Annotated in this window: 51 protein-coding genes (2 of these 51 only partly in view); 27 read left to right on the top strand and 24 right to left on the bottom strand. The window is 70.6% G+C overall.

Annotation, left to right across the window (positions count from 1 at the left end):
• Positions 1–918, top strand: partial view of a SpoIIE family protein phosphatase gene (locus AB0E24_RS02690; RefSeq protein WP_099014871.1) — the 3' end only. It extends 1782 nt beyond the left edge of the window; only the last 918 of its 2700 coding nucleotides appear in the window; its start codon lies off the left edge, out of view; the stop codon is at positions 916–918.
• A 538-nt stretch (positions 919–1456) separates the two neighbouring features.
• Here AB0E24_RS02690 and AB0E24_RS02685 read toward each other — a convergent pair.
• From AB0E24_RS02685 to AB0E24_RS02670, 4 genes are all read right to left on the bottom strand, one after another.
• Positions 1457–2227: a succinate dehydrogenase/fumarate reductase iron-sulfur subunit gene (locus tag AB0E24_RS02685; RefSeq protein WP_069864413.1), complete on the bottom strand. Its 771-nt coding sequence runs from the start codon at positions 2225–2227 to the stop codon at positions 1457–1459.
• Positions 2224–4179 (bottom strand): fumarate reductase/succinate dehydrogenase flavoprotein subunit, encoded by a 1956-nt coding sequence (locus tag AB0E24_RS02680; RefSeq protein WP_093700547.1) that lies wholly within the window; start codon positions 4177–4179, stop codon positions 2224–2226. The genes AB0E24_RS02685 and AB0E24_RS02680 overlap by 4 nt, the downstream gene beginning before the upstream one ends.
• Before the next feature lie 15 nt (positions 4180–4194).
• Positions 4195–5046, bottom strand: a complete 852-nt coding sequence (gene sdhC / locus AB0E24_RS02675) for a succinate dehydrogenase subunit SdhC (protein ID WP_069864409.1) — start codon at positions 5044–5046, stop codon at positions 4195–4197.
• Positions 5047–5124: 78 nt separating this feature from the next.
• Positions 5125–5409, bottom strand: coding sequence for an Rv0250c family protein (locus AB0E24_RS02670; protein WP_069864407.1), 285 nt, complete (start codon positions 5407–5409; stop codon positions 5125–5127).
• Between the two features lie 307 nt (positions 5410–5716).
• Between AB0E24_RS02670 and AB0E24_RS02665 the strand changes: the two genes are divergently transcribed.
• The 7 genes from AB0E24_RS02665 to AB0E24_RS02635 all read left to right on the top strand — a co-directional run bounded on the left by AB0E24_RS02665 (position 5717) and on the right by AB0E24_RS02635 (position 17210).
• Entirely contained in the window at positions 5717–7801 is a 2085-nt protein-coding gene (locus tag AB0E24_RS02665) for an ABC transporter family substrate-binding protein (protein WP_359374508.1), read from the top strand.
• A gap of 976 nt (positions 7802–8777) precedes the next feature.
• Positions 8778–10673: a translational GTPase TypA gene (typA, locus tag AB0E24_RS02660; RefSeq protein WP_069864403.1), complete on the top strand. Its 1896-nt coding sequence runs from the start codon at positions 8778–8780 to the stop codon at positions 10671–10673.
• A gap of 625 nt (positions 10674–11298) precedes the next feature.
• Positions 11299–12942 carry a peptide ABC transporter substrate-binding protein gene (locus AB0E24_RS02655; protein WP_069864401.1) on the top strand — a complete coding sequence of 548 codons (1644 nt, stop codon included), beginning with the start codon at positions 11299–11301 and terminating at the stop codon, positions 12940–12942.
• A gap of 148 nt (positions 12943–13090) precedes the next feature.
• Positions 13091–14017, top strand: coding sequence for an ABC transporter permease (locus tag AB0E24_RS02650; RefSeq protein ID WP_069864399.1), 927 nt, complete (start codon positions 13091–13093; stop codon positions 14015–14017).
• Entirely contained in the window at positions 14010–14990 is a 981-nt protein-coding gene (locus tag AB0E24_RS02645; RefSeq protein WP_069864397.1) for an ABC transporter permease, read from the top strand. The genes AB0E24_RS02650 and AB0E24_RS02645 overlap by 8 nt, the downstream gene beginning before the upstream one ends.
• An 11-nt stretch (positions 14991–15001) precedes the next feature.
• Positions 15002–16060 (top strand): ABC transporter ATP-binding protein, encoded by a 1059-nt coding sequence (locus AB0E24_RS02640; RefSeq protein ID WP_359374505.1) that lies wholly within the window; start codon positions 15002–15004, stop codon positions 16058–16060.
• Positions 16053–17210 (top strand): ABC transporter ATP-binding protein, encoded by a 1158-nt coding sequence (locus AB0E24_RS02635; protein ID WP_069864393.1) that lies wholly within the window; start codon positions 16053–16055, stop codon positions 17208–17210. The genes AB0E24_RS02640 and AB0E24_RS02635 overlap by 8 nt, the downstream gene beginning before the upstream one ends.
• A gap of 122 nt (positions 17211–17332) precedes the next feature.
• Here AB0E24_RS02635 and AB0E24_RS02630 read toward each other — a convergent pair whose 3' ends face one another.
• Together AB0E24_RS02630 and tnpA are read right to left on the bottom strand one after the other, a co-directional pair.
• Positions 17333–17692 carry a hypothetical protein gene (locus tag AB0E24_RS02630; RefSeq protein ID WP_069864391.1) on the bottom strand — a complete coding sequence of 120 codons (360 nt, stop codon included), beginning with the start codon at positions 17690–17692 and terminating at the stop codon, positions 17333–17335.
• A gap of 214 nt (positions 17693–17906) precedes the next feature.
• Positions 17907–18335 carry an IS200/IS605 family transposase gene (gene tnpA / locus AB0E24_RS02625; RefSeq protein WP_359374503.1) on the bottom strand — a complete coding sequence of 143 codons (429 nt, stop codon included), beginning with the start codon at positions 18333–18335 and terminating at the stop codon, positions 17907–17909.
• A 23-nt stretch (positions 18336–18358) separates the two neighbouring features.
• Between tnpA and AB0E24_RS02620 the strand changes: the two genes are divergently transcribed.
• Positions 18359–19519 (top strand): RNA-guided endonuclease InsQ/TnpB family protein, encoded by a 1161-nt coding sequence (locus AB0E24_RS02620; RefSeq protein WP_359374501.1) that lies wholly within the window; start codon positions 18359–18361, stop codon positions 19517–19519.
• Positions 19520–19601: 82 nt separating this feature from the next.
• On the opposite strand, the gene AB0E24_RS02615 is transcribed toward AB0E24_RS02620, so the two are convergent.
• Positions 19602–20036, bottom strand: coding sequence for an ATP-binding protein (locus AB0E24_RS02615; RefSeq protein ID WP_359374499.1), 435 nt, complete (start codon positions 20034–20036; stop codon positions 19602–19604).
• 132 nt (positions 20037–20168) lie between these two features.
• Here AB0E24_RS02615 and AB0E24_RS02610 point away from each other — a divergent pair, with 132 nt between their 5' ends.
• On the top strand, positions 20169–21053 hold the full coding sequence (locus tag AB0E24_RS02610) for a helix-turn-helix domain-containing protein (protein ID WP_079153000.1): 885 nt from the start codon (positions 20169–20171) through the stop codon (positions 21051–21053).
• Positions 20974–21264, top strand: coding sequence for a DUF397 domain-containing protein (locus AB0E24_RS02605; protein ID WP_331717388.1), 291 nt, complete (start codon positions 20974–20976; stop codon positions 21262–21264). The genes AB0E24_RS02610 and AB0E24_RS02605 overlap by 80 nt, the downstream gene beginning before the upstream one ends.
• 15 nt (positions 21265–21279) lie before the next feature.
• Here the strand turns inward: AB0E24_RS02605 and AB0E24_RS02600 are convergent, their stop codons facing one another.
• Entirely contained in the window at positions 21280–21573 is a 294-nt protein-coding gene (locus tag AB0E24_RS02600) for a hypothetical protein (protein ID WP_141729878.1), read from the bottom strand.
• 39 nt (positions 21574–21612) lie between these two features.
• The gene (locus tag AB0E24_RS02595; protein ID WP_102937357.1) at positions 21613–22326 is read right to left on the bottom strand and encodes a M15 family metallopeptidase; all 714 of its coding nucleotides are present in this window, start codon (positions 22324–22326) and stop codon (positions 21613–21615) included.
• A 495-nt stretch (positions 22327–22821) separates the two neighbouring features.
• Here AB0E24_RS02595 and AB0E24_RS02590 point away from each other — a divergent pair, with 495 nt between their 5' ends.
• The gene (locus AB0E24_RS02590) at positions 22822–23340 is read left to right on the top strand and encodes a hypothetical protein (protein ID WP_174884961.1); all 519 of its coding nucleotides are present in this window, start codon (positions 22822–22824) and stop codon (positions 23338–23340) included.
• 3 nt (positions 23341–23343) lie between these two features.
• On the opposite strand, the gene AB0E24_RS02585 is transcribed toward AB0E24_RS02590, so the two are convergent.
• The 5 genes from AB0E24_RS02585 to AB0E24_RS02565 form a co-directional block, all read right to left on the bottom strand.
• Positions 23344–24381: an ABC transporter ATP-binding protein gene (locus tag AB0E24_RS02585; RefSeq protein ID WP_359374497.1), complete on the bottom strand. Its 1038-nt coding sequence runs from the start codon at positions 24379–24381 to the stop codon at positions 23344–23346.
• Positions 24374–25504 (bottom strand): ABC transporter ATP-binding protein, encoded by a 1131-nt coding sequence (locus tag AB0E24_RS02580; protein WP_359374495.1) that lies wholly within the window; start codon positions 25502–25504, stop codon positions 24374–24376. The genes AB0E24_RS02585 and AB0E24_RS02580 overlap by 8 nt, the downstream gene beginning before the upstream one ends.
• Before the next feature lie 245 nt (positions 25505–25749).
• Complete coding sequence (locus AB0E24_RS02575) at positions 25750–26784, bottom strand: ABC transporter permease (RefSeq protein ID WP_359374493.1); 1035 nt, start codon at positions 26782–26784, stop codon at positions 25750–25752.
• Positions 26777–27700, bottom strand: coding sequence for an ABC transporter permease (locus AB0E24_RS02570; protein ID WP_147967920.1), 924 nt, complete (start codon positions 27698–27700; stop codon positions 26777–26779). The genes AB0E24_RS02575 and AB0E24_RS02570 overlap by 8 nt, the downstream gene beginning before the upstream one ends.
• 3 nt (positions 27701–27703) lie before the next feature.
• Positions 27704–29305 carry a peptide ABC transporter substrate-binding protein gene (locus AB0E24_RS02565; RefSeq protein ID WP_435865237.1) on the bottom strand — a complete coding sequence of 534 codons (1602 nt, stop codon included), beginning with the start codon at positions 29303–29305 and terminating at the stop codon, positions 27704–27706.
• 582 nt (positions 29306–29887) lie between these two features.
• Between AB0E24_RS02565 and AB0E24_RS02560 the strand changes: the two genes are divergently transcribed.
• The 3 genes from AB0E24_RS02560 (at position 29888) to AB0E24_RS02550 (ending at position 32248) form a co-directional block, all read left to right on the top strand.
• A complete protein-coding gene (locus AB0E24_RS02560; RefSeq protein ID WP_359374491.1) occupies positions 29888–31012 on the top strand; it encodes an epoxide hydrolase family protein in 1125 nt (374 codons plus the stop codon).
• A 99-nt stretch (positions 31013–31111) separates the two neighbouring features.
• Positions 31112–31309, top strand: a complete 198-nt coding sequence (locus AB0E24_RS02555) for a hypothetical protein (RefSeq protein ID WP_069864371.1) — start codon at positions 31112–31114, stop codon at positions 31307–31309.
• Positions 31310–31465: 156 nt separating this feature from the next.
• Positions 31466–32248 (top strand): GNAT family N-acetyltransferase, encoded by a 783-nt coding sequence (locus AB0E24_RS02550; protein ID WP_069864369.1) that lies wholly within the window; start codon positions 31466–31468, stop codon positions 32246–32248.
• Positions 32249–32326: 78 nt separating this feature from the next.
• Here AB0E24_RS02550 and AB0E24_RS02545 read toward each other — a convergent pair whose 3' ends face one another.
• The 5 genes from AB0E24_RS02545 to AB0E24_RS02525 form a co-directional block, all read right to left on the bottom strand.
• Entirely contained in the window at positions 32327–33454 is a 1128-nt protein-coding gene (locus AB0E24_RS02545) for an ABC transporter ATP-binding protein (RefSeq protein ID WP_359374490.1), read from the bottom strand.
• A 26-nt stretch (positions 33455–33480) separates the two neighbouring features.
• Positions 33481–34548 carry an ABC transporter ATP-binding protein gene (locus AB0E24_RS02540; RefSeq protein ID WP_232637560.1) on the bottom strand — a complete coding sequence of 356 codons (1068 nt, stop codon included), beginning with the start codon at positions 34546–34548 and terminating at the stop codon, positions 33481–33483.
• A gap of 22 nt (positions 34549–34570) precedes the next feature.
• Positions 34571–35548 (bottom strand): ABC transporter permease, encoded by a 978-nt coding sequence (locus AB0E24_RS02535; RefSeq protein WP_069864362.1) that lies wholly within the window; start codon positions 35546–35548, stop codon positions 34571–34573.
• Positions 35549–35633: 85 nt separating this feature from the next.
• Positions 35634–37436, bottom strand: coding sequence for an ABC transporter substrate-binding protein (locus AB0E24_RS02530; protein WP_359374487.1), 1803 nt, complete (start codon positions 37434–37436; stop codon positions 35634–35636).
• 70 nt (positions 37437–37506) lie between these two features.
• The gene (locus AB0E24_RS02525; protein WP_079258905.1) at positions 37507–38511 is read right to left on the bottom strand and encodes an ABC transporter permease; all 1005 of its coding nucleotides are present in this window, start codon (positions 38509–38511) and stop codon (positions 37507–37509) included.
• A 557-nt stretch (positions 38512–39068) separates the two neighbouring features.
• Here AB0E24_RS02525 and AB0E24_RS02520 point away from each other — a divergent pair.
• Entirely contained in the window at positions 39069–40355 is a 1287-nt protein-coding gene (locus tag AB0E24_RS02520) for a hypothetical protein (RefSeq protein ID WP_359374485.1), read from the top strand.
• A gap of 402 nt (positions 40356–40757) precedes the next feature.
• Here the strand turns inward: AB0E24_RS02520 and AB0E24_RS02515 are convergent, their stop codons facing one another.
• Entirely contained in the window at positions 40758–42914 is a 2157-nt protein-coding gene (locus AB0E24_RS02515; protein ID WP_359374483.1) for a S9 family peptidase, read from the bottom strand.
• 319 nt (positions 42915–43233) lie between these two features.
• On the opposite strand from AB0E24_RS02515, the gene AB0E24_RS02510 reads away from it, so the two are divergent.
• The 8 genes from AB0E24_RS02510 (at position 43234) to AB0E24_RS02475 (ending at position 51052) form a co-directional block, all read left to right on the top strand.
• Positions 43234–43428 carry a hypothetical protein gene (locus AB0E24_RS02510; RefSeq protein WP_069864354.1) on the top strand — a complete coding sequence of 65 codons (195 nt, stop codon included), beginning with the start codon at positions 43234–43236 and terminating at the stop codon, positions 43426–43428.
• Positions 43429–43490: 62 nt separating this feature from the next.
• A complete protein-coding gene (mshB, locus tag AB0E24_RS02505; protein WP_079258907.1) occupies positions 43491–44375 on the top strand; it encodes an N-acetyl-1-D-myo-inositol-2-amino-2-deoxy-alpha-D-glucopyranoside deacetylase in 885 nt (294 codons plus the stop codon).
• Complete coding sequence (locus AB0E24_RS02500; protein WP_069864350.1) at positions 44372–44740, top strand: DUF6113 family protein; 369 nt, start codon at positions 44372–44374, stop codon at positions 44738–44740. The genes mshB and AB0E24_RS02500 overlap by 4 nt, the downstream gene beginning before the upstream one ends.
• A gap of 196 nt (positions 44741–44936) precedes the next feature.
• Positions 44937–47147, top strand: a complete 2211-nt coding sequence (locus tag AB0E24_RS02495) for a peptidoglycan binding domain-containing protein (protein ID WP_359374482.1) — start codon at positions 44937–44939, stop codon at positions 47145–47147.
• Positions 47148–47314: 167 nt separating this feature from the next.
• The gene (locus AB0E24_RS02490) at positions 47315–48280 is read left to right on the top strand and encodes an ABC transporter ATP-binding protein (RefSeq protein WP_069865489.1); all 966 of its coding nucleotides are present in this window, start codon (positions 47315–47317) and stop codon (positions 48278–48280) included.
• Entirely contained in the window at positions 48277–49020 is a 744-nt protein-coding gene (locus tag AB0E24_RS02485; RefSeq protein ID WP_079258909.1) for an ABC transporter permease, read from the top strand. Before AB0E24_RS02490 ends, AB0E24_RS02485 begins: the two co-directional genes overlap by 4 nt.
• 86 nt (positions 49021–49106) lie before the next feature.
• Positions 49107–50378, top strand: coding sequence for a sensor histidine kinase (locus tag AB0E24_RS02480; protein ID WP_232637556.1), 1272 nt, complete (start codon positions 49107–49109; stop codon positions 50376–50378).
• A 101-nt stretch (positions 50379–50479) separates the two neighbouring features.
• The gene (locus tag AB0E24_RS02475) at positions 50480–51052 is read left to right on the top strand and encodes a response regulator transcription factor (protein WP_069865484.1); all 573 of its coding nucleotides are present in this window, start codon (positions 50480–50482) and stop codon (positions 51050–51052) included.
• 190 nt (positions 51053–51242) lie between these two features.
• On the opposite strand, the gene AB0E24_RS02470 is transcribed toward AB0E24_RS02475, so the two are convergent.
• Both AB0E24_RS02470 and AB0E24_RS02465 read right to left on the bottom strand, forming a co-directional pair.
• Positions 51243–52079, bottom strand: a complete 837-nt coding sequence (locus tag AB0E24_RS02470; RefSeq protein WP_069864344.1) for a transglutaminase family protein — start codon at positions 52077–52079, stop codon at positions 51243–51245.
• 18 nt (positions 52080–52097) lie between these two features.
• Entirely contained in the window at positions 52098–53114 is a 1017-nt protein-coding gene (locus AB0E24_RS02465; protein WP_359374478.1) for a GNAT family N-acetyltransferase, read from the bottom strand.
• A 114-nt stretch (positions 53115–53228) separates the two neighbouring features.
• Here AB0E24_RS02465 and fdxA point away from each other — a divergent pair, with 114 nt between their 5' ends.
• Together fdxA and dapC are read left to right on the top strand one after the other, a co-directional pair.
• The gene (gene fdxA / locus AB0E24_RS02460; RefSeq protein ID WP_014054705.1) at positions 53229–53555 is read left to right on the top strand and encodes a ferredoxin; all 327 of its coding nucleotides are present in this window, start codon (positions 53229–53231) and stop codon (positions 53553–53555) included.
• A gap of 300 nt (positions 53556–53855) precedes the next feature.
• Positions 53856–54977: a succinyldiaminopimelate transaminase gene (gene dapC, locus AB0E24_RS02455; RefSeq protein ID WP_069864340.1), complete on the top strand. Its 1122-nt coding sequence runs from the start codon at positions 53856–53858 to the stop codon at positions 54975–54977.
• Positions 54978–55054: 77 nt separating this feature from the next.
• Here dapC and AB0E24_RS45955 read toward each other — a convergent pair whose 3' ends face one another.
• Positions 55055–55711: a hypothetical protein gene (locus AB0E24_RS45955; protein ID WP_435865236.1), complete on the bottom strand. Its 657-nt coding sequence runs from the start codon at positions 55709–55711 to the stop codon at positions 55055–55057.
• Positions 55712–55924: 213 nt separating this feature from the next.
• Positions 55925–56845, bottom strand: coding sequence for a VldE C-terminal domain-containing protein (locus AB0E24_RS02445; RefSeq protein ID WP_079152992.1), 921 nt, complete (start codon positions 56843–56845; stop codon positions 55925–55927).
• 123 nt (positions 56846–56968) lie between these two features.
• Here AB0E24_RS02445 and dapE point away from each other — a divergent pair, with 123 nt between their 5' ends.
• A protein-coding gene (gene dapE / locus AB0E24_RS02440) for a succinyl-diaminopimelate desuccinylase (RefSeq protein ID WP_069864334.1) crosses the window boundary here: on the top strand, positions 56969–57057 show its 5' end (the start). The gene runs 982 nt beyond the window's last position; 89 of the gene's 1071 nt are visible here — the first part of the coding sequence; its start codon is at positions 56969–56971; its stop codon lies off the right edge, out of view.

Below are 57057 nucleotides of genomic sequence, written 5' to 3'. Positions count from 1 at the left end.
ACCGGCTCGCGGCCGGGCTCACGCGCCCTCGCACGTGGCAGAGCCGCCGCCGACTCCTCCGATCTGACCGAGGTCTACCTCGCCACCTGTGTCTACGCCGTCTACGACCCGGTCACCCGGCGCTGCACATTCGCCAACGCCGGACATCCGCCCCCTGTCCTCGTGGAACCGGGTGAGAACGCCCTGCTGATGGAGGTCCCGCCCGGGATGCCGCTCGGCGTCGGCGGCGAACCGTTCGAGGAGATCGAGGTCGAGCTCCCCGACGGCGCGCTGCTGGCCCTCTATACGGACGGCCTGGTCGAGTCCCGCGACCACACCCTCGACGAGGGGCTCCAGGCGCTGCGCGACGCCCTCAACACCTCCGACGGCGCCGACGGCGGAAACGCCGCGGCCGGCTCCCTCGAAGACGTCTGCGATCACGTGCTGAGCACCCTCGACACCCACCACGGCGAGGACGACATCGCCCTGCTGATGGCCCGGGTGCAGGGCCTGTCGGCCGGGTCGGTCGGCGACTGGCATCTGCCCAGCGCCCCGCAGTCGGTGGGCCGGGCCCGCGAACTGGCCCGGGAGCAGCTGGAGTCCTGGGGCCTGGACGATCTGGTGGACACCACCGAACTGCTGGTCAGCGAGCTGGTGACGAACGCCCTGCGGTACGGCGAGGGCGAGATCAGGCTGCGGCTGCTGCTGGACCGCACGCTGGTGTGCGAGGTCTGGGACGGCGGTTTGGTCCAGCCCCGGCGGCGGCGCGCCCGGGACACCGATGAGGGCGGGCGCGGGCTTCAGCTGGTCGGGCTGCTCAGCGCGGGCTGGGGGAGCCGCCGGACCCCGCTCGGCAAGACCGTCTGGTTCGAGCTGGCCCTCCCGGACGGCCGGTCCTCGGGTCCGGATTCGGTGGAGGCGCTGCTCAGCCTGTGGTGACGTGGTGACGGCCCGCTGCGGCAGCGATCTGTTACGGCCACGGCCCGTTACGGCAGTGGGCCCGCGAGACCAAGCGGAGGGCGAGCACCGACCCCGGCGGGTCGGCGGGTCTTTCCCCTACCCGCCCCTTCCCGAACCCGGGGCTCCGCCCCAGCCCCCGTATCCGGGGCTCCGCCCCAGCCCCCGATCCGGGGCTCCGCCCCAGCCCCCGATCCGGGGCTCCGCCCCAGCCCCCGATCCGGGGCTCCGTCCCAGCCCCCGGAGTCCGGGGCTTCGCCCCGGACTCCGGGCCGAGGCTTCGCCTTTCCCTCGGCATCGATGTGCGGCTCCGCCGTGTGGTGGGGCTTCGCCCCGGACTCCGGGCCGGGGCTTTGCCCCTCCCCGCGGCATTGATGTGCGGCTCCGCCGCCTGGTTGGGGGCCGGCCCGGACGCCGGGGTCCAGGGGCGGAGCCCCTGGTATCGGGAAGGGGCGGGGAGGGGAGCAGCCCGCCGCAGGCGTCACATCCGCCGGACACCCACCAGCACCCCCCCGCGGAGCTACTGCCCCCGCCGCCGGATCTTGTTGCCCAGCCAGACCAGCGGATCGTACTTACGGTCCACCGCCCGCTCCTTGAGCGGGATCAGCGCATTGTCGGTGATCTTGATCTGCTCGGGGCAGACCTCCGTACAGCACTTGGTGATGTTGCAGTAGCCCAGTCCGTGCTCCTCCTGCGCGGCGCGCTTGCGGTCGAGCCCGGTGTCGCCCGCCGCGTCCAGCGGATGCATGTCCAGCTCCGCGACCCGCATCAGGAAGCGCGGCCCCGCGAACGCCTCCTTGTTCTCCTCGAAGTCCCGCACCACATGACAGGTGTCCTGGCACAGGAAGCATTCGATGCACTTGCGGAACTCCTGCGAGCGCCCCACGTCCTCCTGCCACATCCGGTACTCGCCGGGCCCCAGCCCCTCCGGGGGCACGAAGGACGGCACCTCACGGGCCTTGGTGTAGTTGAACGACACATCGGTCACCAGGTCCCGTACCACGGGGAAGGCCCGCAGCGGGGTGATGGTGATCGTCTCGTCCCGGTCGAACACCGACATCCGGGTCATGCACAGCAGCCGGGGCCGTCCGTTGACCTCCGCGCTGCACGAACCGCATTTGCCCGCCTTGCAGTTCCAGCGGACCGCCAGATCGGGGGCCTGGGTCGCCTGGAGCCGGTGGACGATGTCGAGGACGACCTCGCCCTCGTTGACCTCGACGTGGAAGTCCTTCAGACCGCCGCCGTCCTGGTCGCCCCGCCACACCCGGAAGTGGGCCTCGTACGCACTCACTGGGTCAGCTCCTCGTCCGTCAGGTACTTCACCAGCTCGTCCTTCTCGAACAGATTCAGCAGATCGGGCCGGATGGGCGGCGTCTCACGCCGCTCGAGCCGGATCTGGCCGTGTCCGGTGTCGGGTGCCGCCAGACCGCCCGAGGGGTCGGAGAGCCGGCAGACCAGATTGATCCGCCGCCACTGACGGTCCATCTCCGGACAGTCGTCGCGGGTGTGCCCGCCGCGGCTCTCGGTCCGCTCCAGCGCGGCACGGGCCACGCACTCGCTGACCAGCAGCATGTTGCGCAGATCGATGGCCAGGTGCCAGCCGGGGTTGAACTGCCGGTGGCCCTCGACCCCGGCGCGGCGCGCCCGCACCCGCAGACTGGCCAGCCGGTGCAGCGCCTCCTCCATCTCCTCGGCCTTCCGGATGATCCCCACCAGGTCGTTCATCGACTGCTGGAGCTCCTGGTGGAGGGTGTACGGGTTCTCCGGCGGCCCGGCCGGGCCCGCGGTCTCGTCCGGCTCCCCGGCCTCGGCGCTGAACGGGCGCAGCGCCTCGGCCGCCGCCAGGTCCAGCTGTGCCTCGTCCGGCACCGGACGGGTGCCCGAGTCCGCGATCTCCTGGGCGTAGCGGGCCGCGTGGAGCCCGGCGCGGCGCCCGAAGACCAGCAGATCGGAGAGGGAGTTGCCGCCGAGCCGGTTGGAGCCGTGCATCCCGCCCGCGACCTCGCCCGCGGCGAACAGCCCGGGGACTCCGGTGGCGGCCGCGGTGTCCGGATCGACGTCCACCCCGCCCATCACGTAGTGACAGGTCGGGCCCACCTCCATGGGCTCGGCGGTGATGTCGACGTCCGCGAGCTCCTTGAACTGGTGGTGCATGGAGGGCAGCCGCCGCTTGATGACCTCGGGGGACATCCGGGTGGACACATCGAGGAAGACCCCGCCGTGCGGGGAGCCCCGGCCCGCCTTCACCTCGGCGTTGATGGCGCGGGCCACCTCGTCGCGGGGGAGCAGCTCGGGCGGACGGCGGTTGTGGTCCGGGTCCTCGTACCAGCGGTCGGCCTCGTCCTCGGACTGGGCGTACTTCTCCTTGAAGACGTCCGGGATGTAGTCGAACATGAACCGCTTGCCCTCGCTGTTGCGCAGCACCCCGCCGTCGCCGCGCACCGACTCGGTGACCAGGATCCCCTTCACCGAGGGCGGCCAGACCATACCGGTCGGATGGAACTGCACGAACTCCATGTTGATCAGCGGGGCGCCCGCGAGCAGCGCGAGCGAATGGCCGTCGCCGGTGTACTCCCAGGAGTTGGAGGTCACCTTGAAGGACTTGCCGATGCCGCCGGTGGCCAGCACCACGGCCGGGGCCTCCAGCGCGAAGAAACGGCCGGACTCGCGCTCGTAGCCGAAGACACCGGCGACCCGGTCGCCGTCCTTGACGATGCGGGTGACCGTGCACTCCTGGAAGACCTTCAGCCGGGACTCGTAGTCCCCGGTCTCGGCCTTGTCCTCCTGCTGAAGGGAGACGATCTTCTGCTGGAGGGTGCGGATCAGCTCCAGGCCGGTGCGGTCCCCGACATGGGCGAGGCGGGGGTACTCATGGCCGCCGAAGTTCCGCTGGGAGATCTTGCCCTCGGGGGTGCGGTCGAAGAGCGCGCCCCAGGTCTCCAGCTCCCAGACCCGGTCCGGGGCCTCCTGGGCGTGCAGCTCGGCCATCCGCCAGTGGTTGAGGAACTTGCCCCCGCGCATGGTGTCGCGGAAGTGCACCTGCCAGTTGTCGCGCTCGTTGACATTGCCCATGCTGGCGGCGATGCCGCCCTCGGCCATCACCGTATGGGCCTTGCCGAACAGTGACTTGCAGATGACGGCGCAGCGCATGCCCTGCTCGCGGGCCTCGATCGCGGCACGCAGCCCGGCGCCGCCCGCGCCGATCACGACCACGTCCCACGCCTGCCGCTCGACTTGCGTCATCGATGAGCACCTCTCCTAGAAAAAGCGGGGATCGTCGAAGGCACCGCTCGCCACCAGATAGACGTAGAAGTCCGCGACGGCGACGCTGATGAGAGAGGCCCAGGCCAGCTGCATATGGCGTGCGTTGAGCCCGCTCACCCAGCCCCAGAACCGATAGCGCACCGGGTGCTGGGAGAAGTGCTTCAGCCGGCCGCCGACGATATGGCGGCAGGAGTGGCAGGAGAGGGTGTACGCCCAGATCAGCGCGATGTTGGCGAGCAGCACCAGGGTGCCGAGGCCCATATGGCCCCAGCGGCCGTGCTCGTCCCGGAAGGCCAGCACGGTGTCATAGGTGAGGATCCCCGCGACGATCACCGCGAAGTAGAAGAAGTAGCGGTGGATGTTCTGGAGGATCAGCGGGAAACGCGTCTCGCCGGTGTACTTGGCGCGCGGTTCGGCGACCGCGCAGGCGGGCGGTGAGGCCCAGAAGCCCCGGTAATACGCCTTGCGGTAGTAGTAGCAGGTGAGCCGGAACCCCAGCGGGAAGATCAGGATCAGCAGCGCGGGGGACAGGCCCCACCACGCGCCGAAGATCTCCCAGTTGGCGCCGCCCTTCATCGGCACGCAGTTCTGGGCGACGCAGGGCGAGTAGAAGGGGGAGACATACGGCTCGGCGTAGTAGTCGTCACCGGCGAAGGCCCGCCAGGTGGAGTAGACGACGAACGCGAACAGCCCGGCCGCGGTGATCGCGGGGGAGAGCCACCAGCGGTCGCTGCGCAGATGGCGGGCGGGGATGGCGGCGCGCGAGGCGCCGTTCACGCCGTGCGGGGCCGTCCCACGGCCTGCGGGCGCGGGGGTGGTGGCTTGGGGGTCGGTGCCTGTGGCCAAGAGGAACTCCGCGGTGGAGTGGTATCGGGGGACGACGGTGGTGCGCGCCCCGATGACGGAAGGCGCGCGGGGGCATCCCTAGGGCGCGTGGCGATCTCGCGCGCCGAGGCCCTCGTCGTCGACGTCCGACCACAGCGCACTGTTGTACGGGGCGTCGGGGACCGGAACCATCTCGGGGCGTGGTCGCTCCTCGGGAGCCGTCTCGCGCAGGAGGGCGAGGCTCTCCCGCAGGTGGTCCGCGTCGGTGCGGACTCTGCGTATCTCCAACCCGCCGGCGCCCACTCGCTGCTCCAGTCGGGAGACCGAACGCACCAGGTCATCGAGACAGCGTTGGACGGCCGTCAAGTCGTCGTTCAAGGACATGACTTGCCCTCACTTCCGCGGTTGCGGTTGGCGACGCTCATGCGACAGCGAGTGTTACGCGCCGCGGTCGTGGTTGTGAAGGGATCTGTCGTGATTGGCGGAGCCACCGGCGGGATTCCGCCGCCGCGCGCCGGAGTGCGCGCCCGCCGCGTTGATCCGGTCGGGTGATCCTTTCCCCTCATGGCCGTCTCCGTGGCCCTCTCGGCGTGCTGTCCCATGAACCGTCGCTTTGAGTGAGGAGTATATGCGATCAGCGTCACACTATGCCAAATGCGCATATATCCGTCACCCTGCGGAGGTACGAGCCATGCCCATCACCAAAGGCCGCCGCGCCATGCTGCTCGCCGCGGGGGTGATGCTGCCGCTGCCCGTACTGACCGGATGCAGCTCGGACGACGACGGTCCGCCGCCGCCCGCTGCCTGGGACATCGCCGCCGCGCCCCGCGCCGGGACCACCGGCACCGGCACCCTGCGCTGGGCCGTGGACGCGACGCCCACCACTCTCAACGCCTTCTCGAAGACGGCGGACACGGGCACCGAGCGAATCGCGGGCGCCGTGCTGCCCTCCCTCTACACCCTGGACGCCCGGGGCCGTCCCCAGCGCAACGGCGACTATCTGACCTCCGCCGACGTCACCTCGAGCGACCCCAAGCAGGTCGTGGTCTACAAGCTCAACCCCAAGGCGGTGTGGAGCGACGGGCGCCCGCTCGGCGTGGAGGACTTCCAGGCCCAGTGGAGGGCGCTGCGCGGCACCGACGACAAGTACGGGACGGCGCGCAACGCCGGCTACGACCGGATCGCCAAGGTCGAACCCGGGGACAAGGCGCACGAGGTCAAGGTCACCTTCGCCAAGCCGTACACCGACTGGCGCTCGCTGTTCACCCCGCTCTATCCGAAGAGCGTGATGGGCAACCCGGCGGTGTTCTCCGCGGCGGCGAGTAAGGGACTCGCGGTCGGCGCCGGGCCCTTCATGGTCCGCCAGGTCTCGGACAACTCCGTCACCCTCGTCCGCAACCCGCGCTGGTGGGGCGACCGGGCGCGGCTGAGCCGGATGGTCTTCCAGGCGGTGCCGGCCGAAAAGCGGGCCCAGGCCCTGATCGCCGGGCAGCTGGACCTGGCCGAGGTGGACCCGGCCACTGCCCGGCGCATCCGGGCCACCGCCCCGGGCAAACAGGCCGCGGGCGCCGACCAGGGCTCCTCGGCCCCGGGCAAGGCGGGCGCGCCGGAGCCGTCCACCGGCGGCCGGGCGACGGCGGGGGCCCAGGGCGGGGCGACGGGCGACACCGACAAGAACCGGTCGCGGAACCGGGCGCTGAGCGGTTTCACCCTGCGCAAGGCCCTCGACCCCGCCTACACCCAACTCGCGCTCAACGGCACCAAGGGCCCGCTCGCCGATGAGCGGGTGCGCCGCGCGGTGGCCCGCGCGATCGACCGTAAGGCCCTGGCCAAGGCGGTGCTGAAGCCGATGGGGCTGCCGTCCGAGCCGCTCGGCAACCATCTGCTGATGGCGGGCCAGCCGGGCTACAAGGACCACAGCGGCGCCCTCGGCGACCCGGACAAGAACGCCGCGCAGTCGCTGCTCGCCGACGCGGGCTGGCGGGCGGGGGGCACCGGGAGCCGGCAGAAGGCGCTCGACGGCAAGACGGACGACCGGGGCCGACCGCACAGCGCCCCGACGGCCACGGAAACGGACACCGCCACGGACACCGCCACCGAGGGCACCTCCGGAACGCCGTCCGAGACCGCGTCCCAGAGCGCCTCCGGTACCGCGTCCGGCACCGCGTCCTCCGAGCGGTCCGCCGGCGCCGCCCCCGCGGCGGGTGACGCCGGGCGCTCCGGGCGGCTCGGCGAGGCGGCCGTCGTACGGAAGAAGGGACGGCCGCTGGTGCTGCGCTTCGTCCTCCCCGAGGACCAGGCCGGCGCCCAGCTGAGCACGGTCGGCCGACGCATCGCGCGGATGCTGGAGAAGATCGGCGTCCGGACCGAGATCACCAAGGTCTCGGGCGAGAGCTACTTCCGGGACCACATCGCCACCGGCGACTACGACCTGGCCCTCTACTCCTGGCCCGCATCCGCCTACCCGGCCACCGACGCCCGCCCCATCTACGCCAAGCCGCAGCCCGCCGCCGACGGTTCCCTGGTCGTCGAGCAGAACTACACCCGGGTGGGCACCGACCAGATCGACCAGCTCTTCGACCAGGCGCTCTCCGAGCTGGACGGCGGGGCCTCCCGCTCCCTGGTCAGCCGTGCGGACGCCCGGATCTGGGCGGCGGCCGGATCGATTCCGCTCTATCAGCGACCGCAGCTGATCGCGATGCGCAAGGGCCTGGTCAACGCGGGCGCCTTCGGCTTCGCCACACCCCGCTACCAGGACATCGGCTTCCGCCGCTAGGGGCACCCGCCAGCCCTTTCCCCACCCCACCCCTCCCCACAACTGGGGCTTCGCCCCAGACCCCACAACTGGGGCTTCGCCCCAGACCCCACAACCGGGGCTTCGCCCCAGACCCCGGACCGGGGTTCTGCCTCAGGCTCCGGTCCGGGACTCTGCCCCTTCCCGCAGCATCGATATGCGGCTCCGCCGCGTGTGGGGGCTTCGCCCCAGACCCCGGAACCGGGGCTCCGAGCCCCGGGCCACGAGCCGGGGCTGTCGCTTCTGCCTCCGGTCCGGGGCTCTTGCCCCTTCCTGCGGCCCCTTGCCGCGGCATCGGTATGTGGCTTCGGCGCGTGGCGGGGCTCCGTCTCTGCCTCCGGCCCGGGGTTCTGGCCCTTCCTGTGGCGTCGAATTGCGGCTGCGGCTGCGCCGCGTGGTCGGGCTTCGGGGTCCAGGGGCGGAGCCCTTGGTATCGGGAAGGGGCGGGTAGGGGAAAGCATCGACATGCGGTTCCGCCGCGTTGCGGGGCTTCGACCCAGCCCCCAGGCCCCGGCCGCGGTTCGGGGCCCCCAGGCCCCGGGCCGGGGTTCCGGGCCCCCAGACCCTGGAACCGGGCTCCGAGCCCCAGGCCCCGGGCCGGGGTTCTGCCTCTGCCTCCGGTTCGGGGCTCTCGCCCCCTTTCCGCAGCCCCTTCCCGTGGCGTCGATTTGCGGCTCCGCCGCCTGGTCGGGGGGTCGGCCCGGACGCCGGGGTCCAGGGGTGGAACCCCTGGTATCGGGAAGGGGCGGGGAGGGGAAAGACCCGCCGGGCACACCGCGGCCGCACCGGCCACCCGCGGAGTCCACGGGTGAGGCGACCGGCGCGGGGGCGGGCTGCGGCATCCGTCCCCGCGCCGTCCCCGTACCATGGGGGTGAGGCCGAGGCGTGATCAGCCCGGCGGAAGGCGCGCCGCACCAGGAGCGCGCCGCCACCCAACAACCGGGAGAAGCGCGCTTTCATGCCCACGCGCCACGACATTCGTAACGTTGCCATCGTCGCCCACGTCGACCACGGCAAGACGACCCTCGTCGACGCCATGCTCAAGCAGGCGGGCGCGTTCGCCGCCCACCAGCACGTGGACGACCGGGTCATGGACTCCAACGACCTGGAGCGCGAGAAGGGCATCACCATTCTCGCGAAGAACACCGCCGTGAAGTACCACCCGGCGGACGGCGGCGACCCCGTCACCATCAACATCATCGACACCCCCGGCCACGCCGACTTCGGCGGTGAGGTCGAGCGCGGGCTGTCCATGGTCGACGCGGTGGTCCTGCTGGTGGACGCCTCCGAGGGGCCGCTGCCGCAGACCCGCTTCGTACTGCGCAAGGCGCTCCAGGCCAAGCTGCCGGTGATCCTGTGCATCAACAAGACCGACCGGCCGGACTCGCGGATCGACGAGGTCGTCAACGAGGCGTACGACCTCTTCCTGGACCTGGACGCGACCGAGGAGCAGATCGAGTTCCCGATCGTCTACGCCTGCGCCCGTGACGGTGTGGCCTCGCTGACCAAGCCGGAGGACGGCACCGTCCCGGCCGACAGCGACAGCCTCCAGCCGTTCTTCTCCGCCCTCCTGGACACCGTCCCGGCGCCGGAGTACGACGCGGCCGCGCCGCTCCAGGCCCATGTCACCAACCTGGACGCGGACAACTTCCTCGGCCGTATCGCGCTGCTCCGGGTCGAGCAGGGCGAGCTGAAGAAGGGGCAGACGGTCGCGTGGATCAAGCGCGACGGCACCATCTCCAACGTCCGGATCACCGAGCTGATGATGACCGAGGCGCTCACCCGCAAGCCCGCCGAGGTGGCGGGCCCCGGTGACATCTGCGCCGTAGCCGGCATCCCGGACATCATGATCGGCGAGACCCTGGCCGACCCGGAGAACCCGGTCGCGCTGCCGCTGATCACCGTCGACGAGCCCGCGATCTCGATGACCATCGGCACCAACACCTCCCCGCTGGTCGGCCGCGGCCCCGGCGGCAAGGGCGCCGACAAGTCGGCCGTGAAGGACCGCAAGGTCACCGCGCGGCTGGTCAAGGACCGGCTCGAGCGCGAGCTGATCGGTAACGTCTCGCTGCGTGTGCTGCCCACCGACCGCCCGGACGCCTGGGAGGTGCAGGGCCGGGGCGAGCTGGCGCTGGCGATCCTGGTGGAGACCATGCGCCGGGAGGGCTTCGAGCTGACCGTCGGCAAGCCGCAGGTGGTCACCCGGGAGATCGAGGGCAAGGTCCACGAGCCGATCGAGCGCATCACCATCGATGTGCCCGAGGAGCACATGGGCGCGGTCACCCAGCTCATGGGCACCCGCAAGGGCCGGATGGACAACATGTCCAACCACGGCTCCGGCTGGGTCCGCATGGAGTTCATCGTCCCCTCCCGCGGTCTGATCGGCTTCCGCACCGAGTTCCTGACCGCGACCCGCGGCACCGGTATCGCCCACTCCATCCACGAGGGCCACGAGCCGTGGTTCGGCGAGCTGAAGACGCGTAACAACGGCTCTCTGGTGGCCGACCGTTCGGGCGCGGTGACCGCCTTCGCGATGACCAACCTCCAGGAGCGCGGTGTGCTGTTCGTCTCGCCGGGCACCGAGGTCTACGAGGGCATGATCGTCGGCGAGAACTCCCGCTCCGACGACATGGACGTCAACATCACCAAGGAGAAGAAGCTCACCAACATGCGGTCCTCCACCGCGGATGTGACCGAGTCCCTGGTCCCGCCGCGGATGCTCTCGCTCGAGCAGTCCCTGGAGTTCTGCCGCGACGACGAATGCGTCGAGGTGACGCCGGAGACGGTGCGGATCCGCAAGGTGGTGCTGGACCAGAAGGAGCGCGCCCGCTCGGCCGCCCGCGCCAAGCGCTGATGCTCGCGCCTGGGTGCCAGGCATTGACGCGCGCCCCCGGGTGCCAAGCGCCGACGCTCACGCTCCCGGGCGCCAAGCGCCGACGCTCACGCCCCCGGGTGCCACGCGCCGAAGCTCGCCCCCGGCGCCATGCGCCGGGGCCCGCTCCGGGCGCCGCCGCGCACACCGGCGCCGATCACGGAGCGTAGGCGCCCCACCGCGCCTCGGTGAGCCGCCCAAGGCCCGGACCCACCGCTTCCACGGCGGGGGTCCGGGCTCTTGCCATGTCAGCAACGTGCCAGTCAAGCGGTTATCCGGATCCGGGCGTCCGGATATCGGCGTCCGGGCTCCGCATGATGTGTTAACAGTCCGTTTCGCGTGTGTCTGTCTGGGACAGTTTTGTCCGGATTTCAAAGCTCCGCGCGTAGATGCTGTGACCAAAGCGAGACCCATAAGGTGTGGTTTAAGGGCCGGACGTGCTCAATCATGGGGTCCATTGAGCTCGGGTCAATGGGTCACACGCTGTGGGGAGCGCGGACCTACGAGCGCATCTGGGGGGTTCCGGTCCCTTTCGCTGTCAGGGGTGTCAGCGTGTCTCCGGGCGCCCCCTCTCGTAGTGACAGTGGACTCCTGAGGAGGCAAACCCATGCGCGGTGCCAAGAGCGCCAAGTGGGTCGCGTTGGCAGCGGTCGTGGCGCTGGCCGCGACCGCCTGTGGTGGTAGCGACAGCGACAGCGGCAGCAATGACATGAACAAGGGCACGGCGGACCCGAACGGGATACTCACCGCCCAGCTCGGCGAGCCGCAGAACCCGTTGCAGCCGGCGAACGCCAAGGAGAGCCAGGGCAGCCGTGTGCTGCGGGCGATCTTCGCGGGCTTGGTGGACTACGAGCCGGGCACCGGCAAGCTGGTATACGTCAACGCGGAGTCGGTCACCCCCAACAAGGACTCCTCCGTCTGGACCGTCAAGCTCAAGCCGGGCTGGAAGTTCCACAACGGCGAGGCCGTGACCGCGAAGTCCTACGTGGACTCCTGGAACTGGTCCGCCAACGTCGAGAACAACCAGACCAACTCCAGCTGGTTCCAGGACATCAAGGGCTACTCCGACGTCCACCCGGACAAGGGCAAGCCCAAGGCCGACAAGATGTCCGGCCTGAAGGTCGTCAATGACAACGAGTTCAAGATCGAGCTCAATGGCCCGGTCTCGTACTTCGCCTACAAGCTGGGCTACGACGTGTGGGCCCCGCTGCCCAGCGGGTTCTTCAAGGACCCCAAGGGCTTCGGTGAGAAGCCGGTCGGCAACGGTCCCTACAAGTTCGTCTCGTGGGACCACAAGAAGATGATCAAGGTTCGGAAGTACGCCGACTACCAGGGCCCGAACAAGGCCAAGAACGGTGGCATCGACTTCAAGAACTACACCACCGCCGACGCCGCCTACTCGGACCTGCGCTCCAACAACCTCGACTGGATCGAGCAGGTCCCGACCACCGCGCTGACCAACTACAAGACCGACCTGGGCAAGCGCGCGATCGACGAGGAGTACTCGGCGGTCCAGGCGATCGTCCCGGCCTTCTACACCAAGCAGTTCAAGGACATCGACCCCAAGGTCATCCAGGGTCTGTCCATGGCGATCGACCGCAACACGATCACCAAGACCGTGCTGCACGGCTCCCGCACCCCGGCCGACAGCTATGTCGCCCGCGGCGTCCTCGGCTACAAGGCCGGTGCGCTCAAGGAGCAGGTCACCTACGACCCGGCCAAGGCCAAGGCCCTCATCAAGGAGGGCGGCGGTGTCCCGGGCAACAAGATCTCGATCCAGTACAACGCCGACCAGGACCACAAGCCCTGGGTGGACGCGGTCTGCAACAGCATCCGCAAGGCCACCGGCGTCGACTGCACCGGCGACTCCAAGCCCGACTTCCAGGCCGACCTGAACGCGCGTGACAAGCACCAGGTCAAGTCGATGTACCGCGGTGGCTGGGTGCTCGACTACCCGGTCAACTCCAACTTCATGAGGGACCTGTACGGCTCCAAGGCGGCCGGTAACACCAGCGGCTACGCCAACAAGGAGTTCGACGCGCTCGCCGACAAGGCCGACAAGGCCGCCACGCTCGACGAGACCGTGAAGCTCTACCAGCAGGCGGAGCAGGTCCTGGCGAAGGACATGCCGGCGATCCCGCTGTGGTTCTACAAGGTCAACAGCGGCCAGTCCAGCAAGATCCTGGGGAAGATCCCCTACGGTCAGGACGGCGACCCCATCTTCACCGACGTCCAGGTGAAGAAGAAGTAATCATCGGGACCGCCGGCCGGTGCCGCCGCTCCTCCCACCGGGGAGCGGCGGCACCGGCCCGCAGGCGTGAGGCCCGCAGCTCATCCCCCCACCCGCGTGGCGCAGACGAGACGTGGCCTCCGCCGCCCCCCAACGGCATGGAGGCATAATGGGGCGCTACGTCGCCAGGCGACTGCTCCAGATGATCCCGGTCTTCATCGGGACAACACTGATTATTTTCCTCATGGTCCACGTCCTTCCCGGCGACCCCATCCGGGCGATGTGGGGCGACAAGGCCGCGGACCCCGCGCAGGTCGCGTCGCTGCGCCATGAGTTCGGGCTCGACCAGCCCCTGTGGAAGCAGTACATCGACTACATGGTCGACCTCTTCAAGGGCGACTTCGGCCAGACCTTCGGCGGCCGGCCGGTCTCCGAGGAAATGGGGATGGCCTTCCCGGTGACCCTCCGCCTCGCGGCGGTGGCCCTCACCATCGAAATCATCGTCGGCATCGGGCTCGGCGCCTGGGCCGGCCTCAAGGCGGGCCGTGCCGTCGACACCGGCGTGCTGATCTTCACCCTGATCGTCATCTCGATGCCGGTCTTCGTCCTCGGCTACCTCGCCCGGTTCATCTTCGCCGACGAGCTCGGCTGGCTGCCACCGAACGTGCAGGACTCGATGGACGTCCAGCAGCTGCTGCTGCCCGGCTTCGTCCTCGCGATGCTCTCCATGGCGTATGTGGCCCGGCTGACCCGCACCACCTTCGCGGAGAACCTGCGCGCGGACTACATGCGCACCGCGCTCGCCAAGGGGCTGCCGCGCCGCCGGATCGTCGGCGTCCACCTGCTGCGCAACTCGCTCATCCCCGTGGTGACCTTCCTCGGCACCGACGTCGGCGCGCTGGTCGGCGGCGCGGTGGTCACCGAGGGCATCTTCAACGTCCAGGGCGTCGGCAATCTGCTCTTCAAGGCGCTGGGACAGCGGGAGGGCACCACCATCGTCGGTGTCGTGACGATCTTCGTCCTCGTCATCCTGCTGATCAATCTGCTCGTCGACCTGCTGTACGCGGTCCTGGACCCGAGGATCCGGTATGCCTGACATGACCAAATCCCAGTCCGGCGGCACGGCGGTCGACACGGCGGTCGACGCCGGGCCCTCGCAGGCCGCCGCGGACGCCGTCCTGGCCCCCGGCGCCGTCTCCCAGGGCAAGCCGCGCTCGCTGTGGGGCGACGCCTGGTTCGAGCTGCGCCACCGTCCGCTGTTCTGGATCTCGGCGGTGCTGCTGGTGCTGCTGCTGGCCATCGCGGCGTTCCCCGGCCTGTTCACCAGCGCCGAGCCGCGCAACGGCGATCTGACCAACCACTTCCTGACCAAGCCCGAGCTGACCCACTTCTTCCAGGCCGACTGGTTCGGCTACGACGGCCAGGGCCGCTCCATCTACGCCCGGGTCATCTACGGCACCCGCGCCTCGATCATGGTCGGCGTCGGCGTGACCGCGGTGGTGACCCTCGTCGGCGGTCTGCTGGGCATGGTGGCCGGGTACTTCGGCGGCTGGATCGACTCGATCATCTCCCGGCTCGTCGACATCTTCTTCGGCCTGCCGTTCCTGCTCGGCTCGATGGTCGTCCTGAACGCCTTCACCGAGCGCAAGGTGTACGTCGTGATCGCGGCGCTCGCCTTCCTCGGCTGGACCACCATCGCCCGGGTGATGCGCAGTTCGGTGATCACCGCCAAGCAGGCGGACTACGTCACCGCGGCGCGTGCGCTCGGCGCGGGCACCGGCCGGATCCTCTTCCGGCACGTCCTGCCGAACGCTCTGGCCCCCACCATCGTGGTGGCCACCATCTCCCTCGGCGCGTACATCTCCGCCGAGGCCACGCTGTCCTTCCTCGGCCTCGGCCTCGCCGACCCCACCATCTCGTGGGGCATCGACATCTCCGACGCCAAGGACGCCATCCGGGACAACCCGCATGTGATGTTGTTCCCGGCCGGAATGCTGAGCCTCACCGTGTTCGCATTCATCACGCTCGGCGACGCGGTGCGCGACGCCCTCGACCCCAAGCTGCGCTGAGGAGGGCGTACGTGACCACCATCGAGAAGACCGCGGACGACGCCGTCCGCGAGGGCGCGGGCGACGGCGGCACCCCGCTGCTGGAAGTCCGTGATCTGCATGTGGAGTTCCACACCAGGGACGGTGTCGCCAAGGCCGTCAACGGCGTCAACTACGACGTCCACGCCGGTGAGACGCTCGCCGTCCTCGGCGAGTCCGGCTCCGGCAAGTCGGTGACCGCCCAGGCGATCATGGGCATCCTGGACATGCCGCCCGGGAGGATCCCCCAGGGGCAGATCCTGTTCCGGGGCGAGGACATGCTCACCATGTCGGCCGAGGACCGCCGGAAGATCCGCGGCCGCAAGATCGCCATGATCTTCCAGGACGCGCTCTCGGCGCTGAACCCGGTGCTCTCCGTGGGCTATCAGCTCGGCGAGATGTTCCGGGTCCACCAGGGCCTGTCCAAGAAGGACGCCAAGGCCAAGGCCATCGAGCTGATGGACCGGGTCCGTATCCCGGCGGCCAAGGAGCGGGTGGGCGACTACCCGCACCAGTTCTCCGGCGGTATGCGCCAGCGCATCATGATCGCCATGGCGATGGCGCTGGAGCCGGACCTGATCATCGCCGACGAGCCCACCACCGCCCTGGACGTGACCGTCCAGGCTCAGGTGATGGACCTGCTCGCGGAGCTCCAGCGCGAGTACCACATGGGTCTGATCCTGATCACCCATGACCTGGGTGTGGTGGCGGACGTCGCCGACAAGATCGCCGTGATGTACGCGGGCCGGATCGTCGAGACCGCCCCCGTGCACGAGCTCTACAAGCGCCCGGCCCACCCCTATACCCAGGGTCTGCTGGAGTCCATCCCGCGCCTGGACCGCAAGGGGCAGGAGCTCTACGCGATCAAGGGGCTGCCGCCCAATCTGCTCAAGATCCCCACGGGCTGCGCCTTCAACCCGCGCTGCCCCAGGGCCGAGGACATCTGCCGTACGGAGGTCCCCGCCCTGGTGCCGGTCACCGAGCAGGACGGCACGGAGCTGCCGGGCCGCGGCAGCGCCTGCCACTTCTGGAAGGAGACCATCCATGGCTGACACCGAGAAGAACGACAAGGCCATGGAACCGGCCGCGGACGCCACCCCCAACGTCACGGAGGTGGAGACGGTCGAGGCGGCCACCGAGGACGAGGCCGTCGCCGCGATCGAGGCGAAGGTCGACCGGGGCGAGCCGATCCTCCAGGTGCGCAACCTGGTCAAGCACTTCCCGCTGACCCAGGGCATCCTCTTCAAGCGGCAGATCGGCGCGGTCAAGGCGGTCGACGGCGTCTCCTTCGACCTCTACCAGGGCGAGACGCTCGGCATCGTCGGCGAGTCCGGCTGTGGCAAGTCCACCGTCGCCAAGCTGCTGATGACCCTGGAGACCGCCACCGCGGGCGAGGTCTTCTACAAGGGCCAGGACATCACCCGGCTGTCGGGCCGCGCGCTGCGCGCGGTCCGCCGCAACATCCAGATGGTGTTCCAGGATCCCTACACCTCGCTCAACCCCCGTATGACCGTGGGCGACATCATCGGGGAGCCCTTCGAGATCCACCCCGAGGTGGCCCCGAAGGGCGACCGCCGCCGCAAGGTCCAGGACCTCCTGGACGTGGTGGGCCTCAACCCCGAGTACATCAACCGCTACCCCCACCAGTTCTCCGGCGGCCAGCGCCAGCGCATCGGCATCGCCCGCGGCCTCGCCCTCAACCCGGAGATCATCATCTGCGACGAGCCGGTCTCCGCGCTCGACGTCTCCGTCCAGGCACAGGTCATCAACCTGATGGAGGGCCTCCAGGACGAGTTCAACCTGTCCTACATCTTCATCGCCCACGACCTGTCCATCGTCCGGCACATCTCCGACCGGGTCGGCGTGATGTACCTGGGCAAGATGGCCGAGATCGGCTCCGACACCGAGATCTACGACCACCCGACGCACCCCTACACCCAGGCGCTGCTGTCGGCCGTCCCGGTCCCGGACCCGGAGTCGCGCGAGGGCCGCGAACGCATCATCCTCACCGGCGACGTCCCCTCCCCGGCCAACCCGCCGTCCGGCTGCCGCTTCCGCACCCGCTGCTGGAAGGCCGAGGACAAATGCGCCCAGGAGGTCCCCCTCCTGGCCATCCCACAGCGCTTCGCCGGCACGGACTCCCCCGCGGCACACGAGTCGGCGTGCCACTTCGCGGAGGAGAAGGACGTGGTTCACGCCTAGCGCTACCGCGCGGGGTGCGTAATGCCACGAGGGCCCGCTCGGACCGTGATCAGCACGGTCCGAGCGGGCCCTCGCGGTCGTTCAGGCCCCGTCCGACTCGGGCCAATGCCGCACGGAATCGCTCACGCCGCGACCTCGCGACGCGCGGCGTCCAACAGCACTCCGATCTCGGCAGCGGCACACCGGGCGTCCTCGACGCTGGACGCCTCTGCGACAGCGGTCTCCAACTCGTGGAGCCGTCGGGCCCGCTCGGGATAGCGCCGCAGAGCCACGAATATTCCCCAGCGCTGGAGGAAGGTGTGCATGGGGACGGTGCTGTCGGTCTGCACCGCCTCCTGCCAGGCGCTGTGGAACTCCTCTTCGAACCGGACAGCCGCGCTCAGGCCCAGGGAGCGCACGGCGACCCGCAGGGCCTGTTCGGTCAGCGGCGGCATGGGGAACAGCGGCTCGTCGTGGGAGTCCTCTATAGGCTGTGTGCTCACGGCGCTGTCTCCTCCGATGTGCCGTAGGTCGTCCACGCAGGGTGATCGCTGGGGGCCGATGTTCATCCAATTTGCCCCGTCGCGGGTGGCGGCGGGTTCAGTCTGATCTTGCAAGGAATCCCGGGTCTTTAGACGCGGGGGGAATTGCATCCTGAGCCGGGCAGCGCGGAGCGCCGCCGCATCGCTTGATAAAGCTCTCACGATGAAGCCGCGCTCAGTCCGGGCGTTTCTGGTTCTCGATGTATTCCTTGACCATGGCCTGTGGTGCGCCGCCGCAGGAGCCGGCGAAGTAGGACGGGGACCAGAAGTGTTCGCCCCACAGGTACTGGTTGATGTGGTCGGGGAAGTCCTGGCGTAGGCGGCGGGCGGAGACGCCCTTGAGGCTGCCGACGAGTTTGGACAGTGTGACCGTGGGCGGATAGTGCACGAGCAGGTGTACGTGGTTGGTCTCACCGTTGAACTCCCGCAGCTCTGCGCCGAAGTCGGTGCAGACCTTCCGCATGACCTCCTCGCACCTGGTGAGGATGGCGCCGTCGAAGACTTTCCGCCGGTACTTCGGTGTGAAGACCAAATGAGCATGGAGGGCATGTATGACACTTCTTCCCCTGCGTACATCGGAGTTTGACTCCCAGCGCGGTGACATAGGCCAATGCTACGATCGGGCCCGTGAAGATCGTGACACAGGTGAAGCTGGTGCCGGATGCCGTGCAGGCTCCGGCATTTGAGCGCACCCTGCCCGCGATCAACGAGGCCGCGAACTGGGTCTCTGCCCTGTCCTTCGAGCACTTCGGGCTCAAGGGCAGCGTGCGCGAGCTGCGGAAACGGTGCTACGGCGAGCTGAAGGCCCGTGGGTTCGGGGCACAGGCCGCGCAGCACATCATCAAGCGCGTGGCCGACGCCTATACGACGCTGCGGGCCAACATCAAGGCCGGGAACCTCGGTCCCGAGCACTCCAAGCGCCGGCGCAAGGCGGAGTGCAAGCCGGTCGTCTTCCGCCCGCACGCCGCGCACACCTTCGACGACCGATGCCTGAGCTGGAACTTCGACACCCGGACCGTGAGCATCTGGACCCTGGACGGCCGCATCAAGAACGTGCCCTTCGCCTGCTCACCCGGCGCTCTCAAGCAGCTTGCCGAACACCGCCAGGGCGAATCCGACCTGGTATTCCGCGACGGCAAATGGTTCCTGATCGCCACCTGCGAGATCCCCGAAGCGCCCCGGTTCGAGCCGAAGGGCTTCATCGGCGTGGACCGGGGCATCACCAACCTCGCCACCACCTCCGACGGAGACAACCATTCCGGACGCCGTCTGGGACGGTACCGCCGCTGGCAGGCCCGCAAAAAGGTCGAACTCCAAGCCAGGCAGACCCGCAGCGCCAAGCAGCTCCTCAAGAAGCGTGCCCGCCGCGAGGCCCGCCACGCGACCCACACCAACCACAAGATCGCCAAGACTGTCGTTGCTGTCGCCCAACGCACCGCACGCGGCCTCGCCCTGGAACAGCTGACGGGCATCCGCGAGCGGGTCACGGTTCCCCGCGACCAGCGAGCACGCCAGTCCTCCTGGCCTTTCCACCAGCTCGGCTCGTTCATCGCCTACAAGGCCAAACGCGCCGGAGTACCGTTTATCGAGGTGGACCCGGCCTACACCTCGCAGCGCTGCCCGCGCTGCGGCCACACCGAGAGAGCCAACCGGCCCACGCGAGACCACTTCCACTGTCGTCGGTGCGGCCTCGCTGGGCCGGCCGACCACGTCGCCGGGGCCAACATCGCACAGCGAGGGGCCACGGCGTGGGTATTCGTCAACATGCCCGACCCGGCCCCCGCATAGCGCGGGGACCGGTAAATGTGACCCGTGACCGTCCTGCCGTAGGGGACAGTCGGGAGCATAAGCAGAGCCGCAGCGAACCGAGTCAACAAGCTCGGTCGTTTACGGCCGAGTAGTTGACCGTGAACCATACGGCCTTGCCGGTTACTCCCGCGTCCTTGTCGGTGTAGTCGTGCACGCCCCAGGTGTCGGAGTACGACTCGACGAGCGACAGACCCCGGCCGTTCTCGTCGTCGGTCCGCGCCGTCACCGGCTGCGGCAGCCCGTCACCGGAGTCCCACACGGTGACCCGGAAGTCGGACGGCGACGGCTCCCAGTCCATGCTGACGTACGCGTCGGTGGTGGTGTTCCGGTACGCGTTGGTGACCAGCTCCGGCACGAGCAACTCGGCCGTGTCCACGATGCAGTCGAGCCGCGCCACCCTCAGGATGTGACGGATGGTGGCCCGTACGACGCCCACGGCGCGCGGGTCGTGGGGGATGAACAGGCCGTAGGACCAGGGCTCTTCGGGCATGCGCATGGGGCAGCCTCCGGTTGAGTGCCTATTGTGACTGGCGCCATACGTAAGGTAGCCAACGAGGTTGTGAATCCACAACCTCGTTGGTCCGGTGGATCCTGCGGCATACTGCTGAGCGATATCGAGGAGGGGCGCATGGGGCTCAGGGCAAACCCCACGTATCGTCAGCGTCGGTTCGGCGCGGAAGTCCGCAAGTTGCGCGAGCGAGCAGGGCTGACGGTGGGGGAGGGTGCGGCGGTTATGGGGATGCGGCAGTCGCACATCAGTAACGTCGAGTCTGGCCGGACAGGTCTGTCGCCGGAACGGGTGCGCGCTCTCGCGGGGGCTGGCGGTAGTGAAGACTCAACGTACGTTGACGCGCTGGCCGCGATCGGGCAGGTGTCGGGCAAGGGGTGGTGGACGGAGTACCGGGACCGTGTGCGGCCGTCACTGCTTGACGTCGCCGAGTTGGAGGCTGGTGCCCGAGCTCTCCACTGCTACGAGCCCATGTTCGTACCTGGGCTGTTGCAGACTCCCGAGTACGCGGCGGCAATCCACCGCGCCGGATACGTCCGCACATCCCGGCGAGAGGATGACCTGGCCATCGAATTCCGGCTGAAGCGCCAGCAGGTACTGCTCGGCGAGAGCGCTCCTCGACTCCGCGTGGTCGTCCACGAAGCGGCCCTTCGTGCGACGTTGGGCAGCCCTCGTCTTATGCGGGGTCAGTTGCTGCGACTGATCGAGGTGTCGCGTCTGCCGAACGTGACCCTTCAGATCATGCCCTTCGATGGGCCGGTGCCGTTCGGCACCTCCTTCACGCTGGTCCAGCCCGAGGTGTGGGAACTGAGCACCGTGGTCGTGGGACATGTGGAGAAGTCGCTCTACCTGGGGGATCACAGCGATCTTGTTCGGTACGGCGACGCCTTCGCTAAGGTGTGCGAGGTGGCGTTGCCTCCCGTGGATGCAACGGTTTCGCCGGAGGCGCATGACGCCAAGGACTCGCTGGGCCTCATCCAGCGACTCCTATATCCCCTGCTCTAGGAGGGCGCTGATGACTCACCTCAGGTGGCGCAAGTCGAGCTTCAGCGAAGGGCATTCCGATACGTGCGTGGAACTCGCCGCAGACCCCACGGGAACCCCCCACCTCCGCGAGAGCGACGACCCGGAGGTCGTCATATCCCCGGCCCCCGCCGCGCTCAGCGCGTTCCTGCGGGCCGCGAGGGCGGGGGAGTTCGACCGGCTCGGCGGCTGATCGCCGCCGTGACGATCACTTCGCCGGCATGTAGCAGACCCGGTGGCCCGAGACCCAGACCTTGTAGGTCTTACCGTGGTGCGTGACTGTCTTGGTGTGGGCCTTGATGTCCTTACAATGCTTGCCCTTCATGGTGGGCGACGGCGTGGGCGAGGGCGCGGCCCCATCCCGGTGGACGTTCGCCTTGGTGTGCGTCGCCGACACGGTGGGCGTCGCGAAAGCGGTACCCGGGGCGGCCACTGCTGCGCCACCGGCCAGCACAGCCGCCGCCGCACTGGTTGCCAAGGCGCGTACGATCGGACTCCGCATCACGGTCACCTTCTCGGATCGTCTCTCAACTGCCTCATTTCATTGTTCGCCCGCTTCTGGTGAGCATGCATGTGGATCAGTGTGGGGCTCTGGGACGGGGCCGTAGGCGGCGGCGGGTGCGGCCGTCGACCAGGCCCAGTAGCGGTCGCCGTAAGACCAGTGCCACCACTCGGTGGGGTAGTTGACCATGCCGGCCGAGGACAGCGCCTCGATCATGATCGCCCTGTTCTCACGGGCCCGTTCGGACAGGCCGGGGGCGTGGGTGTAGCAGGCCCCGCCGCTCTCCTCCGGAGTGGCGGCCTCCGGACTGCCCATGTCGATCTCCGCACCGTCGCGTGTGCATACGGTGAGGTCGATCGCCGCCCCGGCGACGTGTCCGGCCGTCTCCGCCGGGGCGCACCAGCGGCTGGCCGCCGTCCGGATCCGCTCCTCGTCGGCGCCCGGATCCAGCTTCCGTAGCGTGGTCGCGTAGCCGTCGAAGATCTGCTGCTGGAGCGCCGGGGGTCGGTATCCCTCGATGAGCAGCCACCGCCAGCTGTTCGGCAGTGACTTCTCGGCCCGCTCCAGCCGTTCGGCGACCCCGGCCCGGAGGTACGCGAAGTGTCCCGCCGGATCGGCTCGCCGAGCGTCCACGCGCAGCCGCCCGCGGCAGTCGACCAGCGGTTCGCCGCATTCGCGTACCGGCACCGCTCCCACACGTGGGTCGCTGATCAGGACGATCCGCGGATCTGTGGGGAAGGGCGAGGTGGTCAAGAGCCGCTCCTCGGGTCTCGGGCGGGCCGGTCCGTCGCCCCACAACCTGCCCGTCTTCTCACTCGGGTGAACCGAGCCCGGCGGGCGCCCGAAACGCGCAGTCCGCCGCACGTGCTCGACCGGCTCGGCGGCCGAGCAAGCACGGTGACTGTGCAGCAGGGCTGAATGGTCGCTCCCCATACACGACCCCCGCCGCGCTCGGCGCGTTCCTGCGGGCCGCGAAGGCGGGGACACTGGACCGCCCTTCCGAAAATGCTTGATCTGGCGCAACTAATTTGTCAAACGTTTTCGAGGGGGCACCCCACCCCCCCCGGCAATCCGGAGCCGGTCCGGTGGTCCGGCGACGGCCTCGGCCTCCGAGCACCGGCGCCGCCACCAACGCTCACCCCCAGAGCCCGGTGCCGGCGGCGGCGCCCAGCCCCCCACCCCCCGACCCATGCTCAAATGCGCCGAAGGCGCGAGACGGCGCCGCGCTCTGCCTCGTAGGGTCGTGGCATGACTGCCCCTCACTCACTGGTCTATCAGGAGTACTACACCCGCACCCCTTTCCAGCTCTTGACGAGCGCTGGGTGGAAGCGACTGGTGGCCTTCCGAGCCGATGAGTCCGGTATCACCCTGGGCGGCGCCGCAGTGCGATACCACCGGTTCCTGGCCGTCGTGCCGTGGCGGGACATCGAAGCCGTCGTGGTGTGGGCCACGCAAACCCGCACGGAGAAGCCGGTACCGTACATAAGTCTGAAGCTGCGGCCGGGCGTTCCCGCCCCTCCTGGCCCCAACCGGAAGCTCACCCAGCAGTTCGCCGCGGGTTTCGCACCGCACCTCGAGTACGAGGTCGTCAGGAACAGCCGGCGCATCGTCCTTTGGAAGGTCGATCAGGCCCGGCTCACCGCCGCAGTCCAGGCGTTCGCGCCCCAAGTTCAGCTGCGTGTCCACCCGGTGCACCGGGAGCGACCAGGGCAGGGCGGCGCGGTGGGACGCGGGTCCGGCGCGAGCATATTCGACATCTTGCCCTGAACATCATGCCCTGACCTCGGCGCGCTCCTCCGCGAAGTGGCATGCCGACGCATGAGCAGCCGGGCCCGACAGCCCCGGCGGGGCCGTCAGCGTCGGCACCTCCACCGCGCAGCGGTCCTGGGCCTTCCAGCAGCGGGTGCGGAAGCGGCAGCCGGAGGGCGGGTTGGCCGGGGAGGGGACGTCGCCGGTGAGCAGGATGCGTGTGCGGGGCTCACGCGACTCCGGCTCCGGGTCCGGGACCGGGACGGCCGACAGCAGGGCCTGGGTGTAGGGGTGCGTCGGGTGGTCGTAGATCTCGGGGCCGGTGCCCGTTTCGGCGATACGGCCCAGGTACATCACGGCCACCCGGTCGGAGATATGCCGCACCACCGACAGGTCGTGGGCGATGAAGATGTAGGACAGGTTGAACTCGTCCTGGAGGCTCTCCATCAGGTTGACCACCTGTGCCTGGACCGAGACGTCCAGCGCCGAGACCGGTTCGTCCGCGACGATGACCTCCGGCCGCAGCGCCAGGCCGCGGGCGATGCCGATGCGCTGGCGCTGGCCGCCGGAGAACTGGTGGGGGTAGCGGTTGATGTGCTCGGGGTTGAGGCCCACGACGTCCAGGAGGTCCTGGACCGCCCGTCGCCGGTTGCCTTTCGGGGTCGCCTCCGGGTGGATCTCGAAGGGTTCGGCGACGATGTCGCCCACGGTCATACGGGGGTTGAGCGAGGTGTACGGGTCCTGGAACACCATCTGGATGTTGCGGCGGACCGCACGCAGTGCCCGGCCCGACAGCCGGGTGATGTCCTCGCCCCGGTAGTGGATCGTCCCGGCGGTCGGCCGCTCCAGGCTGACCAGCAGTCTGGCGACCGTGGACTTGCCGCAGCCGGACTCGCCGACGATGCCGAGCGTCTCCCCGCGCCGCAGGGCGAAGGAGACCGTGTCGACCGCCCGGACCGCGCCGGTCCGGCGCTTCACCAGCACCCCCCGCGTCAGCGGATAGTGCTTGGCGAGATCGCGGACCTCGAGGACCGGCTCAGTGGTCCCGGCCTCAGGCATTGACGGCGTCGAGGGCATCGAGTTCGTCCTTCCAGAAGTGACAGGCGCTGGTCCGCCCGCCCGCCGCCGGGGATGTGCCGGACGCAGGGGTCGCACCCGCCGTCGTCACCTCGTACAGTGGCGGCCGTTCCACGCGGCAGACCCCCTGGGCGCGCGGGCAGCGGGGGTGGAAGGGGCAGCCGGGGGGCAGGGCGAGCGGGCTGGGCGGCGCGCCCTTGATCGCGTAGAGCTTCCCGCCACGGTGACCTCCGTGGCTCCCGTGACTCTCATGACCCCCGTGACGCCCGTGATCCCCGTGATCCCCGTGACCCCGGCGGGCCTGCCCGCCCCCGTGGTCCACGCGCGGCACGGAGTCCAGCAGTCCGCGGGTGTAGGGGTGGGCGGGGCGGCGGTAGAGGTCGCGCACCGGCGCGGTCTCCACGATCCGGCCCGCGTACATCACGGCGATGGTGTCGGCCACGTCCGCGACCACGCCCAGGTCATGGGTGATCAGGACGAGCCCCATCGCGTACTCCCTGCGCAACTCCGCGAGCAGGTCCATGACCTGCGCCTGGACCGTGACGTCCAGCGCGGTGGTCGGCTCGTCGGCGATGATCAGGTCCGGCTCCAGCGCGATCGCCATGGCGATCATGATGCGCTGGCGCATCCCGCCGGAGAACTGGTGCGGATAGTCCCCGGCCCGCTGCCCCGCCGCCGGGATGCGGACCCGGTCCATCAGCTCGACCGCCCGCCGCCGGGCGTCCCCGCGCGACATCCCCCGGTGCACCTCGTACATCTCGGCGAGCTGAGCGCCCACGGTGAGCACCGGGTTGAGGGCGGAGAGCGCGTCCTGGAAGATCATCGCCATCGCGGCGCCCCGGATCCGGCGGCGCTGCTCCGCACGCATCGTCAGCAGGTCCCGCCCCCGGAACAGCACCTCACCGCCGGTGATCCGGCCGGGCGGGGAGTCGAGGATGCCCATGACCGCCTGCGCGGTCACCGACTTGCCGGACCCCGACTCGCCCAGTACGGCGAGGGTGCGGCCCGCGTCCACGCCGTAGCTCACCCCGCCGACGGCCTCGGCGATCCCGTCCCGGGTGCGGAATTGCACGTGCAGGTCGCGTACCTCCAGCAGGCGCGTCACGGCAGGTCAGCTCCTCATAGCGGCTTGGGGTCGAGCCATCGCGGCTTGGGGTCGAGCCATCGCGGCTTGGGGTCGAGCTAGCGCAACTTGGGGTCGAGTCCTCGCAGCCGGGGGTCCAGCCATCGCGGCTTGGGACCGAGTCCTCGCGGCTCGGCGGCAAGCCATCGTGGCAAGGGGCCGAGTCAGCCCAGCTCCGGGCCGAGTCATCCCAGCTCCGGGCCGAGTCACCCCAACTTCGGGCCGGGTCATCGCAGCTTGGGGTCGAGCGCGTCCCGCACCGCGTCCCCGAGCATGATGAACGCGAGCACCGTGATGGACAGCGCCCCCGCGGGCCACAGCAGCATGTGCGGGGCGTTGCGGATCTGGGTGGCGGCGGACGAGATGTCGATCCCCCAGGAGACGGTGGGCGGTTTGAGCCCCACGCCCAGGAACGACAGCGTGGCCTCCAGCGAGATGTAGGTGCCCAGCGCGATGGTGGCGACGACGATCACGGGGGCCACCGCGTTGGGCGCGATATGGCGCAGCAGCGTCCGGCCGCTGCTCGCGCCGAGCGCCCGCGCCGCCTGCACATAGTCGTGCTCCTTGACGGTCACCACCGAGCCGCGGGCGATCCGGGAGATCTGCGGCCAGCCAAGCAGCACGATGAAGCCCACCACCGGCCAGACCGAACCGCTGGTGACCACCGACAGGAAGACCAGCCCGCCCAGCAGGATCGGGATGCCGAAGAAGACATCGGCGATCCGCGAGAGCAGCGCGTCCCACCAGCCGCCGAAGTACCCGGCGAGCCCGCCCAGCGCACTGCCGAGCAGCGCCGCGCCGAGGGTGGCGCAGATGCCGACGGTGATGGAGGCGCGGGCGCCGTAGACCGTACGGGTGTAGACATCGCGGCCCTGGAGGTCGTAGCCGAAGGGGTGGCCGGGGGCCGGGCCGTCCTGCGCCCTGGCGAGGTCGCCGTGGTACGGGTTGCCGCTCGCGATCAGCTGCGGCCAGATCGCGATGACGACGAGGAAGAGGATGATCAGCGCGGAGACGATGAAGACGGGGTTGCGGCGCAGATCGTGCCAGGCGTCCGACCACAGCCCCCGCCCGGTGGGCGCGGCCGGTCCGCCGAGGCGGTGGCCGGGCTCCTTGCGCCAGGGGAGGGTGAGGCGCCGCGGCCTGTCCTTCAGGCCCCGCGGGCCGGAGGCGGCGGGGTCCACCGCACCGCCGCCGCCACCACCTCCGCCGGCCGGTGCGATCGCCTCGGTCATGTCGTAGCGCGTGTCAAAGGGCTCAGGCATACCGGATCCTCGGGTCGAGCACGGCGTAGAGGAGGTCGACGAGCAGATTGGCGAGCAGGAAGACGATCACCAAGATGGTCACGAAGCCGACGACGGTCGGCGAGTTCTGGCGCAGGATGCCCTGGTAGAGCTGGTAGCCCACGCCATGGATGTTGAAGATCCGCTCGGTGACGATCGCCCCGCCCATGAGCGCCCCGATGTCCGTGCCGATGAACGTCACCACCGGGATCAGCGAGTTGCGCAGCAGATGGCGAGTGACGATCCGGTGCCGTGGCAGCCCCTTGGCGACTGCGGTGCGGACGTAGTCGGCGCGGGCGTTCTCCACGATGGAGGTACGGGTGAGGCGGGTGGTGAACGCGAGCGACACCAGCCCCAGCACCACCCCGGGCAGCAGCAGTTCGTTCAGCGGCGCCTCCGGGGAGACCGAAGGTCTGGCCCAGCCCCAGCTCACCCCGAACAGATACTGGAGCACCGTGCCGCTGACGAACGTCGGGACGGAGACCACGACCAGGGTGAGCAGCAGCACCGAGGTGTCCAGCCCCCGGCCGCGGCGCAGCCCGCTGAGGACGCCCAGGGTGATGCCCAGCGCCATCTCGAAGACGACCGCGACCACGGTCAGCCGGAGGGTCACGGGGAACGCGCTCGCCATGAGCTCGGTCACCGGCTGCCCGTTGAAGGCCGTACCGAAGTGCCCGCCGAAGATCTGTCCCATGTAGTGCAGGTACTGCCGCCACAGCGGCTCATCCAGGTAGAGCTCCTTGCGGATGCGGGCGGCGGTGGCGGGGTCGGGGGCCTTGTCGCCGAAGAGCGCGGCGACCGGGTCGCCGAGCGCGTACACCATGAAGAAGATCAGGAAGGTGGAGCCGATGAACACTGGAATCATCTGCGCGAGGCGTCGCAGCGCGTAGCGGCCCATGGCTCAGCCGACCCTGATCCGTGCGTAGACCGGCACGCTGAACTGATTGAGCGCCACCTCGCTGAGCCGCTGTGAATAGCCCGCGCTGCCGTTCTGGTACCACAGCGGAATGGCGGGCATCTGCTGGGCGAGGATCTTCTCCGCGTCCCGGAAACCGGCGATGGCCCGGCCGTCGGCGGAGGCGGCGTTGGCCTGGTTCACCAGCCGGTCGAAGCCGGTGTCGCTGAAGTGGCCGTCGTTGGAGGAGGCGCCGGTGTAGTACATCGGCTGGAGGAAGTTCTGGATCAGCGGATAGTCCATCTGCCAGCCGGCCCGGAACGGCCCGGTCATCTTCTTGCCCGCCACCTTGTTGCGGTAGTCGGCGAAGGTACCGACCGGTTTGCCGACACAGGCCCGGTCGTTGCGCAGCACGGTGTTGACGCTGTTGCAGACCGCGTCCACCCACTCCTTGTGGGAGCCGGTGTCCGCGTTGTACGTGATCGTCATCCGGCCGCCGGGCAGCCCGCCGCCCGCCTTGATCAGCTTGCGGGCCCGGACCGGGTCGTAGCGGCAGGCGTCCCCGCACAGCCCCTGCTGATAGCCGCCCTGGTGGCGCAGGACCGGGGAGGTCCAGTCGGTCGCGGGGGTGCGGGTGCCGTGGAAGATCCGCTCGGTGATCTGCGCACGGTTGATCGCCATCGAGATGCCCCGGCGGAGTCCGGCCTTGGCCGGGCCGCTCCAGGCGCGGTCGTACATCGGGAAGGTGAGGGTCTGGATGATCCCGGCGGGCTGGTTGATGTAGCGGTCGCCGAGGTCGGAGCGGACGAACTTCAGCTGCTGCGCCGGGACATCGTCGACCAGATCGAGATTGCCCGCCTGGAGATCGGTGTAGGCGGTGTTGCTGTCGGTGTAGACGCGCAGATCGACGCCCTTGTTACGGGCCTTGTCCGGGCCCGGGTAGCCGCCCCAGGCGCGCAGCTTCATCACCGAGCCCCTGGCGTACGACCGCACCTGGTACGGGCCGTTGCCGATGGGCTTGCGCAGCCAGCCGGCGTGGTCCTCGAAGAACGCCCGGGGCAGCGGCACATAGGCGTTGTAGCCGAGGGTCTTGGGCCAGGTGGAGAACTTCTGGGTGAGCCGGACGGTGAAGGTCCGCTCGTTCCTGACCCGCAGCCCGGAGAGGGTTTTGGCGGTGGGGGCGCCGCCGGTGGCGGGGTGGACCTTGTCGTAGCCCTCGATGTACTCGAAGAAGTAGGCGTTGCGCTGCTGGTGGTCGATCCGGGCGCCGTAGTTCCAGGCGTTCACGAAGGATGCCGCGGTGACCTTCTCCCCGTTGGCGAACCGCCAGCCCTTCTTGAGGGTGACGGTGTAGTTCCGCTGATCGGGGCTTTCGATCCGCTCCGCAAGCGCGTTCTTGGCCTCGCCCGTCTTCGGGTCGTAGCGCTTGAGCCCGCGGAAGATCATGTCGAGGACCTTGCCGCCCTGGACGTCGTTGGTGTTGGCCGGCTCCAGCGGGTTGGGCGGGTCGCCCCAGGAGGAGCGGATGACACCGGCGTCGGCACCGCCGTCCCCGCCGCCGCAGGCCGTCAAGGCCGTCGCGGCCACGAGGGCTGTCGCGGCTGTCACGGCTCTCAGGGCCGTCCTGCTCAAGACCGCCTTGGTCAAGGCCGCCTTGGTCAAGACCGTCCTGGTCAAGGCCGTTTCGGCCAGGGCGGTCCTGGCCGGGGCCGTCCTGGGCAGGGCGACGGGGGAGGGCGTGCGCCGGGCACGCCGGGAATACGGGGCTTCGCGACGCACGGCGCCTCCCGAGGATCCGGTCCAAGATCCGCCTAAGGCCCATCTGACATCCGCCGGGACGGCGGCGCACGTCGATGGCCGCTGTCCGTGGCGGCGGGGCCGGAGGCGAGGGAGGTTGGTGAAGCGCGAGCCGAGCGGTACGTCCCTCGCTCGGCAAGCGCTTTCTGGAGCACTCTCCCGTATCAACAGACCTGATTCAAGCCCCCGTTACCGAGTATTCAATCCATTCACACCAGCCTCCGGGGCCACCCGCCGCACAAGGGCACGCAGGGCGTTTCCCGCGTGACGCGCCACGAGGACTGCCACGAGGAGTGCCATGCGGCGTTTTACGAGGACTGCCACGCGGCGCGCCACGCGGTCGCCGCGGGTCGCGGACGCTCCCCGTCCGCGACCTCCTCTACCGTGCGCGCCATGGAGATCCATCCCTTCCGTATCGACGTCCCCCAGCCCGACCTCGACGATCTGCGGCAACGCCTGGAACGCACCCGCTGGCCGGAGCGGCTCCCGGGCGCCGGCTGGTCCGACGGGGCGTCGCTCGACCATGTCCGCGAGCTGGCCGCGTACTGGGCCACCGGGTTCGACTGGCGGGCGCGGGAGGCGCGGCTGAACGCGTTTCCCCAGTTCACGACGGAGATCGACGGGCAGCGGACGCACTTCCTCCATGTCCGCTCGCCCGAGCCCGCTGCCCTGCCGCTGCTGATCACTCATGGTTGGCCCGGTTCGGTCGCGGAGTTCACCGAGGTCATCGGCCCGCTGACCGATCCGCGCGGCCACGGCGGCGACCCGGCCGACGCCTTCCACGTCGTCATCCCGTCCCTCCCCGGCTTCGCCTTCTCCGCCCCGCCCCGCGAGCCCGGCTGGGGCATCCGCCGTATCGCCACCGCGTGGACGGAGCTGATGCGGCGCCTGGGGTACGAGCGCTATGGCACACAGGGCGGCGACTTCGGCTCGCTGATCTCCCCCGAGGTGGCCCGGGTGGCACCGTCCCGGGTCGTCGGCGTGCACGTCAACGCGCTGGTGACCGTCGGCTCGGCCGACCCGGCCGGGCCGGCGGACCTGACCCCGGCGGAGCGCTCCCGGCTGGCCGGGAGCCAACGCTGGCACCGCGAGCTGTCCGGCTACGCCGCCATCCAGAGCACCCGCCCGCAGACCCTCTCCTACGGCCTCGCCGACTCGCCCGTGGGCCAACTGGCCTGGAACGTGGACTGGTTCGCCGCCCACGGCGACAAACCCGGGGCCCTCGACCGCGACGCGGTCCTGACCAACGTCTCCCTGTACTGGTTCACCAATACGGCGGGCACCTCCGCCCGCCTCTACAAGGAGGCCGCCTCGGTCTGGGGCACACCCCCCGAGCGCTCCGGCGTCCCCACCGGCGTCGCGGTCTTCCGGGGCGACACCGCGATCCGCCGCCTCGCCGAACCCTGGCATGCGATCACCCACTGGTCGGAGTTCGAGACAGGCGGCCACTTCGCGGCGATGGAGGTCCCGGATCTGCTGGTGGACGACGTACGGACGTTCTTCCGCGACCTGCGCTGACCGGGGCCGGTACCGGCGAGCCCGCGCCGGGAGGGGTCCCGGACGGTACGGCGCATGATGGCCCGCCCGTAGCCGAGGTGAAAGCAAGGAAGTTCCGCCATGACCCCTGTGCAAGTCGACTGGCTGTCCATCGTGTTCGGCCCCCTCGCCCTCATCGCCTTCGCGTTCGCCTTCTCCGCGCAGCGCTCCGCGTCCAAGAGGGGCGAGTCCATGCCCGGCTGGGGCAAGACCGTGCAGGGTGTGGGGATGGGCCTCGTACTGTTCGTGGCCTTCAGCAACATGATGTGGGGAGGGTAGTGAGGGGGGTCGACACCGGGCCCGGCCCCGCCACGTGATCGCCGGTGCCGCGGCCGTTGTCCACGACCGGCCTCGTGACCGTGTCCATGAACGCGTCCACCCACGCCCGCGGGGCCGCCTCGACGGCGGATGTGTGGGTTCGCTTATGATCGCGAAATGCCGCAGAACGACCTTCAGCGTGCCCGGGACTTCCGGCTCTCCTTCGCCCGGCGGCAGGCCGGTGAGGTGCGGGAGGTGCCGGGGGGATTCCTGGTGCTGCACCGGGAGTACGCGCGGTCGCATGAGCACAATCAGCTGCATATCGTCGGGCCCGCCGACCCCGAGGGGCTGCCCGCGCTCGCCGATGAGGCCATGGCCTTCCTGCCGCATCGCCGGATCACGGTCCATGACGAGACCCTGGGGCCGCTCTGTGCGCCCGCGCTCGAACGGGCCGGGTACAGCCATGTCACCGAGGTGCTGATGGTCCACACCGGGCCGGTGCCGGAGGCCGCCGCGGCCGATGTGGTCGAGCGGGACCTGGGGCCGGATCCGTACGGGCCGCTGCGGCGGGCTCTGACGGCGCAGCAGCGGCGGTGGATGCCGGACGCGGACGAGCGGACCGTGCACGACCTCGTGGAGCGGCGCACGGCCCGGCGGGCCGGGGCCGAGGACGTGCTCTTCCTCGCCGCCCACGACGACAGCGGCGAGATCGCCTCCTGGGCCGATCTGTATCTGGAGCCCGCCGCCGGGATCGCCCAGATCGAGGAGGTGGCGACCGCCGAGCCGTATCTGCGCCGCGGCTACGCCGACGCCGTCCTGACCGCCGCGCTGCGCCGCGCGGCGGCCGCGGGGTGCGCGCTGCGGTTCCTCGTCGCCGACCAGGACGACTGGCCGCTGCGCTGGTACGGCCGCCGCGGGTTCACCGCCGTCGGGCGTGCGCATTCCTTCTCGCGGTTCTGAGTTCCGAGTCTGGGTTCTGGGGTCCGGGTTCTGGGCTCCGGGTTCTGGGGTCCGAGTTCCGGGTTCTGGCCCGGTCCGCTACGGCTCCTTGCGCGGAGGCGCCTCCGTACCCGACTCCGCCGCGATCAGCGCCGGGTCCAGCACGACGTCCTCCTCGCGGGCCTCGAGGGTCGGGTCCTCGGGGAAGTGGCAGGCGGCGAGGTGGCCCTCGCCGTTGCCGTCCAGGCGGATCAGCGGCGGCTCCTCCCGCGCGCACTTGTCCTGGGCCTTCCAGCAGCGGGTGCGGAAGCGGCAGCCGGAGGGCGGGTTGATGGGGGAGGGGACGTCCCCGGCGAGCCGGATGCGTTCGCGGCGGAGGGAGTCCGGGTCGTTCTCGGTGTCCTCGGCCATCACCACCGCCGCGTCCGGCACGGCGGACAGCAGGGCGTGGGTGTACGGGTGGCGGGGGCGGCGGTAGATGGCGTCGCGGTCGCCGACCTCGACGACCTTGCCCAGGTACATCACGGCCACGCGCTGCGAGAAATGGCGTACGACGGCGAGGTCATGGGCGATGAAGAGGAAGGCGATGCCCAGTTCCCGCTGGAGCTTCTGGAGCAGGTTGACGACCTGCGCCTGGATGGAGACGTCCAGCGCCGAGACCGGCTCGTCGGCGACGATCAGCTTGGGTTCGAGGGCGAGCGCGCGGGCCACGCCGATGCGCTGGCGCTGGCCGCCGGAGAACTCGTGCGGGAAGCGGTTGTAGTGCTCGGGGTTGAGGCCCACGATCTCCAGCAGCTCGCGCACCCGGGCCTCGCGGCCGCCCGGCGGATCGATGCCGTTGATCTCCATGGGGCCGGAGATGATGGCCCCGACGGTCTGCCGTGGGTTCAGCGAGGAGTACGGATCCTGGAAGATCATCTGGATCTCGGAGCGGATCGGGGCGAGCTCTTTGCGGCCCGCGTGGGTGATGTCCCGGCCCCGGTAGGTGATCGTCCCGCCGGTGGGCTCCAGCAGCCGGGTCAGCAGCCGGCCCGTGGTGGACTTGCCGCAGCCGGACTCGCCGACCAGTCCGAAGCTCTCCCCGGCGTGCACGGTCAGATCGACCCCGTCCACCGCCTGTACGGCCCCGACCTTCCGCTTGAACGGAAAGCCGCCCATGATCGGGAAGTGTTTGGTCAGCTTCTCGGTGACCAGGAGGGGTTCGGGTGTGCCCGACTCGATGCTCATGCGTCAGCGCTCCTAAGCCCTGGTCCCTAGCCCAGCCGGGGCTTGATCTGCTCGGTGAAGAGGGTCTGTTTCCGCTCGGCGCCCAGATGGCAGGCGGCGCCGCGGCCGTCCGGGAGCACGGGCCGCTCGGTGGTGCAGCGGTCCCCCGCCACCTGGTCGGTATAGCGGCACCGCGGGTGGAAGGGACAGCCCGGCGGCGGGCTGAGCAGGCTCGGCGGGGAGCCGGGTATGGGGCTCAGCGGCTCGTCCACATCGGAGGACAGCCGCGGCATGGAGCCCAGCAGCCCCCAGGTGTACGGATGCTGGGGCGCGCGCAGCACCTCGCGGACCGTACCGCGCTCCACGGCCCGGCCCGCGTACATCACCAGCAGATCGTCGGCGGTGTTGGCGACCACGCCCAGGTCATGGGTGATGAGGATGATCGCGGAGCCGAACTCCTGCTGGAGGTCCCTCAGCAGATCCAGGATCTGGGCCTGGACGGTGACGTCGAGGGCGGTGGTCGGCTCGTCGGCGATCAGCAGATCGGGGTCGCAGACCAGCGACATCGCGATCATCGCGCGCTGCCGCATCCCGCCGGAGAACTGGTGCGGATAGTCGTCCACCCGCAGCCGCGGGTTGGGTATGCCGACCTTCTCCAGCATCTCGATGGCCCGGGAGCGGGCCTCGCTCTTGGAGGCGCCGGTGTGCTTGCGGTACGGCTCGGCGATCTGGCGGCCCACCGTGTAGTACGGCGACAGGGCGGTCAGCGGATCCTGGAAGATCATCGCCATGGTGTTGCCGCGCAGCCGCTCCAGGGTGCGTTCGGGCGCCCCGGTCAGCTCCTGTCCGTCCAGCAGGATCTCGCCGCTGACGGTGGTGGTGCGCGGGTCGTGCAGGCCCAGCACGGTGAGGTTGGTGACGGACTTGCCGGAGCCGGACTCGCCCACGATGCCGAGCGTACGGCCGCGTTCGAGGTCGAAGGAGAGGCCGTCGACGGCCTTGACGGTCCCGTCCTCGGTGGCGAAGCGGACATACAGATCGCGTACGGACAGGAAGGCGCCGGGGCCGGCCTCGGGGGGCGTCCCGCCGTCGTCGGGCTTGGTGAGTGTGGTCATCTCGGCAGCAGCTCCGGGTCTGTCAGGCGAGGCGCACGCGCGGGTCGATGAAGGCGTAGGCGGCGTCGACCAGGATGTTGAACACCACGATGGCCGCCGAGCTGACCAGCATCACCCCCATCAGCATCGGCAGATCGGTGAGCTGGACGGATTCCACCGCCAGCCGTCCGATGCCGTGCAGTGTGAAGGTGTACTCGGTGACCATGGCCCCGCCGAGGAGCGATCCGAGGTCGATGCCGAAGATGGTGATGATGGGGGCGATGGCGCCGCGCCAGGCGTAGCGGAAGAAGACCGTACGGCTGGAGAGCCCCTTGGCCCTCGCCGTACGGACATGGTCCTCTTGCAGCTGCTCGACCATCTGGGAGCGGGTCATCCGGCTGTAGTTGGCCATGAAGATCAGCGAGAGCACCACCCAGGGCAGCAGCATTCCGCTGAACCACTTCGCCGGATTGTCGGTGAAGGGGTAATAGGCGGGCTGGTCCATGATCCCCAGACCGCTGACGAACCAGGCCAGTGCGAGCACCCCGACGAAGTAGATCTGCATCGAGGCGCCGAGCAGCGACAGCGAGCTGAAGAACTTGTCGATCCAGGTGCCGCGCCGCCACGCCGCGATCATGCCGATGCCGATCCCGCAGACCAGGAAGACGGCGGCGCCGCCGAGGGCGAGCGAGAGGGTGGTGGGGAAGCGGTCGACGATGGTGCCCCAGACCGGCTCCTGGCTGACGAAGGAGTAGCCGAAACAGGGGGCGTCGCAGTGCCCCACGGCGAAGTCCCGCCCGGCGAAGATCCCCACCATGAACTTCCAGTACTGGACCGGCACCGGCTGGTCCAGGCCCAGATTCTTGTTGATCATCGCGAGCGAGGTGGGGTCGCAGTTCTTGCCGCAGGCGAGCCGGGCCGGTTCGGCGGGCAGGGCGAAGAAGAGGAAGAACGTGATCGCGCTGATCAGGATCAGGATCACGATCGCGCCGAGGGACCGGCGGGCGAGGAATCTGAACATGACGTCGGTGATCTTCCGCTAGGTCCCGGCCGCGTCCGCCGGTGCGGACGCGGCCGGGCTCTGCGCGGCCTGGGTACGGCCGCGGCTACTTGATGAAGACGGCCGTCGGGTCCACGGCGCCGTAGACCGAGTTGAACTTCACTCCGCCGATGCCCGAGCCCCAGAGGGTGAACAGCCGGTTGTAGAAGGTCGGGACGGCGGGGATCTCATCGCTGAGGATCTTCTCGCTGAGCTTGATCCACTCCGAGGTGGCCCGGCTCAGATCGCTGACCTTGGCGACCTTGCCGATCTCGGCATTGACCGACGGGACGTTGAGGTGCGAGTAGTTCGCGGAGTCGTCGTAGACGTTCTTGCCGTCGTACAGCGGCGGGACCACGGTCGAGGCGGACGGCCAGTCGGCACCCCATGAGGACCGGTACAGGTCGTACTTGTTCTTGACCTTTCCGATCTGGGTGTAATAGGTCGACTGGTCGATCTCCTTCTTCTCGACCTTGAACCCGGCCCGCTCCAGGGCCCGCTCGACGACCACCGAGGCGTCCTGGTGGGTGTCGCCGTTGCCGTAGGCGTAGACGAGCTCGTAGTTCTCCTTGCCCGCCTCCTTCAGCAGCTCCCTGGCCTTCTTGGCGTTGCCGCCGGGGTACTTCTTCTTCTGGAACGGGTCGAACGAGGGGTCGTAGCCCTTGAGCGTGGGGCCGACCAGCCCGCCGCCGATCTCACCGGCCTTGGGACCGCCGAACTGCTGGAGGTACTGACCGCTGGGGAAGGCCCAGGCGATCGCCTCGCGCACCTTCTTGTCCTTGATCCGATCAGTGTTGATCGATACGACATCCACATAGGGCTGCGTTTCGGTCAGCGACCGGGACATCGCCTCCTTGTCCTTGAGGACCGTGGAGATCTGCGACGGGTCGACCGCGTTGGTCCACGTCATCCCGTTCCGGTCGGCGCCCTTGTCGGCCTGGAGCCGGCGGGTGGAGTCCACCCACTGGTGGCCGAAGGAGACGTCGAAGGTGTTCACGTACTGATGGCGTATCGAGTCGGTCTTGGGGTCCCACTGGTCGTTCTTGACGAACTGGATGCCCTTGCCCGGCTTGAAGTTCCGGATCTTGTACGGACCGGAGGCCAGCGGCGCCTTGTCGTACTTCTCCTTGGTGTCCTTGCCCGGCGGCACCGCGCCGATGTTCGGCATGGCGACCGCGAACGGCACCTCGGCGCGCGGCTGGTCGAAGTGGAAGACGACGGTCTTGTCGTCCGGGGTGTCCAGCACCGACTTGGGGAGGTGCTTGCCCTTGTAGGGGCCGTCCGGAAGCGCCTTGCGGTACTTCTGGCCCTCACCGGAGAGCCACTGCTGGAGGTAGGTCGGCCCGTTCGTCTGATACGGCGCGTAGAGCCGCTCGACGGACTGCCGGACGTCCTTGGAGGTGATGGGCGAGCCGTCCTCGTACTTCAGCCCGTCCTTGAGGGTGTACGTCCAGGTGCGGCCGCCGTCGGAGGACTTGCCGGTGTCGGTGGCGAGGTCGCCGACCAGCTTGGCCTTGCCCGTCTTGTCGTCGAACTGGTAGTTCGTCAGCGTCCGGTTGTAGAGCGTCTGCATGATCAGCTCATCGCTGACATAGATCTGCCCCGGGTCCAGATGCTCGAAGGCGTCCCGCTGGAGCACCGTGACGGTGCCGCCCTTCTTCGCGCCCGCCAGGTCCTTGGCCGGGCCGGTGGAGTCGGCCGCGGTGCCGAGGGTGATGTCCTGGGACTCCATCTTGGGCTCGTTCGAATCCTTGGGGTCCGAGCCGCCGCCTCCGCTGCTGCACCCCGCGAGCGCCAGGGCCCCCGCGGCCAGGGCGACGGCGTAGGTACGGGCTCTGCGACTGTTCTTCGACCGTTCTTCGATGTTCACGTTGCCACTGCACCTGCCTCATCGGACGGAACACTTGCCGTTCACTGTCTTGGGCCGGCCGGCCCCCCGGTCACCGCGTGGTCTTCGGGTCCATCGCGTCCCGGACCGAGTCCCCGAGCAGGTTGAAGGCGACCACGAAGACCACCATGGCGATGCCGGGGAAGAACATGTAGGTGATGTCGCCCTCGTAGAAGTTGGCGCCCTTGGCGAACATCCGGCCCCAGTCGGGGGTCGGCTCCACCACGCCCACACCGAGGAAGGACAGCGCCGCCTCGGTCGTCACGAAGTTCGGCAGCATCAGCGTGGACTGCACCAGGATGGGTGTGCCGAGGTTGGGCAGCAGCTCCTTGCGGACGATCCGCCACGGCGAGGCGCCGGTCACCTTGGCCGCCTCGACGAACTCACGCTCCCTCAGGGACAGCACCTGGCCGCGCAGCAGCCGGGCCAGCTGCATCCAGCCCAGCAGCCACAACACCATCACCAGGGCCGTCACCCGGAAATAGGTGGGTGTCTCCTTCTGCGGGCTCACGAACAGCGCGGTGACCACCGGCATGAAGGCGACGAAGAACAGCTGCTGCGGGAAGGAGAGCAGCAGATCGATGAGCCGGCCGAGGAAGTAGTCGGTACGGCCGCCCATATAGCCCGCCACCACGCCGATCACGATGCCGGTGAGCGTGGACAGCACGGTCGCGGCCAGCCCGATCAGCAGCGAGGTACGGATGCCGTAGACCAGCTGGGTCAGCACATCGCGGCCCAGTTTGGGCTCGATGCCGAACCAGAACTCGCCGTCGATGCCCCCGTTGGGCTTCATCGGATAGCCCGTCAGGGGATCCAGCAGCTCGGGGCGGTCCAGCCCGTAGGTGGTGTACGGATCCTTGCCGTACAGCGCGGAGATCACCGGCGCCAGCACGGCGACGGCGAAGAAGAAGACCACCACGCACGCGGAGATGACACCGGTGCGGTCGCGTTTGAAGCGCCGCCACATCAGCTGACGGGGTGCCAGCCCGGCCGGTGCCCCGCCCTCCGCGCCCGGTGCGGCCTTCTCGACCACGCCGGTCTGGGATGGACTCGTCATCGCGTAGCGTCCCCCCGCACTGGTGTCACACCGTCAACTCGCGTCATCTATGCGCGTCATGTCGCCGCCCGCTCGCCAGGGTGGTGCATGCGTGTCGGGTTGAGCGGACTTTCGCAATCGGGGAACGGCCCAGTCAAGGGTCCGGGGAGGGTGGATGTGCCCCTCATTCGAGTCTTGAGCGAAGATTTGGCAGATCGAGGTCCGGGCGTGCTTGACAGGGATCCCCCATGGGCGACAAAGCATGGACTATGGGCAGGAAACGCGTTAACACACAGGCAACTTCACTGTCGCAACACCGATATACGGACGCGCCAGGCTGAACTGCGTACGGCCGTGCGGGTGCCGTAGACCGGCCGGGACGCGCCATGTCGCCCCGGCCGGTCGCACCCCCGGCGGCCCCGGCGGGCGCGTCCCGTGGCGGTCACCGGACCGTCGTGTCTCCCGGTGGTCTCCGGACGGTCACGATCCGCATATTTCTTCCCTTTTCTTCCGTGGTCCGTATTTTTCTTCGGCTCGTGACGGTTGCCCCGGGTACGAGGCGGGGGAGACCTACGGCTATGGGGCAGGGACGGATACTCAACAGCGGAGGGCGCCTCTTCGGGGCGCTCGTCTGCGCGGTCCTCGGGCTGATCTCGCTGGCGTGGATCATCCGCGACCTGGGCAAGGCCGATGAGTCGAGCCATCTGTGGTGGACCTGGGCGGGGCTGCCGTTCCGGGCCACCGGAGGGATCTTCGGCTCCTCCCTGCTCGACCTGGTGCTGCTGCTGGTCTACGCGGTCGTCGGGCTCACCGCCCTGCGCTCACCCGCCGCCGCGGGCGCGCTCGGCTCGGTCGCGGTCGTCACCGTGGCGGTGCGCCTGCCCAGCCTGTGGAACCTGAACTCCGACTGGCTCCAGGGCATCCCCGGCGATCTGAAGACCCGGGCGAACCTCAGCGCGTGGGCGCAGGTGGTGCTCGCGGGGCTGCTGCTGGCCGTGGTCGCAGCCGCCCGCCGCCCCGCCGACCTCCCCCCGCCCGGCCGGCCCGGGTCGCCCGCCGACCGGCCGCCGGGCCGCCCCTCGCCCGGGGCGGCGGTCATCGGCGCGCTGTTCCTGGGCGCGGTGGGGGCCGTCATCGCCGCCTGGCAGATCTACTGGGCCCAGGAGCGCGGCTGGGAGATCTACAAGTACCTGCTCACCGGCAAGCACACGCTGCCCACCCTGCTGTCGGCGCCCGGAGCCTGGACCGCGTGGGCGGCGGTCGCGCTCTGCCTGGCCGCCACGGCCGCGGCGCTCGCCCGCGCCCCGCTGGCGCGCCCGCTGGGGATGACGGCGGCGGCGCTCGTCACGGCCACGGGGATCAGCGAGGCATCGCTCTACATCAAGCTGGACTATGTGGACCACCTCAGCGATCTGCCCACGGTGGGCGTGCTCAGCGTGCTCACCGGCTTCTTCGAGGCGGTCGCCGGGCTGATCGCCCTGATCGCGCTGGCGCGGCGGAGCGCGGAGGAGGACACCGACTCCCTCGGCGGCGTAGGCGGCCCCCCGCCGTACGCCGCCTACGCCGCCTACGGCGGCCAGGGCCCAGGGAGCTACGACGCCCAGGGGCCCGGCGGCTACGACGGCTACGGCGGCCAGGGGCCCGGAGGCTACGACGGCGCCTACGGCGGCCAGGGGCCCCGGGGCTACGGGTCCGGAGGCTCCGGAGGTTATGGCGACGGGGGTTACGGCGGCGGAGGGTACGGCAGCGGTGGCTACGGCCCGCCCCCGCCCAGCACCCCGCCGCTGGTGCCCCCACCACCCGGAGCCCCACCCACCCCGCCCCCACCCCCCTCCACACCTCCCGCACCCCCACCGGGCTGGTGACGCCGGTTCGGCGGCGCCCCGAAGGGGCGCGGGGCTGTGTCGATATGCGGCTCCGCCGCGCGGGCGCGACCAGCCACGACGGCGCCCCCGAAGGGGCGCGGGGAACTGCGCGACCAGCCACGGCGGCGCGGCGGACGGTCGACGGCATACCTGGGCACTCCCGGCGGAGCGCCTGAGGGGACCAGGCCGGCCGCAGTGCGACGGCGCCCCCGAAGGGGCGCGGGGAACTGCGCGACCAGCCACGGCGGCGCCGCGGACGGTCGACGGCAGACCAGGGGCACCCCCTGCGCGGCCAGCCACAACCGCGCCGCAGACGATCGACCGCAGACCAGGGGCACCCCCAGACCGCAGACCAAGGGCACCCCCAGACCGCAGACCCCAAGGGCACCCTTGGCGGAGCGCCTACCCGAGGGACCGCTTGAGGAAGTCCACCTGGAGCAGAAGCAGATTCTCCGCGACCTGCTCCTGCGGGGTCATATGGGTCACCCCGGACAGCGGCAGCACCTCATGCGGACGGCCCGCGGCCAGCAGCGCCGAGGAGAGCCGCAGGGTGTGCGCGGCCACCACGTTGTCGTCCGCCAGACCGTGGATGATCATCATCGGCCGGGCGGTGCCGGCCGCGCCGGACAGCCCCTCGTCGGTCACCAGCCCATTGGCGGCGTAGACCTCGGGCTGTTCGTCCGGCAGGCCCAGATACCGCTCGGTGTAGTGGGTGTCGTACAGCCGCCAGTCCGTCACCGGGGCGCCCACCACGCCCGCGTGGAAGACGTCGGGGCGGCGCAGCACCGCCAGCGCGGCCAGATAGCCGCCGTAGGACCAGCCGCGGATGGCGACCCGGCCGAGGTCCAGCGGATAGCGCTCGGCGAGCGCCGTCACCGCCTCGACCTGGTCCTCCAGGGTGACCGCGGCCAGTTCGTCGCGGACCGCCTTCTCCCAGGCGGGGGAGCGGCCGGGGGTGCCGCGGCCGTCGGCCACGATCACCGCGAAGCCCTGGTCGGCGAACCACTGCGAGGTGAGATGTGCGTTGTGCGAGGCGACCACCCGCTGGCCGTGCGGCCCGCCGTAGGGGTCCATCAGGACCGGCAGCGGCCCGTCGCCCTCCCGGTGGCCGCTGGGCAGCAGTACGGCACAGGGGATGTCCCGCTTGCCCGCGAAGACGAGTTCGGGGCGGGCGGTGATGACGGGCCGCTCCGCGTACGAGTCGAGTTCGCCGAGGCGCTCGGCCGCACCGTGGTCGGCGGGCCGGAGGATCTCCACGCTCACCCCGGGCCGCTCCACCCCCGTGTAGGACAGCGCGATGACCTCACCGCCGCGCACGGCGGAGTGGACCGCGGGGAAGGGGCGCCTGCCGACCGGCTCCCAGCCGCCCTGGTCGCCGCTGCCCCGGAACCAGGCGCGGTGGACATCGATCTCGCCCGGCCGCTCGGGCAGCGGGGCACCGGCCCCGGGGGAGGCGGAGAACAGCACGTCGTCCGAGCCGATGTCGAGGACCGCGCGCACGTGAAGGGCGCTGGAGGTCAGCTTGCGGTCGCCGACCATCAGCACCCGGGCGCCGCCTTCGTCCGCGATGCGGACGAGCCGTCCGTCCTCCGTCCAGGCCGGCACCCCGGGGAATAGATCCAGCCAAACCGCGTCCTCGTCCACATGGACCGTGCTGGTCCGTCCGGTGCCGGTGTCCACGGCCAGGTAGAGCTGGCTGCGCTGGTCCCTGGCCTGGACCAGAAGCAGGGGCGGACCGTAGGCCGACCAGTGCACCCGGGCGAGGTACGGATAGTTCTCCCGGTCCCACTCGATCTCCGTACGGGAGCCGTCCAGACCGAGCAGAACCAGCCGCACCTCGGCGTTGGCGGTGCCCGTCGCGGGGTAGAGGGCCGCCGCGGGCTCCCGGCCGGGGTGGGCCGGGTCGGCGATCCACCAGCGCTTCACGGGGGCCTCGTCGACCCGGGCGGCCAGCAGGGCATCGCTCCTCGGCGACCACCAGAAGCCGCGGGAGCGGTCCATCTCCTCGGCCGCGATGAACTCCGCGAGGCCATAGGTGACGGTGTCCCCCTCCGGCTCCGCGAGCGCCCGGTCGCCCTCGCCGTCCACGCCCGTGACCCGGAGCGCCCCGCCCGCCGCATAGGCGATGTGGCGGCCGTCGGGCGAGGGGCGCGGGTCCACGACCGGACCGGGGACGCGCAGCTCATGGGTGGTGCCCGCGGGCAGGTCGGTGGTGAAGAGCCGTCCGGAGAGGGCGAACGCGGCCCGCTCGACCGCGGCGTCCACCGCGTAGCCGACCACCCCGGCCGACCCCTCGCGGCTGCGCTCGCGCCGCGCCCGCTCCTCGGGGGACAGCTCCTCGCCGGCGCCGCCGAGCAGCTCGGCCGGGTCGGCGGCGGGGTACTCGCGCCGCCCTTCGAGGTCGTACACCCACAGGAGGCCGGTCCGGTCGGTGCCCGAGCGGGAGCGCAGGAAGACGACGCGTGAATCGTCGGGGGCCACGGCGAGGGCCCGCGGCGCCCCGAGGGTGAAACGCTGGGTGCGCGCGTGCTGCCGTGGGAACGAGAGCTGTCCGGTCATAGGGGGAGCGTACGGCTAAGGATCATCGCGAGGGAGGGTACGGACCGGTAGGTCGGACGGCGGTTGCCCCCGGCACGATCGGGCCGGGATCGCGCCCGCGCCAAGCCGCCCCGGACGATGGCGAGATGGCGCATAACCAACGAGAAGTCGCGCATGGGACACGGAAGTTCGTGCGATCAGGCATGCGCCCCTGTCATGCTCCCGTGCACCGAGTCGTGTGCACAGCGCCATAGTTATGATCGATTGCGCATAGTGGGTAGCCCCCCTGTGGCATCAATATGTTGTCCATCCGAGTGCGTGTACCTGGAGGTGAGCCGCTGTGGCGCTCTCGATCTCAATGTCGGTGCTGCTGTTGATCATCGTCTTCATGCTGGTGAACAAGGCAGGACTGAAGGCAGTTCATGCGGTCGTCTGTGTCCTCCTCGGCTTCTACCTGGCCAGTTCCTCGGTGGCACCGACGATCGACGATCTCACCACGAATGTGGCGGACATGATCGGCGGCGTGAAGATCTGACCCCGAGCGGGACCGGGGCGTGCGATCCATGGGCACTGATGTGCGAATCGTAGGCTGTGCCCATGACCGTTCTTCCCGCCCGTCGTCTGCTGTTGGTGCACGCACATCCGGACGACGAGTCGATCAATAACGGCGCGACCATGGCGAAGTACGCCGCCGAGGGCGCACACGTCACCCTGGTGACCTGCACCCTCGGTGAGGAGGGCGAGGTGATCCCGCCTGCCCTGGCGCATCTCGCCGCCGACCGCGATGACGCGCTCGGGCCGCACCGGATCGGCGAACTCGCCACGGCCATGAACGCCTTGGGGGTCGAGGACCACCGCTTCCTGGGCGGGCCCGGACGCTATCGCGACTCCGGGATGATGGGTGTCCCGCAGAACGACCGGCCGGGCTGCTTCTGGCAGGCCGACCTGGACGAGGCCGCGGGGCATCTGGTGGCCGTGGTCCGCGAGATCCGGCCACAGGTTCTCGTGGCGTACGACACCAATGGGGGCTACGGCCACCCCGACCATATCCAGGCGCACCGCGTGGCGATGCGCGCCGTCGGGCTGGCCGCCGATCCGGACTTCCGCCCGGACCTCGGTGAACCGCATGACATCGCGAAGGTCTACTGGAACTGCGTGCCGCGCTCGGCCGTCGAGGAGGGCTTCGCCCGGCTGCGGGCCGCGGGCCGTGACTCCCTCTTCCCCGGGGTCGCCTCGGTGGAGGACGTCCCCGGAGTGGTGGCGGACACGGAGGTCACCGCCGCCATCGACGGCACCGCCCACGCCGCGGCGAAGGCGGCCGCGATGCGCGCCCACGCCACCCAGATCGCGGTGGACGGACCCTTCTTCGCGCTCTCCAACGACCTGGGCCAGCCGATGTTCGTCCACGAGCACTACCGGCTGGTCAAGGGCGAGGCCGGGGCGGACCGCGAGGACGACCTGTTCGCGGGGGTGACGGCATGACGGCCCCGCGGCTGGGCGGATACGTCCTGCTCGCCGTGGCCGGGGTGCTGGTCGGCACCGCGGGCGCGCTGGTGCAAGGGGCGTGGTTTCCCGGCGGATTGCTGCTCGCGCTGCTCGCCGTCGTGGGCCTGTGCTACGGCGGCGTCAAGGTCATGGGCGCCCGGATGGGCGGCGGAGTGCCCGCGGGCGCCTGGACGGTGGCCGTGTTGCTGCTCACTTCCGCCCGCCCGGAAGGGGATTTCCTTTTCGGCGCCGGGCTGGGGTCGTACGCTTTCCTCCTCGGCGGGATGTTCCTCGGTGTGATGTGTGCCACGCTGCCGTTGGTGCCGCAACCCCCTGGCCCGCCGGTCCGACTTGGTAAGTGACGTGACGTTTTCGGCACGACGTCTCCGGCACTTGAAGGCTCTTCGGACTCATGGCGAAGGGTGCGCCTCGGGCGTACCGGATGCGGTGATCCGGCGGCCGTCAAGTGCGCGTCCGCACCGCCCAGTAAGGTGGTGCCGCCGCCGAGCCGCCCGCGCGAGGTCCGACGGGCGGCGGAGCTAACTGGGAGAACCTGCTTTGAGCCGTGAATCTGACAGTTCGTCCTCCGGGCCCCGCGAGGGAGGCGGCGGTGCCGCCTACCCGTCGGGCACCCCGCCGTACGGATCCCGCCAGTACCCCTCGCCGAGCCCCGCGCAGGAGGCCCCGCAGGGTGCCGCCGAGGACGGGCGGGCGCGTGCCGCGGCCAAGCCGGAGGAGCCGAAGACCGAGACCACGCTGACGACCCGGATCAAGATCAACATTCCGGGGTCGCGGCCCATCCCGCCGGTGGTCATGCGCACGCCCGTCGCCGAGGACGGCGTACCCGCGCCGCGCTCCGGCGGGGACGACGACGCCCCGGAGCGCACCAGCGCCCTGCCCCGGATCGACTTCCCGCCGACGCCGGAGCGCGGTGTGCCGGCCGAGCCCGGCGGAGCCATGGAGCCGTCCGAGCCCCGGGAGAAGAAGGGCGGCAAGGGCGACGGTGAGCGGACCAGCGACTGGTTCGCGCCCCGTAGGACCAGGGGCGGCTCTTCGGCCACCGGCGGCACCCCCAAGCCGCCCGCGTCCCCGGCCCCGGACACCACCCAGGGGTTCCCGGCGCCGGACGTCACCCAGGGATTCCCTTCCCCGGAGACCACTCAGGGATTCCCCGCGCCCGACACCACGCAGGGATTCCCGGCACCCGACCCCCAGGGATTCCCCTCCCCGGAGACCACCCAGGGGTTCCCGGCCCCGCAGCAGGGTGGCGGCCCCGTCGCCGACCTGCCGTACTTCACCGACGCCCAGTCCCCGTCCGGTCACCCGGAGCCGACCGGGCCCACCACCGGCCCGGTCACCGGCGATATGTACCTGCCGCCGTCCGCCCCCGGTGTCGGCCAGCGCGACAGCGATCTGCTGGCCCCGCCCGGACCTGGCCCCGCGGGCGGCCCGTTCGGCGGCGACCCGCAGACGCCCACGGGCGGTGTGGGGCCGCTGGGCGGAGGCGGTCCGGCCGCCCAGCCGCCGACCCCGCCGGGCGGCTCGCCGCTCTCCGGCAGCCTCGGCGCCACCACCGGTGTGGGCCCGCTGAACACCCCCGCGGACGGCCCCTCGCTCTTCCGTGACCCCGACCCCACGCCCAGTGGCGGGGTGCCGCCGGAGCAGATCTCCAGCGACACGCTGGTCAGCGGCGTGCCCGTGGTGCCGTCGGCGGGCCGGGCCAAGCCGCCGTCCCCGCCCGTCCCGGGCGGTCCCGGGGCCCCGGCGCCCGGCGGCGACAGCGCCCCGGCGCCGTCCGCCCCGAAGGCGGGCAAGCCCAAGAAGAAGGGCCGCTCGAAGGTCGTCATGGCCGGGGGCCTGCTGTTCGTGATCGTGGGCGGGGCCTACGCCGCCGGTCTGGTGATGAACCACGCCGATGTGCCGAACGGCACCACTGTCCTCGGCATCGACATCGGCGGCACCTCCAAGGAGGTCGCCGTCGACAAGCTGGACTCCGCGCTGGGCAAGCGCACCACCGACCCGCTGACGGTGTCGGTCGACGGCCAGCAGAAGGAGATCAAGCCATCCGTCGCGGGCCTGGCGCTCGACACCGAGGCCACGGTCCGGGACGTCGCGGGCCGGGACTACAACCCGGTCACCGTGATCGGCTCGCTCTTCGGCGGCACCCATGAGGCCGAGCCCGCGGTCACGGTCGACGAGGAGAAGCTGCGGGACGCCCTGGAGCGGCTCGCGGGCGACTCCGGTACGGCCCGCGAGGGCGGTATCAGCTTCACCTCCGGCAAGGCCGTCCCGGTGTACGGCAAGGAGGGCAAGGGGCTGGACGTGGACAAGGCGGTCAAGGCCGTCTCGGAAGGGTTCCAGCTGCGCGCCGAGACCGGCCGGAACAAGGCCATCACCCTGCCGGTCGCCGTGCGGCGGCCCTCGGTCAGCAAGGCCGAGGTCGACCGGAAGATGAAGAGCTTCGCCGAGCCCGCGATGTCGGATCTGGCCACCGTGCAGACGGACGCCTCGCACTCGATCCAGTTCGGCCCGGACAAGTCGCTGCCGAAGATCCTCTCCATGCGGGTGGTCGACGGCAAGCTGGTGGAGCACTACAACCTGCCCGTCCTCAAGCAGCTGTACGGCAGCACCTTCGACGGCGTGCTGCTGGAGCGGGGCGACGGCAGCAAGAAGCCCGTCACCCCCGAGGACGTGGTGTCCGCGCTGCGGCAGGCGCTGCTCGGCACGACGCCCGGCGAGCGCGTCGGCATCGTCGGCAAGGACAACTGACCGCTCCGTCGAGCGCCGTCGTTCGACGCGGCCCCCGCCCGGCACCGGGCGGGGGCCGCGGCATGTCTCCCGGGCCGTGTCACACCCCGGCCCATGACATCTGTCATCCCCAGGTCACGACCGCTGACACTGCCGGGCACACCCCGCCCTCGGCCAGGCTGATGGCCATGACCGCAACGACCGCTGTTTCCGCCCCCGGCACCGGGGCCGCCACCACGGGCGCCCCGCCCGTGGTCCGCTTCGAGAAGGTGAACAAGAGCTACGGCAGTGTGCGCGCCGTGACCGATCTCGACCTCGCCCTGTACCCGGGGGAGACCGTCGCCCTGCTGGGCCCCAACGGCGCCGGCAAGTCCTCCAGCCTCGATCTGCTGCTCGGCCTGCGCCACCCCGACTCCGGCCGGGTGGAGGTCTTCGGCACCACCCCGCGCCGGGCCATCGTGCGCGGCCGGGTCGGCGCGATGCTCCAGAGCGGCTCCCTGATGGAGGAGGTGACGGTCCGCGAGCTGGTGGGGCTGGCCTGCGATCTGCACCCCAAGGGCCATCCGGTGGACGAGGTGCTGGAGCGGGCGGGGCTCGCCGGGATCGCCTCGCGCAAGGTGAACAAGCTCTCCGGCGGCCAGGAGCAGCGGGTGCGCTTCGCGTTCGCCACCGCCGGCGCCTCCGATCTGATCGTGCTGGACGAGCCGACGACCGGTATGGACGTGGCGTCCCGGCAGACCTTCTGGGGCGCGATGCGGGAGCAGGCGAAGCAGGGCCGCGCCATCCTGTTCGCCACCCACTACCTCGAAGAGGCCGACGCCGTCGCCGACCGGGTGATCGTGCTGCACCGTGGCCGGGTGCTGGCCGACGGCTCCTCCGCGGAGATCAAGGCCATGGCCGGGGCCCGGCGGATCTCCTTCGAGCTGGACGGGCCGATCGACCGGGCGGCGCTGGGAGCCCTGCCCGCGCTGACCGGGGTCGAGATATCGGGGCGTACCGTACGGATACGGTCCACCGACGCGGACGCGACCGTGCACGCGGTCTACGGGCTCGGGCTCTATCCGCGCGGCCTGGAGGTCACCGGCCTCGGCCTGGAGCAGGCGTTTCTCGCCATCACCGACGCCGCGACGGCAGACGAGGAGTCCGCACGATGAAGACGCTGGTCAAGCTGGAGATCGTGCGGACCCTGCGCAACCGCAAGTTCATGTTCTTCACGATCGTCTATCCGTCCGCGCTGTTCCTGCTGATCGCGGGCAGCGCCGACGCCGACGACCAGGTGCCCGGCACCCGGCTGTCGATGCCGCTCTACTACATGGTCGCGATGGCCTCCTTCGGGGCGCTGACCGCCGGGCTGATGGGCAACGGCGAGCGGATCGCCAAGGAGCGCGAGGGCGGCTGGACCCGGCAGCTGAGGCTCACCCCGCTGCCCGGCCGCGGCTATGTGGCGGCCAAGATCGCCGTGGGTGCGGTGGCCACCCTGCCGTCGATCGTGGTCGTCTTCGTCGTGGCCGCCGTCGGCAAGGGCGTACGGCTGGACGCCGTCTGGGAGTGGCCGGCGCTGACCGGCGCCATCTGGGCGGGCTCGCTGGTCTTCGCCGCGCTGGGGGTGGCCATCGGCTATCTGGCGAGCGGGGACGCGGTACGCCCGCTGACGATGATCATCTACTTCGGTCTTTCGATCCTCGGCGGGCTGTGGATGCCCACCACGTCCTATCCGGACTGGCTGCGGAACATCGGCGACCATCTGCCCACCCACGCCTACGCCGCCCTCGGCCAGGCGATCGAACTGGGCGGCGCCCCGCACGCCAAGGACGTGGCCCTGCTCATCGGCTATCTCGCGCTCTTCGCGGGCGGTGCGGCGTGGCTGTACCGCAAGGACACCCGTAAGGCGTGAACGGCATCCGTAAGGCGTGCGCGAAGGACATCCGCAGAGCATGACCGAGGGCGGGGCCCGAGGCGTGGACCGAGGAGCGAAGAACCATGGCTGACCAGGCCGAGTGGACCGACGGCGATCCGGAGCACCGCCCCCGTGGCCGCCGCCCGCTGACCTGGTGGGCCGACGCGACCGCCTACGACGAGGAGAACGACCAGCTGGTCACCATCGGCCAGAGCCCCGAGAACCGCCGGCAGGCCCTGATCAAGCTGATGTGGATCGGGATCTGGATGGCCTATATGGGCGCGCCGGTCAGCGATCTGGCCGACGGCCACCACACCGTCCCGGCCACCGTGTGCGGCGCCCTTGGCCTGCTGGCCTTCGTCACCGTCTATCTGGTGCTGATCTTCCGGCACACCGGGCGGGCGCTGAGCCGGCGCACGGTCTTCGGGGCACTGGGCACGATCTGCGCGCTCGCCGTCGTGCTCACCCTCACCATGGGCGGCGACTGGCTGGTGCTCTGCGTCTATGTGTCCGTCGCCTTCGGGGCGGTGCTGCCGCTGCGGCTCTCGCGGTGGGCGATTCCGCTGAACACCGTGTGCATGGTGGCCGTCGGGGTGCTGGTGCGCGGTTCGCACGGGCTGGTGTCCGCCCTGATCGTCCCCTCGCTGCTCGGCGGCTTCGCGATGACCGGGGTGCGGCAGATGGTCCGCACCACCCGGGCGCTGCGCGCCGCCCGTGCCACCGTGGCCCAGCTCGCCGCCAACGAGGAGCGGCTGCGGCTCGCCCGCGATCTGCACGATCTGCTGGGCCATTCGCTCTCCCTGATCACGCTCAAGAGCGAGCTGGCGGGCCGGATGCTGCCCGGCAAGCCCGAGCAGGCGGCGCGGCAGGTCGCCGATATCGAGCGGGTCAGCCGGCAGGCGCTGGTGGACGTCCGGGAGGCGGTCAGCGGCTTTCGCCGCCCCACCCTGGAGGCCGAGGTCGCAGGGGCCCGTACGGCCCTCGCCGCCGCGGGGATCGCCGCCGATCTGAGCCGGGCCGGAACTCACCACCCCGATCTGCCGCCCGACCAGGAGGGGGCGCTGGCCTGGGCGCTGCGCGAGGCGGTCACCAATGTGGTGCGGCACAGCGGGGCGCGCCGCTGCGCGGTGACGCTCGACGAGACGGGCGGCGAGCTGTGTCTGACCGTCACCGACGACGGCCGCGGCGCGACCGGCCCGCACGGCAACGGGCTCACCGGGCTGGCCGAGCGGCTCCAGCTGGCCGACGGCCGCCTGGAGACCGGCCCCGGCGAGCGCGGCGGCTTCACCCTCCGGGCCCTGGTCCCGCTCTCCCGTGGCGCCCGCGCGGAGCTGCCCTCGCAGGCGGCGCCGTAGGGGGCGGGCGGTCCAGCAGCCGGTGTGCGCCGTAAGGGCCGGACGGATGAGCGGATACGCTGCGAGGCGTGATCCGGGTACTGCTGGCCGAGGACCAGTCCATGGTGCGGGAGGCGCTGGCCGCGCTTCTCGGGCTCGAGGACGAGATCGAGGTCATCGCGCAGGTGGCCCGCGGCGACGAGGTCGTGGACGCCGCCCGGACGCATCGCCCCGATGTGGCGCTGCTGGACATCGAGATGCCCGGCCTGAGCGGGATCGAGGCCGCCGCCGCACTGCACCGGGCCGAGCCCGGGATCCGGATCGTGATCCTGACCACCTTCGGCCGCCCCGGCTATCTGCGCCGCGCCATGGAGTCAGGCGCCGACGCCTTCCTGGTCAAGGATGCCCCGGCGGCCCAGCTCGCCGACGCGATACGGCGGGTGCTGCGCGGGGAGCGGGTCATCGACCCCACGCTGGCCGCCGCCGCGCTCGTGGACGGGGCCAGCCCGCTGACCGAGCGGGAGCGCGAGGTGCTGCGCGCCTCGGGGGACGGCTCGACCAACGCCGAGCTGGCCCGCGCCCTGCACCTGTCGCCGGGCACGGTCCGCAACTACCTCTCCACGGCCATCCAGAAGACCGCGGCCCGCAACCGGGCCGAGGCCGTCCGCATCGCCCGCGACAAGGGCTGGCTCTAGCCGGGCCGGACGGCCGCGGGGTCCGTGGCCGACGCGGAGCCCAGTGGATCGGCGGACGTCGGCCGCGGTTCGGTGGCGCCCCGAAGGGGCGCGGGGCCGTGTCGATCTGCGGCTCCGCCGCGCGGGCGCGACCAGCCACAACGGCGCCGCAGACGATCGACGGCAGGTCGGGGCACTTCCAGCTAAGCGCTTAGTTCAGCATCGCGCGGGCGGCGCGGGCCTGGCGGCGCACCGTTTCGGCGGCGTCGGGCTCCACCGCCGCCACGACCTCCGCGTAGTCCTCCAGCTCCTTGGCGCCGGTCATGAAGTCGCCCCGCTCCACGAGGAGTTGCGCCCGCTCGTAGCGCAGCTCGGCCGGGTGACCGGGCAGCAGCAGGGACAGCTCGACCGCCCAGAGCCGGACGTCGGTGCGCTCGGGGCGGGCGGACGCCCAGGCGCGGATGTTGTTGAGGATCCGCCCCACGATGTCCAGCGGCCCGGCCGGGCGCAGCATCGACGGCGAGAGCGGGGTGCCCGTGGCCCCCGTCACCAGCGTCGCCGCGTCCTCGGCGGACAGCGGCCGCCCGCCCTCGAACGGATCGGCCAGCACATTCGCGCCGTACGGATCGCCGAAGCCGACCACGAAGTGGCCCGGCAGCCCCACCCCGTACACCGGCGCGCCCGCCCGCCGGGCCACCTCCATCCACACCACCGACAGCAGGATCGGCAGCCCGCGGCGGCGCCGTAGCACCTGGTGGAGGAGCGAGGACTCCAGCCGCCGGTAGTCGGCCGGGCCGCCCCGGAAGTCATGGCGTCCGCCCAGGAGCCGGGCCAGCGCGGCGGCCCAGTGCTCGGGGCCGCCTGGGGAGAAGGGGAGCTCACCGGCCAGCCGGTCAAGCTCGATCTGGGCCTCGTCGATTCCGGTCTCGTCCAGTCCGGGATCGGCTTCCATGCCCATCAGCAGGCACAGCAGGGCCAGATCGGGGCGCTCTTCGCGGGCCGCGTCGGCGAACCGCCGGCGGCGGGAGACGTCGTTCATCCGTGGCATAGCCGCCTCGTACCCCGCTCAGCGCGAATCCTGCCCGGATGCGCGCCAGTGGTGGTAGCTGTGGTGGACGGTGAAGCCCATACCCTCGTACAGGGCGTGCGCACCGTCATTGTCCGTCTCCACCTGGAGATACGCGGCCGAGGCGCCCTCGTCCAGCGCCTTGCGGGCCAGCGCCGTCATCACGGCCTTGGCCAGGCCCTGGCGCCGCCGCTCCGGGGCCACCTCCACGGCGGTGAACCCGGCCCAGCGGCCGTCCACCACACAGCGCCCGATCGCGGCCGGGGCACCGCCCTCCGGCTCCGCCACGGTCGCGAACCACACCGAGGGGCCGCCCGACAGCACCGTCCGCGCCTCGGGGGAGGGCTCGCCGGACGACCTCTGGTAGCGGGCCAGCCAGGCGTCGTCGAGGTGGCGGGAGAGCGTCACCGCCGAGGTGTCGGCGTCCAGGTCCCCGATGGGGGCGAGCGCCGCGACGCTTATCCGCGCGGAGACCTCCCGTGTCCAGCCGCGGGTCTCCAGCTCCGCGGCGAGCAGCTCCTGGGCGCCCTCGGCGCCCGTGCTGACCTGTATGTATGCGGGCAGCCCGCGCGCCGCGTACCATTCGATCACCTGACGCAGCGCCTCGTCGAGAGCCATCCCGGGGTCGCCGAGGGGCAGTACGGAATTGGCGCGCCGGGTGAACCCGCCCGAGGCGCGCAACGTCCACTCGCCCAGCGGCTCGCCGGTCACCGGTGGCCAGGCACGCGCGGCGACCCGGTCCAGCTCGGGCGCGCTCGCGGCGGGGCCGCGGCGGCGGGCCGGTGCCGCGGGCACCACCTTGCCCGCCACCAGGGACGACTCGGCGATCCGCACCGTCTCACCGGTGCGCCGGGTGATCGAGAGTGTGCTCTCGGTCCACGATGTGAGAACCCCTACCGCGTCGGTGAAGGCGGGGGCGGGCTCGGGCTCCCCGGTCAGATACCTGACCGAGACGCGTTTCCCCACGTCATCCGGGGTGATCCGGACTTCAAGACGTCCGCCAGTGGTGAAATCCACAGCTCAGTCAGCCCCTCATGTGCGTCTGGTGCCCAAGAACGGAGATACTAGGTGCGGGCATCGACGACGCCGCGCTCCCGCGCGATAGCAGCCCTAACGAGGAGGAACGACAGCGTGACCTACGTCATCGCGCAGCCTTGTGTCGACCTGAAGGACAAGGCGTGCATCGAGGAGTGCCCCGTCGACTGTATCTACGAGGGCCAGCGGTCCTTGTATATCCACCCGGACGAATGCGTCGACTGCGGGGCCTGTGAGCCGGTCTGCCCGGTCGAGGCGATCTTCTACGAGGATGACACTCCCGAGGAGTGGAAGGACTACTACAAGGCGAACGTGGAGTTCTTCGACGAGCTCGGTTCGCCCGGCGGCGCGAGCAAGCTGGGCCTGATCGAGCGGGACCACCCCTTCATCGCCGCGCTTCCGCCGCAGGAGCACGACGAGTAACCCTGCCCCGGCCTCAGGCCCGGAAGCAGCCGGCGGTCCCGTATGGCCTGTGGCCTGCGGGACCGGGCTGTTTCCCGGGCGTTCGCGGCGCATCCGTGGGTTCCCGGAATCCAGTCGGCTTCCCGCGATCCGCCGGGTTCCCTGGACCGCCGGGTTCCGTGGAATCCGCTCGGGTTCTCCGGAATCCAGTGGGCTTCCGCGGAATCCGCCGGGTTCCCCGGGGTCCATGGGATTTCCGGGACCCACCGGGTTTCCCCGGGCCCTTCGGTCCGGGCAGTTCCGAAGAAAGCGAGCCACCCCGTGCCACCCGTCTCCGCCCGCCTCCCGGTCTTCCCGTGGGACCGGCTCGAACCGTACAAGGCGACCGCCGAGGCCCACCCCGACGGCATCGTCGACCTCTCGGTGGGCACCCCAGTCGACCCGGTTCCCGAGCTGATCCGCGCGGCGCTCGCCGACGCCTCGGACAGCCCCGGCTATCCGACCGTCTGGGGCACGGCCGCGCTGCGCGACGCCCTCACCGGCTGGGTGGAGCGGCGGCTGGGCGCGGCCGGGGTGACCCACACCCAGGTGCTTCCGGTGGTCGGCTCCAAGGAGCTGGTGGCCTCGCTGCCCACGCAGCTGGGCCTGGGCCCCGGCGACCGGGTCGCCTTCCCGCGGCTCGCCTACCCGACGTACGAGGTGGGCGCGCGGCTGGCGGGCGCCGAGCCGGTGCCGTACGACACGCGGGCATTCGCGGCCGGAGCCGCGGGGACCGACCTGGACCCGGCCGGGCTGAAGCTGCTGTGGCTCAACTCCCCGTCCAACCCGACCGGGCAGGTGCTGGGCAAGGACGAGCTGCGCACCGCGGTCGCGTGGGCCCGTGCGCACGGGGTGCTGGTGGTCAGCGACGAGTGCTATCTGGACCTGGGCTGGGAGGCGGACCCGGTCTCCGTGCTCCACCCGGAGATCTCCGGCGGCTCCTTCGAGGGGCTGGTGGCGGTCCACTCGCTGTCCAAGCGGTCCAATCTGGCGGGCTACCGGGCGGCCTTCCTCGCCGGTGACGAGGCGGTGCTCGGCGAGCTGCTGAAGATCCGCAAGCACGGCGGGATGATGGTGCCCGCACCGGTGCAGGCGGCCACGGTCGCGGCGCTCGGCGACGACAAGCATGTGGCGGAGCAGCGGGAGCGCTACGAGCGCCGCCGGGCCGCGCTGCGGACGGCGCTGGCGGGCCACGGCTTCCGTATCGAGCACAGCGAGGCGTCGCTGTACCTGTGGGCGACGCGGGACGAGCCGTGCTGGGACACCGTGGGCGCCCTCGCCGAACTGGGCATCCTGGTCGCCCCGGGCGAGTTCTACGGCGCGGCGGGGGAGCGGCACGTCCGGGTCGCGTTCACCGCCACCGACGAGCGCGTGGCGGCGGCGGTCGGCCGACTGGCGGGCTGAGAAGCGGAAGTACGGATGAGGGGCCCGGGGAGTGCGGAGACTCCCCGGGCCCCTGTCTGTGTTCGTCCCGCAGGGAATCAGCCGAGCAGCGGCAGGCCCTTGAGCGGGAGGTCCTTGAGCGGGAGGTCCGAGTTCTGCGGGGCGCTGGGCGCGGCGGACTGCGGGGCGGCGGTCTGCGGTTTGGCGGCCTTGGCCGCCTTGCCCTTGCCCTTGGCGTGGGCGCCGCCCTTGCCCTTGGCGTGGGCGCCGCCCTTGCCCTTGCCGTGCCCGAGGGCCCTGCTCTCGCTCTTACCGGCGGCCCTGGGGGCGGCCTTGGCGTGGGCGGCCCTGGCCGGGGCGCTCTTGGCGGCCTTGTGGGACTTGGTGGCCTTCGCGCCCTTGGCGGGCCCGGCGGGCTTGGCGGGCTTGGCGGGCTTGGCGGGCTTGGCGGGCTTGGCCGGGTCCGCCTTCGCCGGTGCCTCCTTCGCGGGGGCGGCCCTGCCCGGCAGGAGCTCCTTGACGGTCCCGCCGGCCTTGCCGCTGACGTCACCCGCCGTGCTCCCGACCTGCTGCGTGGCGGTGTCGGCGACCTCACCGACCGCGGCGGCGTCCAGCGAGGACAGCCCCAGCTTGGAGGGCTGCGGCTGGGCCGGCTCCGCCGCACTCGCGGCGCCGGCGGCGCCGACGACGGGAGCCGCGCTCGCCGCGACCAGCAGTGCGGCCCGGGCGATCCGACGGGTGAGAGGGAGGGACATGGTGCTCCTTCGGCGGAGGGACAATTGGCTCACTGTCCGGTGATTCGGACGCTGTGAATACCGCGTGAACCGCGCGAAGGTTGCGGTGCGCGAAGGTAAAGAGTTGGCAATGCGTCGCATTATCCGTTTCTGCGCGTAATACGCCCGGACCATTCCGCCGTACGTGCCACTCAAAGGGTCGTCAGCCGCTCTGAACTGCGGTGATTCCATGCGCTATCGCATCGTGGTGATCCGCACTTCCGCCCCGGAAATCCCCTTGGCCGGACGCCAACCGGCCCCTGTATTACGCGCGTTCCATTCCCGCCCGCGGTAAGAGACACGTTCGATGCGCAACTCGTCCGAGTGGGCCACCGCCCAGTGTGCGATCTCCCAGCCGCGCTGTCCCGCGCGCCCCGGGGCCGTCGCCTTCGGTACCGGAACCAGCACTTCGTGCGGCGCGGGGGCGGCCTGCCTGCCGCCGCCGAACCCGGCCAGGGCGGGCCGGGCCTCCGTCTCGCCGCCGAACTCCCGCTTCAGCGCCGCCCGTACGCGCACCGGATCGCCCGCCGTGCCGTCGTCCGGCGGCCCCGGGCAGCCGAGCGCCGCCTCGGAGCGCCCGGTGAGGACGCCGGTCAGCACCACCGCCTCGGTCTCGTGCTTCGCGTACGCCTGGGGGAAACCGCTGCGCTGCACGCGCTGCGCCGCCACCGTCAGCGGCAGCCGCGAATAGCCGGGCATCCGCACCAGATCGTCGTAGAACTTCCCGGCGGCGTAGACCGGATCGCGGATCTGCCGCACGCTTCCCCAGCCCTGGGAGGGGCGTTGCTGGAACAGCCCCTGTGAATCCCGGTCGCCGTGGCGGATGTTGCGCAGCCCCGACTCCTGGAGGGCGGTGGCCAGCGCGATGGTGACGGCCCGTTCCGGCAGCCCGCGGGAGGCGGCCACGGCCTCGATCGTGGCGGCGTTCACGGTCTGTTCGGGGGACAGCCGCACCTCGACGCCGTTGGCCCGTACGACACAGCGCGGCGGTCCCACGCCGCCCGTCACCAGCTGCGCGGCCAGATACCCGGCCAGGCCCAGCAGTACGGAGCAGGCGACCGCGGCCCGCAACAGCCGCGCGCGGTTGGAGAAGACGGACAGGGGCACGCGCCACACGGTACTGGAGCCCCGCGCGCCCCCGCCGGATGAGGGGCGAGGGGTGGGGAACGCCACGTTCGCGGGACCCCGGCCGAGGCCGGGGCGGCCGGGTGCGCGGGCCGACCGGCTAGGGTCGCGGGTATGGCACATCCAGCACTCGACCTGTCCCTGGACGCGGCCCGGCTCACCGCCCGGCTCGTCGACTTTCCCTCGGTCAGCGGCGAGGAGAA

The organism is Streptomyces malaysiensis subsp. malaysiensis (assembly GCF_040653035.1).
Lineage (GTDB): Bacteria > Actinomycetota > Actinomycetes > Streptomycetales > Streptomycetaceae > Streptomyces > Streptomyces malaysiensis.
The sequence above is the reverse complement of the archived record's forward strand: the minus strand, read 5'-3'. Positions and strand labels throughout refer to the sequence as shown.

Bases quoted from the DNA above. Each gene is read 5' to 3' on its own strand.
- AB0E24_RS02615 (WP_359374499.1), bottom strand. From the start codon at position 20,036: ATGCGCATGCCCGAAGAGCCCTGGTCCTACGGCCTGTTCATCCCCCAC.
- AB0E24_RS02650 (WP_069864399.1), top strand. From the start codon at position 13,091: ATGGGGCGCTACGTCGCCAGGCGACTGCTCCAGATGATCCCGGTCTTC.
- AB0E24_RS02515 (WP_359374483.1), bottom strand. From the start codon at position 42,914: ATGACCGGACAGCTCTCGTTCCCACGGCAGCACGCGCGCACCCAGCGT.
- AB0E24_RS02585 (WP_359374497.1), bottom strand. From the start codon at position 24,381: ATGCCTGAGGCCGGGACCACTGAGCCGGTCCTCGAGGTCCGCGATCTC.
- AB0E24_RS02600 (WP_141729878.1), bottom strand. From the start codon at position 21,573: ATGCGGAGTCCGATCGTACGCGCCTTGGCAACCAGTGCGGCGGCGGCT.
- AB0E24_RS02560 (WP_359374491.1), top strand. From the start codon at position 29,888: ATGGAGATCCATCCCTTCCGTATCGACGTCCCCCAGCCCGACCTCGAC.
- AB0E24_RS02555 (WP_069864371.1), top strand. From the start codon at position 31,112: ATGACCCCTGTGCAAGTCGACTGGCTGTCCATCGTGTTCGGCCCCCTC.
- AB0E24_RS02480 (WP_232637556.1), top strand. From the start codon at position 49,107: ATGGCTGACCAGGCCGAGTGGACCGACGGCGATCCGGAGCACCGCCCC.
- AB0E24_RS02535 (WP_069864362.1), bottom strand. From the start codon at position 35,548: ATGTTCAGATTCCTCGCCCGCCGGTCCCTCGGCGCGATCGTGATCCTG.
- typA (WP_069864403.1), top strand. From the start codon at position 8,778: ATGCCCACGCGCCACGACATTCGTAACGTTGCCATCGTCGCCCACGTC.
- AB0E24_RS02475 (WP_069865484.1), top strand. From the start codon at position 50,480: ATGGTGCGGGAGGCGCTGGCCGCGCTTCTCGGGCTCGAGGACGAGATC.
- AB0E24_RS02610 (WP_079153000.1), top strand. From the start codon at position 20,169: ATGGGGCTCAGGGCAAACCCCACGTATCGTCAGCGTCGGTTCGGCGCG.
- AB0E24_RS02545 (WP_359374490.1), bottom strand. From the start codon at position 33,454: ATGAGCATCGAGTCGGGCACACCCGAACCCCTCCTGGTCACCGAGAAG.
- AB0E24_RS02680 (WP_093700547.1), bottom strand. From the start codon at position 4,179: ATGACGCAAGTCGAGCGGCAGGCGTGGGACGTGGTCGTGATCGGCGCG.
- AB0E24_RS02635 (WP_069864393.1), top strand. From the start codon at position 16,053: ATGGCTGACACCGAGAAGAACGACAAGGCCATGGAACCGGCCGCGGAC.
- AB0E24_RS02665 (WP_359374508.1), top strand. From the start codon at position 5,717: ATGCCCATCACCAAAGGCCGCCGCGCCATGCTGCTCGCCGCGGGGGTG.
- AB0E24_RS02655 (WP_069864401.1), top strand. From the start codon at position 11,299: ATGCGCGGTGCCAAGAGCGCCAAGTGGGTCGCGTTGGCAGCGGTCGTG.
- AB0E24_RS02490 (WP_069865489.1), top strand. From the start codon at position 47,315: ATGACCGCAACGACCGCTGTTTCCGCCCCCGGCACCGGGGCCGCCACC.
- tnpA (WP_359374503.1), bottom strand. From the start codon at position 18,335: ATGTCACCGCGCTGGGAGTCAAACTCCGATGTACGCAGGGGAAGAAGT.
- mshB (WP_079258907.1), top strand. From the start codon at position 43,491: ATGACCGTTCTTCCCGCCCGTCGTCTGCTGTTGGTGCACGCACATCCG.
- AB0E24_RS45955 (WP_435865236.1), bottom strand. From the start codon at position 55,711: ATGTCCCTCCCTCTCACCCGTCGGATCGCCCGGGCCGCACTGCTGGTC.
- AB0E24_RS02550 (WP_069864369.1), top strand. From the start codon at position 31,466: ATGCCGCAGAACGACCTTCAGCGTGCCCGGGACTTCCGGCTCTCCTTC.
- AB0E24_RS02540 (WP_232637560.1), bottom strand. From the start codon at position 34,548: ATGACCACACTCACCAAGCCCGACGACGGCGGGACGCCCCCCGAGGCC.
- AB0E24_RS02520 (WP_359374485.1), top strand. From the start codon at position 39,069: ATGGGGCAGGGACGGATACTCAACAGCGGAGGGCGCCTCTTCGGGGCG.
- AB0E24_RS02500 (WP_069864350.1), top strand. From the start codon at position 44,372: ATGACGGCCCCGCGGCTGGGCGGATACGTCCTGCTCGCCGTGGCCGGG.
- AB0E24_RS02470 (WP_069864344.1), bottom strand. From the start codon at position 52,079: ATGCCACGGATGAACGACGTCTCCCGCCGCCGGCGGTTCGCCGACGCG.
- AB0E24_RS02575 (WP_359374493.1), bottom strand. From the start codon at position 26,784: ATGCCTGAGCCCTTTGACACGCGCTACGACATGACCGAGGCGATCGCA.
- AB0E24_RS02645 (WP_069864397.1), top strand. From the start codon at position 14,010: ATGCCTGACATGACCAAATCCCAGTCCGGCGGCACGGCGGTCGACACG.
- AB0E24_RS02670 (WP_069864407.1), bottom strand. From the start codon at position 5,409: ATGTCCTTGAACGACGACTTGACGGCCGTCCAACGCTGTCTCGATGAC.
- AB0E24_RS02590 (WP_174884961.1), top strand. From the start codon at position 22,822: ATGACTGCCCCTCACTCACTGGTCTATCAGGAGTACTACACCCGCACC.
- AB0E24_RS02605 (WP_331717388.1), top strand. From the start codon at position 20,974: ATGCAACGGTTTCGCCGGAGGCGCATGACGCCAAGGACTCGCTGGGCC.
- AB0E24_RS02525 (WP_079258905.1), bottom strand. From the start codon at position 38,511: ATGACGAGTCCATCCCAGACCGGCGTGGTCGAGAAGGCCGCACCGGGC.
- AB0E24_RS02570 (WP_147967920.1), bottom strand. From the start codon at position 27,700: ATGGGCCGCTACGCGCTGCGACGCCTCGCGCAGATGATTCCAGTGTTC.
- AB0E24_RS02485 (WP_079258909.1), top strand. From the start codon at position 48,277: ATGAAGACGCTGGTCAAGCTGGAGATCGTGCGGACCCTGCGCAACCGC.